At 53.1% G+C, this 57,671-nt stretch carries 56 protein-coding genes and 3 pseudogenes; 7 read left to right on the top strand and 52 right to left on the bottom strand.

Annotated features, from left to right (window positions below; all coding sequences use genetic code 11):
- Positions 1–254: 254 nt before the first annotated feature.
- The 3 genes from DXB00_RS09205 to DXB00_RS09195 all read right to left on the bottom strand — a co-directional run bounded on the left by DXB00_RS09205 (position 255) and on the right by DXB00_RS09195 (position 2,366).
- Positions 255–956, bottom strand: a complete 702-nt coding sequence (locus DXB00_RS09205; protein ID WP_117488216.1) for a hypothetical protein — start codon at positions 954–956, stop codon at positions 255–257.
- 271 nt (positions 957–1,227) lie between these two features.
- Positions 1,228–1,671, bottom strand: coding sequence for a hypothetical protein (locus DXB00_RS09200; protein ID WP_117488214.1), 444 nt, complete (start codon positions 1,669–1,671; stop codon positions 1,228–1,230).
- Positions 1,672–1,910: 239 nt separating this feature from the next.
- Positions 1,911–2,366, bottom strand: a complete 456-nt coding sequence (locus tag DXB00_RS09195) for a hypothetical protein (protein ID WP_117488212.1) — start codon at positions 2,364–2,366, stop codon at positions 1,911–1,913.
- 229 nt (positions 2,367–2,595) lie between these two features.
- Here DXB00_RS09195 and DXB00_RS09190 point away from each other — a divergent pair, with 229 nt between their 5' ends.
- Positions 2,596–3,147 carry an RNA polymerase sigma factor gene (locus DXB00_RS09190; protein ID WP_117488210.1) on the top strand — a complete coding sequence of 184 codons (552 nt, stop codon included), beginning with the start codon at positions 2,596–2,598 and terminating at the stop codon, positions 3,145–3,147.
- Positions 3,131–3,814, top strand: coding sequence for a DUF4367 domain-containing protein (locus DXB00_RS09185; RefSeq protein ID WP_117488208.1), 684 nt, complete (start codon positions 3,131–3,133; stop codon positions 3,812–3,814). Before DXB00_RS09190 ends, DXB00_RS09185 begins: the two co-directional genes overlap by 17 nt.
- An 85-nt stretch (positions 3,815–3,899) precedes the next feature.
- On the opposite strand, the gene DXB00_RS09180 is transcribed toward DXB00_RS09185, so the two are convergent.
- The 24 genes and pseudogenes from DXB00_RS09180 to DXB00_RS09065 form a co-directional block, all read right to left on the bottom strand.
- Positions 3,900–4,367, bottom strand: coding sequence for a hypothetical protein (locus DXB00_RS09180; RefSeq protein WP_117488206.1), 468 nt, complete (start codon positions 4,365–4,367; stop codon positions 3,900–3,902).
- A 16-nt stretch (positions 4,368–4,383) separates the two neighbouring features.
- Positions 4,384–4,716, bottom strand: a complete 333-nt coding sequence (locus DXB00_RS17215; RefSeq protein ID WP_242988038.1) for a C40 family peptidase — start codon at positions 4,714–4,716, stop codon at positions 4,384–4,386.
- Between the two features lie 129 nt (positions 4,717–4,845).
- A pseudogene (locus DXB00_RS17210) lies at positions 4,846–5,348 on the bottom strand (lysozyme family protein); the annotation flags it as partial.
- 1,507 nt (positions 5,349–6,855) lie between these two features.
- Positions 6,856–9,222, bottom strand: coding sequence for a VirB4-like conjugal transfer ATPase, CD1110 family (locus tag DXB00_RS09165; RefSeq protein WP_119214819.1), 2,367 nt, complete (start codon positions 9,220–9,222; stop codon positions 6,856–6,858).
- A complete protein-coding gene (locus DXB00_RS09160) occupies positions 9,200–9,619 on the bottom strand; it encodes a PrgI family protein (RefSeq protein ID WP_118740085.1) in 420 nt (139 codons plus the stop codon). Before DXB00_RS09160 ends, DXB00_RS09165 begins: the two co-directional genes overlap by 23 nt.
- A gap of 18 nt (positions 9,620–9,637) precedes the next feature.
- Entirely contained in the window at positions 9,638–10,090 is a 453-nt protein-coding gene (locus DXB00_RS09155; RefSeq protein ID WP_119214818.1) for a hypothetical protein, read from the bottom strand.
- Entirely contained in the window at positions 10,063–10,473 is a 411-nt protein-coding gene (locus DXB00_RS09150) for a hypothetical protein (RefSeq protein ID WP_119214817.1), read from the bottom strand. Before DXB00_RS09150 ends, DXB00_RS09155 begins: the two co-directional genes overlap by 28 nt.
- A 22-nt stretch (positions 10,474–10,495) precedes the next feature.
- Complete coding sequence (locus tag DXB00_RS09145; RefSeq protein ID WP_243036878.1) at positions 10,496–10,849, bottom strand: glutamyl-tRNA amidotransferase; 354 nt, start codon at positions 10,847–10,849, stop codon at positions 10,496–10,498.
- 3 nt (positions 10,850–10,852) lie between these two features.
- The gene (locus tag DXB00_RS09140) at positions 10,853–12,805 is read right to left on the bottom strand and encodes a VirD4-like conjugal transfer protein, CD1115 family (RefSeq protein ID WP_119214816.1); all 1,953 of its coding nucleotides are present in this window, start codon (positions 12,803–12,805) and stop codon (positions 10,853–10,855) included.
- A 5-nt stretch (positions 12,806–12,810) separates the two neighbouring features.
- Positions 12,811–14,895 (bottom strand): S-layer homology domain-containing protein, encoded by a 2,085-nt coding sequence (locus DXB00_RS09135; protein ID WP_119214815.1) that lies wholly within the window; start codon positions 14,893–14,895, stop codon positions 12,811–12,813.
- 176 nt (positions 14,896–15,071) lie between these two features.
- Positions 15,072–20,672, bottom strand: a complete 5,601-nt coding sequence (locus DXB00_RS09130) for an MSCRAMM family protein (RefSeq protein WP_119214814.1) — start codon at positions 20,670–20,672, stop codon at positions 15,072–15,074.
- A gap of 78 nt (positions 20,673–20,750) precedes the next feature.
- Positions 20,751–21,119 (bottom strand): CAP domain-containing protein, encoded by a 369-nt coding sequence (locus DXB00_RS09125; protein WP_158581290.1) that lies wholly within the window; start codon positions 21,117–21,119, stop codon positions 20,751–20,753.
- A 32-nt stretch (positions 21,120–21,151) separates the two neighbouring features.
- Positions 21,152–21,970 carry a stalk domain-containing protein gene (locus tag DXB00_RS09120; RefSeq protein WP_119214812.1) on the bottom strand — a complete coding sequence of 273 codons (819 nt, stop codon included), beginning with the start codon at positions 21,968–21,970 and terminating at the stop codon, positions 21,152–21,154.
- Positions 21,971–21,996: 26 nt separating this feature from the next.
- On the bottom strand, positions 21,997–22,281 hold the full coding sequence (locus tag DXB00_RS09115) for a hypothetical protein (protein ID WP_118686810.1): 285 nt from the start codon (positions 22,279–22,281) through the stop codon (positions 21,997–21,999).
- A 174-nt stretch (positions 22,282–22,455) separates the two neighbouring features.
- Positions 22,456–24,702, bottom strand: coding sequence for a class D sortase (locus DXB00_RS09110; protein ID WP_158581289.1), 2,247 nt, complete (start codon positions 24,700–24,702; stop codon positions 22,456–22,458).
- 15 nt (positions 24,703–24,717) lie between these two features.
- Positions 24,718–25,458, bottom strand: coding sequence for a DUF3801 domain-containing protein (locus tag DXB00_RS17205; protein ID WP_243107188.1), 741 nt, complete (start codon positions 25,456–25,458; stop codon positions 24,718–24,720).
- 7 nt (positions 25,459–25,465) lie between these two features.
- Positions 25,466–26,956, bottom strand: coding sequence for a relaxase/mobilization nuclease domain-containing protein (locus DXB00_RS09100; RefSeq protein WP_119214809.1), 1,491 nt, complete (start codon positions 26,954–26,956; stop codon positions 25,466–25,468).
- Positions 26,956–27,264, bottom strand: a complete 309-nt coding sequence (locus tag DXB00_RS09095) for a plasmid mobilization protein (RefSeq protein ID WP_116705701.1) — start codon at positions 27,262–27,264, stop codon at positions 26,956–26,958. Before DXB00_RS09095 ends, DXB00_RS09100 begins: the two co-directional genes overlap by 1 nt.
- A 107-nt stretch (positions 27,265–27,371) precedes the next feature.
- Entirely contained in the window at positions 27,372–28,364 is a 993-nt protein-coding gene (locus DXB00_RS09090; protein ID WP_158581288.1) for a DUF3991 and toprim domain-containing protein, read from the bottom strand.
- A complete protein-coding gene (locus DXB00_RS09085) occupies positions 28,333–28,605 on the bottom strand; it encodes a hypothetical protein (RefSeq protein WP_116705703.1) in 273 nt (90 codons plus the stop codon). The genes DXB00_RS09090 and DXB00_RS09085 overlap by 32 nt, the downstream gene beginning before the upstream one ends.
- Positions 28,606–29,033: 428 nt before the next feature.
- A complete protein-coding gene (locus tag DXB00_RS09080) occupies positions 29,034–30,038 on the bottom strand; it encodes an AcrVA2 family anti-CRISPR protein (protein ID WP_117488170.1) in 1,005 nt (334 codons plus the stop codon).
- Between the two features lie 17 nt (positions 30,039–30,055).
- A complete protein-coding gene (locus DXB00_RS09075) occupies positions 30,056–30,367 on the bottom strand; it encodes a hypothetical protein (protein WP_117488168.1) in 312 nt (103 codons plus the stop codon).
- A 207-nt stretch (positions 30,368–30,574) separates the two neighbouring features.
- Positions 30,575–30,790 carry a hypothetical protein gene (locus DXB00_RS09070; protein ID WP_116705646.1) on the bottom strand — a complete coding sequence of 72 codons (216 nt, stop codon included), beginning with the start codon at positions 30,788–30,790 and terminating at the stop codon, positions 30,575–30,577.
- 205 nt (positions 30,791–30,995) lie between these two features.
- Positions 30,996–31,223 (bottom strand): hypothetical protein, encoded by a 228-nt coding sequence (locus DXB00_RS09065; RefSeq protein WP_116705647.1) that lies wholly within the window; start codon positions 31,221–31,223, stop codon positions 30,996–30,998.
- A gap of 406 nt (positions 31,224–31,629) precedes the next feature.
- Here DXB00_RS09065 and DXB00_RS09060 point away from each other — a divergent pair, with 406 nt between their 5' ends.
- From DXB00_RS09060 to DXB00_RS09050, 3 genes are all read left to right on the top strand, one after another.
- Complete coding sequence (locus DXB00_RS09060; RefSeq protein WP_117488166.1) at positions 31,630–31,842, top strand: hypothetical protein; 213 nt, start codon at positions 31,630–31,632, stop codon at positions 31,840–31,842.
- A gap of 188 nt (positions 31,843–32,030) precedes the next feature.
- Entirely contained in the window at positions 32,031–33,107 is a 1,077-nt protein-coding gene (locus DXB00_RS09055; protein WP_117751798.1) for an IS30 family transposase, read from the top strand.
- Positions 33,108–33,368: 261 nt separating this feature from the next.
- Entirely contained in the window at positions 33,369–33,548 is a 180-nt protein-coding gene (locus tag DXB00_RS09050) for a hypothetical protein (RefSeq protein ID WP_118648416.1), read from the top strand.
- 36 nt (positions 33,549–33,584) lie between these two features.
- On the opposite strand, the gene DXB00_RS09045 is transcribed toward DXB00_RS09050, so the two are convergent.
- From DXB00_RS09045 to DXB00_RS08950, 21 genes and pseudogenes are all read right to left on the bottom strand, one after another.
- A complete protein-coding gene (locus tag DXB00_RS09045) occupies positions 33,585–34,694 on the bottom strand; it encodes a transglutaminase-like domain-containing protein (RefSeq protein ID WP_118730312.1) in 1,110 nt (369 codons plus the stop codon).
- Between the two features lie 3 nt (positions 34,695–34,697).
- The gene (locus DXB00_RS16365) at positions 34,698–34,859 is read right to left on the bottom strand and encodes a hypothetical protein (protein WP_158578389.1); all 162 of its coding nucleotides are present in this window, start codon (positions 34,857–34,859) and stop codon (positions 34,698–34,700) included.
- A gap of 38 nt (positions 34,860–34,897) precedes the next feature.
- Positions 34,898–35,371 carry a hypothetical protein gene (locus DXB00_RS09040; protein WP_119214808.1) on the bottom strand — a complete coding sequence of 158 codons (474 nt, stop codon included), beginning with the start codon at positions 35,369–35,371 and terminating at the stop codon, positions 34,898–34,900.
- Between the two features lie 222 nt (positions 35,372–35,593).
- Positions 35,594–37,018: an Asp-tRNA(Asn)/Glu-tRNA(Gln) amidotransferase subunit GatB gene (gene gatB, locus DXB00_RS09035; RefSeq protein WP_117751995.1), complete on the bottom strand. Its 1,425-nt coding sequence runs from the start codon at positions 37,016–37,018 to the stop codon at positions 35,594–35,596.
- Between the two features lie 15 nt (positions 37,019–37,033).
- Positions 37,034–38,503: an Asp-tRNA(Asn)/Glu-tRNA(Gln) amidotransferase subunit GatA gene (gene gatA / locus DXB00_RS09030; RefSeq protein ID WP_118564634.1), complete on the bottom strand. Its 1,470-nt coding sequence runs from the start codon at positions 38,501–38,503 to the stop codon at positions 37,034–37,036.
- Between the two features lie 15 nt (positions 38,504–38,518).
- On the bottom strand, positions 38,519–38,806 hold the full coding sequence (gatC, locus tag DXB00_RS09025) for an Asp-tRNA(Asn)/Glu-tRNA(Gln) amidotransferase subunit GatC (RefSeq protein ID WP_110436649.1): 288 nt from the start codon (positions 38,804–38,806) through the stop codon (positions 38,519–38,521).
- A gap of 88 nt (positions 38,807–38,894) precedes the next feature.
- Positions 38,895–40,889 (bottom strand): NAD-dependent DNA ligase LigA, encoded by a 1,995-nt coding sequence (gene ligA / locus DXB00_RS09020; protein ID WP_118730310.1) that lies wholly within the window; start codon positions 40,887–40,889, stop codon positions 38,895–38,897.
- A 73-nt stretch (positions 40,890–40,962) separates the two neighbouring features.
- Positions 40,963–41,700: a sporulation protein YunB gene (gene yunB, locus DXB00_RS09015; RefSeq protein WP_118730309.1), complete on the bottom strand. Its 738-nt coding sequence runs from the start codon at positions 41,698–41,700 to the stop codon at positions 40,963–40,965.
- Positions 41,701–41,973: 273 nt separating this feature from the next.
- On the bottom strand, positions 41,974–43,905 hold the full coding sequence (locus DXB00_RS09010) for a bifunctional 4-hydroxy-3-methylbut-2-enyl diphosphate reductase/30S ribosomal protein S1 (protein WP_118730308.1): 1,932 nt from the start codon (positions 43,903–43,905) through the stop codon (positions 41,974–41,976).
- Positions 43,902–44,486, bottom strand: coding sequence for a lysophospholipid acyltransferase family protein (locus DXB00_RS09005; RefSeq protein WP_118730307.1), 585 nt, complete (start codon positions 44,484–44,486; stop codon positions 43,902–43,904). The genes DXB00_RS09010 and DXB00_RS09005 overlap by 4 nt, the downstream gene beginning before the upstream one ends.
- Positions 44,483–45,109 carry a (d)CMP kinase gene (gene cmk / locus DXB00_RS09000; RefSeq protein ID WP_330427925.1) on the bottom strand — a complete coding sequence of 209 codons (627 nt, stop codon included), beginning with the start codon at positions 45,107–45,109 and terminating at the stop codon, positions 44,483–44,485. Before cmk ends, DXB00_RS09005 begins: the two co-directional genes overlap by 4 nt.
- A 52-nt stretch (positions 45,110–45,161) precedes the next feature.
- Complete coding sequence (locus DXB00_RS08995; protein WP_119214807.1) at positions 45,162–46,391, bottom strand: NAD(P)/FAD-dependent oxidoreductase; 1,230 nt, start codon at positions 46,389–46,391, stop codon at positions 45,162–45,164.
- Positions 46,388–47,256, bottom strand: a pseudogene (locus tag DXB00_RS08990) (MurR/RpiR family transcriptional regulator). Before DXB00_RS08990 ends, DXB00_RS08995 begins: the two are co-directional and overlap by 4 nt.
- A gap of 131 nt (positions 47,257–47,387) precedes the next feature.
- Positions 47,388–48,119: a pseudouridine synthase gene (locus DXB00_RS08985; protein WP_119214806.1), complete on the bottom strand. Its 732-nt coding sequence runs from the start codon at positions 48,117–48,119 to the stop codon at positions 47,388–47,390.
- 209 nt (positions 48,120–48,328) lie between these two features.
- The gene (locus tag DXB00_RS08980) at positions 48,329–49,405 is read right to left on the bottom strand and encodes a D-alanyl-D-alanine carboxypeptidase family protein (protein ID WP_158578387.1); all 1,077 of its coding nucleotides are present in this window, start codon (positions 49,403–49,405) and stop codon (positions 48,329–48,331) included.
- Between the two features lie 71 nt (positions 49,406–49,476).
- Positions 49,477–49,917, bottom strand: a complete 441-nt coding sequence (gene ytfJ, locus DXB00_RS08975; protein WP_118361752.1) for a GerW family sporulation protein — start codon at positions 49,915–49,917, stop codon at positions 49,477–49,479.
- 33 nt (positions 49,918–49,950) lie between these two features.
- Positions 49,951–50,583: a DUF2953 domain-containing protein gene (locus tag DXB00_RS08970; protein ID WP_118730303.1), complete on the bottom strand. Its 633-nt coding sequence runs from the start codon at positions 50,581–50,583 to the stop codon at positions 49,951–49,953.
- A 6-nt stretch (positions 50,584–50,589) separates the two neighbouring features.
- A complete protein-coding gene (gene scpB / locus DXB00_RS08965) occupies positions 50,590–51,228 on the bottom strand; it encodes an SMC-Scp complex subunit ScpB (RefSeq protein ID WP_227109857.1) in 639 nt (212 codons plus the stop codon).
- Positions 51,212–51,925: a segregation and condensation protein A gene (locus DXB00_RS08960; protein WP_118730302.1), complete on the bottom strand. Its 714-nt coding sequence runs from the start codon at positions 51,923–51,925 to the stop codon at positions 51,212–51,214. Before DXB00_RS08960 ends, scpB begins: the two co-directional genes overlap by 17 nt.
- A gap of 3 nt (positions 51,926–51,928) precedes the next feature.
- Positions 51,929–52,303 (bottom strand): site-2 protease family protein, encoded by a 375-nt coding sequence (locus tag DXB00_RS08955; RefSeq protein WP_119214805.1) that lies wholly within the window; start codon positions 52,301–52,303, stop codon positions 51,929–51,931.
- Positions 52,294–52,566 carry a hypothetical protein gene (locus DXB00_RS08950; protein WP_119214804.1) on the bottom strand — a complete coding sequence of 91 codons (273 nt, stop codon included), beginning with the start codon at positions 52,564–52,566 and terminating at the stop codon, positions 52,294–52,296. Before DXB00_RS08950 ends, DXB00_RS08955 begins: the two co-directional genes overlap by 10 nt.
- Positions 52,567–52,874: 308 nt before the next feature.
- Between DXB00_RS08950 and DXB00_RS08945 the strand changes: the two genes are divergently transcribed.
- Complete coding sequence (locus tag DXB00_RS08945) at positions 52,875–53,954, top strand: sensor histidine kinase (RefSeq protein ID WP_118730301.1); 1,080 nt, start codon at positions 52,875–52,877, stop codon at positions 53,952–53,954.
- Positions 53,951–54,664 carry a response regulator gene (locus DXB00_RS08940; protein ID WP_110436634.1) on the top strand — a complete coding sequence of 238 codons (714 nt, stop codon included), beginning with the start codon at positions 53,951–53,953 and terminating at the stop codon, positions 54,662–54,664. The genes DXB00_RS08945 and DXB00_RS08940 overlap by 4 nt, the downstream gene beginning before the upstream one ends.
- 191 nt (positions 54,665–54,855) lie before the next feature.
- On the opposite strand, the gene DXB00_RS08935 is transcribed toward DXB00_RS08940, so the two are convergent.
- The 4 genes and pseudogenes from DXB00_RS08935 to DXB00_RS16360 all read right to left on the bottom strand — a co-directional run.
- Entirely contained in the window at positions 54,856–55,944 is a 1,089-nt protein-coding gene (locus DXB00_RS08935) for a polysaccharide deacetylase family protein (RefSeq protein ID WP_119214803.1), read from the bottom strand.
- Positions 55,896–56,678: a stalk domain-containing protein gene (locus DXB00_RS08930; RefSeq protein WP_158581287.1), complete on the bottom strand. Its 783-nt coding sequence runs from the start codon at positions 56,676–56,678 to the stop codon at positions 55,896–55,898. The genes DXB00_RS08935 and DXB00_RS08930 overlap by 49 nt, the downstream gene beginning before the upstream one ends.
- Positions 56,679–56,895: 217 nt before the next feature.
- Positions 56,896–57,084 carry a hypothetical protein gene (locus DXB00_RS08925; protein WP_110436632.1) on the bottom strand — a complete coding sequence of 63 codons (189 nt, stop codon included), beginning with the start codon at positions 57,082–57,084 and terminating at the stop codon, positions 56,896–56,898.
- A 406-nt stretch (positions 57,085–57,490) separates the two neighbouring features.
- Positions 57,491–57,671 (bottom strand): annotated as a pseudogene (locus tag DXB00_RS16360) (collagen-like protein); the annotation flags it as partial.

The raw sequence follows: 57,671 nt of genomic DNA, 5'->3' as shown, positions 1-57,671 counted from the left end.
TTGATAACATAGTAAGTTGTTTTCATGTGGACTCACCTCTTAATCTATGTCTATATTAGGCTTTGATTGTATTGGAAATCATAGTCTTGCTCTCCGACAGCGAACCCTTATACGCCGTTACCACGGCAGATACGCGGTATGTCTTGCGGAGCACTGCCGAATATATATCGCTATGATGCTTCGTATTTATCTTGAGCATCAGACAGTCGGCGCTAAAAACTCAAGCTCCTTTGTTTGTCCAATGTACAACCTGATTACGACAGAAAAATGGTTCCTTTGGCATAGGTTCCAGTGTCACCCTTTGTCAGTTTAATATAATATTTTTCCTTTGCATCAATGCTCGGAAATACGATATGTACTTTTTCACCGTAATTCACGTCAATTCCATCTACAAAAGTATTTTTCTTTTTTTTATAGAGTGCGACTGTATAGCTGGTGTCTTTCTTATTGCCAGTTGTAGCAGATACTTCTACATTAAGGTATCCATATGGATTCAGGAAACAATAGTTTGTGTATGTGTAGTTCTTAAAATTGAATGTTCCAGTATAAGTTTCTTTTCCCAAGTCGTATACGGATGTGGGGATACTATTACCACGCGCTTGCACATCGACCAACAAATTCTGACTGTATTTCTTCATATTCTGTTCGATTTCTTCATCCGAAATCGGTTCAGATGATACGATATACGGTGCACTCTCATCATTTTCTGTCACAGTCGAATATGTATCAGTAGTGTCTTCATCTAACGAAAATGCACCATTTTTCTGATATTCGTTATATTCAGCAAGGATTTCTTCATCGGATTGCGGGACAGAAGAAACAATCATTGCTGCAGAGGAAAGTTCCGTATCATCGGCTTTTCCGTCTCTGCGCGTTGCACCTGCGCTCATCATCAACGCCGAAGCTGCCATACAGCCTGCGAGCGTTACGCTCATCATTTTCTTGAACTTAGTCATGTTGACCTCCTGTTCTCATGCTTTCTGTGATAGCCATACAGATAATGTACGGCTCCATACCTTTCATTGGACACTTGCGCCGATCTGGAAAATCGGCTATACTATATCTATCCACATAAGTCCGATGCACCGCTGATGCGGTGAGGTGTCCAGCCTTTTCGGTTTTATGTGGATTTTTAACAAAACATTGGAATCACCTCATACCACAAGCATATGACACCCACACTCTATGAGTAAATGTTCAGTGCTAATTCAACTTTTTAAGGCAGTTTTACTTGAACTCCGCTATCACACTTCCGCCACTAATCATATAAGTCGGTTTGACTGTTATCTGGTAAATACCATTAGATCTGATATTTGCAGTCCAAGATTCGTTTGTCATCAGCGTTGCATAACTGTTGTTCCAAACATACTGATTGTTGGAATTAAGGCGATATATGGTGATGATTAAACCCGCATTATCTGGTTTCCAAACGCCAGTGAAGGTAATCTTATCTCCCGCATCAAGGGACAACTTTGTCCATCCCACTTTTTCCTTTCCAGCCGCAAGACCTGTCAGATCACAGGGAAAAGAGATACGTGGACTAATCGAGCTTTCTTCGGAAACCTCGATATCAGACATATCGGTTGCAACCGCACCGGAGTTCAACATCAGAGCAGAAACAGCCATACAACCTGCGAGCGCTACACTTAGCATTTTCTTAAACTTATTCATAGTATACCTCCGCATTTTAGTTTATGCTCTAAGATTGTTGTAAAGTAATTACACCGACCTTTGTTTTCTGTTATTATGATATCTATCGAAAACTATGTTACATCAAAATCCAAAACCGTGGATAACATAATTATCCATATAAGCCCAATACACCGCTTGCGTGGTGAGATATGCACTTTTTCGGTTTTATGTGGATTTTTAATAAACCATTGGAATCACCTCCGATCTTATTATCAGCATTAAGCCTTGATTGTCTTGGAAATCATCGTCTTGCTTTCCGACAGCGAACCCTTATATGCCGTTACCACAGCTGATACGCGGTATGTCTTGCCAGATGATACGGAATAACTGCCGCTGATAGATGCCTTGCGTCCATTCTGATCATCAGACCAGGTCTTCACAGTACTCCACGACAGTCCATTCTTCACCTGCAGGTTCGCAGTGATCTTGCATCGGGTAGCGATACCGTTCTGTCCGCGGACCCAGCCATCTACATACGCCTTGCCACCGGAGATGGAAAAAGTGATGTCGGCGTCGTTGATGTAATCCATGCAGGGTGCGACAATGGTCTGTGCCGCACAAGTCTGTTCGGTGTGCGCACTATCTTCCAACGCCATTGCCTGCGGCATTGCTGCTGCGAGCAAAGAAGCAGACAGACATACGCCAGAAATCAGAGTTTTTACTTTGCTGTTCATAATAGAAAAGCCCCTTTCATTTTTTCTTATTCACTGTAACGAACGAGAGCACCCGTTTGTGACACATCAGCCAAAAAAATTTTTCGGGTAATATCTGTTCGTTTGTACATGGTAACGAACGAGGATACCCATTTGTGACACCAACGCAAAAAATTTTTTCATTGCCCTGAAATTGCATTTAGAAACGCTTTGTGCTATAATCTGCTAAAATCCACTAAGGCGGTGTCAAATGCTAATTTATCTCGCAGCCATCAGTTCCGATGAAGATAAATCCAAGTTCGAGCTGATATACCGGCAATATCGTAATCTGATGTACTATGCTGCAAACCAGATCCTGCACAACAGCAGTGATGCCGAAGATGTCGTGCATCAGGCTTTCTTAAAAATAGTCGAAATTCTTGATACGATTTCCGAAATAAAGAGTCACAAAACGCGCTCACTCATCGTTACTATTACCGAGAGGAAAGCAATCGACCTCTATCGCTCCAAGAGCCGCACCGCTGTCCTGCCGTTGGACGAGACATACATTGGCAGCGTAGCGGCGAACGAAATCGAGCATATGGCGGAAAGTGATGCGATCGCCGCGGCAATCGCTGCTTTGCCTGCGCGTTACCGCGAAGTGCTGCTTTTGCGCTACGACAACGGCTTTTCTTATTCTGAAATTTCCAAAGCACTGGATATGACCGAGGCAGCAGTGCGCAAAACCGTACAGCGCGCGAAAGAGGCTTTGCAGCGCACATTACAGATACAGGAGGAAGATACCGATGAAGATAACCGATGATATGCTGTATCATCACGCGGAGGCTGCACGCGAAAAATGGCTATCCGAGACACTGCCGCCGCAGATACCGGAGCACAAGTTCTCCGGGAAATTCGACCGAAAGATGCGCAAACTGATCCGTGAGCAGCGCCATTCTGCGCAGTTCAATCGCCACATAAAGCTGTTGCAGCGTATTGTCGCAATTTTTCTTCTGGTATGCACCGTATCGTTCGGCGGCGTTATGACAGTAGACGCTTACCGCGAGAAAATCATTGAAACCGTCGTGCGTGTGTTCAACGAGCTGACAGATTATCGGTTCAGCAAAAGTGCAGATATGCCCGAAAGCATTGCATATGCGTTTCCGCCAACGCTTTCCTATATCCCGGACGGCATGAGCAAGGCGGAGGAAAACGCCGGAGAGCAGCTGTATACTGTCACATATGAGGGCGAGGACGGAAACTTTTTCGACCTGTCCTGCACTATCTTTACCGATGAAACGCAGACCGAAAAAATTCTCGATACCGAAGATGTGCAATCGACCGAGTTTGAGCTGCATGGAGAAACGGCAACGCTTTTCAGCAAGAACGGAGCTACCACGATCTTCTGGACGCATGACGATGTGCTGTATCACTTGTACGGTACAATTCCAGCTGATGAATTGCGCAAGGTCGCGGAGAATATTGAATAAAATGAAAAAACACCCCTCGTTCCAAGCATTCGCTCAGAACGAGGGGACTTTTCGCTTTTGGCCGTTAATCTTAACGGTAGCAATCTCAATGCTTTCGGCAGTGTACGATTTTATCTTCTGCGCAATTATCAGACTTCATAAGCTCCTCAATCACGCGCAGCCGTCTGCGGAAGAAACGAACGCGCGATACCGACACAATAGTTAAGATTGCACCGAAAATAACTTCGCAGATAATCGCGATTTTCAGTACCCACATCTTAATGATTTCCCAAAAACTTTCCGCAACCAATACGGGATAAGCTGAATGAGCATCTTCAATTATAAGATAAGTCATCATACACCCACCGATAAAAAGGAAAAGATACACTAATAAATCCCTTTTGAAATACTTATATCTCTTGTATGTTTCTTGATGTTTGGTGGCCAGTTCCTGACCACCAAATCGTCCGAAATATTCCTTATCCTGCTGTATCTGCATAACAGAGAACGAATAAAAACCGCTCACTTCGTTAAGATGTTCACACTCTTTACGCAGTTTTTCTTTCCAGTTCATAGATACCTCCTGTTGCTTATTTAGGGCGCGCAAACCCATACATATGTGATTTCCAGTACGAATTGGATAGGTCTGCGTAACCGATTGGATTTCCGCAATGCAACATTTTACCGTTGCCTACATAGATACCGATGTGCGAGATCGGTTCGGGGCAATCGTAGGTGTTCGCAAAGAATACCAGATCACCCGGCTGTGCCTGCGAGGCCGAGATTGGTGTGCAGCGCAAGTAGATACCATACGCTGTCATTCGCGGGAGATTGCATACGCCGGACTGCGTGTAGACCCAGCAGATAAAGCCGGAGCAGTCGAACGAGGTCTGCGGAGTAGAACCGCCGAACACATAAGGCATACCGATGTATTTCTTTGCTTCGGTCATGAGCTTCTGGAAGGTTTCACTGCCGTAAGCTGCGCCGCCGGTATACTGCTGAACCAGCATAACATAGAACATATTGCCGTAATTGTACCGCCAGCCGCCATTTTTCGCAGTAGAAATAGCGTTTTTGTAAGTAACACGCACACCGCCAGAGTGCTGCTTTGCAAAGCTCTCCGCCAGCTCAAAGGAGTATTTCTTACCGTTTTTCGCTACATAGTCAAGGAAACCGCCGCCGTAGTTGTACGCCTGTACAATGCTGTCACCGTCTACACCGAGCTGCTTTGCTCTTTTAACCAGTTCGGCATAGTATTTGCAGCCTGATTGATAGATGCTTCCTTGTCCTTGATTGCACCGGGCGGCAGTCCGGCACTCTCCGAGGACTGCATAACATCAGCCAACACGCCGCCGCTCTCGACTTGAATAATCGCCAGCAGTGTGCCCACATGATCGGAGATACCGTACTGCTTGGCGTATTTCTCTACAAGTGCCTGCAAGGCGAGAACTTCCGGGGATAGGTTTGCCGCAGCCGAACCGAATATCGAATTCAGCAGTCCTTGCAGATCGTTGCGGTACTTATCCAGCAGCTCCTTCAGCGTTGTGCGCTGCATTTTCGTAAATCCGTACTTGTCCGCAGCCTGGTCAGCAGTCAGTGCATTGATCTGCACATGAAGGATACGGGTTTTATTCACGACCGTAATCCACTTGGTATAGGGGTTCATATCTTTGTATACCTGCGCCAGAATCGCTTTTTTCTTATCGTCGATTTCGATTACATCAAGGCCGTCTTTTTCGGTTGTTTTAACTGCAAACACAGCTAACACTTCAACATCGTTGGCATAGTTACCCTCATAGACAACCTGATCGTAACTTTCGCCGGACAGCACTTCTTCGCTCCATGCAAACTGCGCATTGACATAGGCCGTCTGGACGGTCGAGAGCTTGTCGTTTTCTGCCGCCTGCGCGTCGGCAAAGAAAAGGCCAAGCACCGATGCGACCATCGCAGCCGGAGCCGCGATCATGCACATAACCAGCACACCTGCGAGAATCGGAATCAGCGCTTTAGATTTCGCAAACCGCACAGTAAACTGAAAAGCGGACTTCATTGCTGCCGAAAATCCTTTTTTCACTATACCGTTTGCATTAGTCGGCAAGGTCTTTCCGGCGAGTTTCGCAGCCTGCTGACGTTTCATTTTCTTCACACCAGCTTTGCGCGCCTTGATGCGGTAGCGCATACTCTTTTCGCTGCGCTCCGCAGCAGCTTTCCGCACCCGCGCATTATAAGCGGTGGCAGCGGCTTTACGCTGCTGTACAGTGCGTATCTTTGTCTGTGCAGAATGGGACGGGCCGTATACGCTGCTTCCTGCTTTATTCCGCGCTGAACTGTACACCTTAGATGCCGTACTCTGCGGCGTGCGGTACTGCGCACTCTGCCGCTGCTTGATCTGTACCGCTGCTTTTTTCTTTGCTGCGGCTTTGGCTCGCACAGCAGCGGTCGTGCGCTGCCGCCGCATAAACTGTTCACGCACTGCACCGCGCGGCGTAGTGGCACCATGCGCTGTGCGGATACGGTATTTCTGATACTGCTTTACCTTAACGCGGCGGATATTCTTATTTTCGCGTGTGGACTTGTAGGTAAGTCGTATACGCGCTTTGCCGTCTGCACTGCGATACCGCTGTGCGGTACGAACTACGGACTTGCGTACACGATAATCTTTTAGCTTGCTGTCCGCGCTTCGGTATAATGATCGTGCCGCCTTGCGTACCGGCTTGGCGGCAAGTTTTACTCCGACATAGGCTGCATCGTGCATACGTCGCTGAATCTGTTCAGTTGCCTCTACCTCCGCACTGTGCTGTGCGGCTTTCTTATCGTTTATCGTGCGGACGGCTGTTGCAATCGCAAAGCGCTTGATTAGGCGCTTTTTACGGGACTTTTTCTTTTCGGCACCGTCTGTACCCGGTACTCCGAAAGTCTGCTTAGCACGCAGCTCCGCGCCCGCACGAGTGCTTGCTCCTCCTGTATTGCGATAGGTCTTGTTATCACTGCGGCTGTAAGACACTCTACGCCCGGTTGTAGGCGCAGAGTGAACCTTGGCAGCATCGCTCTTGTCCTTGTATTTATACACCATGCGGCTTTACCTGCTCCCGGTCTGCCGGTTTGGTGGTCATGAGCTTATACAGCTCTGTATCTTCCGGGAAGCTGTTGACGAACGGAATAAACGCGCCGCCGAACTTCATCAGGCCGCAGCCGGGATCAGCGTTTTCCACATACGAAAGCTGCGTGTCCGAAATATTCAGCAGTTCTGCCAGTGCCGCGCGGTCAGATGCAGACTGCGAAAGCATAATAAGAAACTCGGAGTTTGCCAGCATCCAGCAGGCGTCCTTGCTCGTCAGCATCTCACCGACATTTTGCGTAATGCCGGTCATATAACCGGCGCGCTTACGAACCTGCTTCCACATTCGCAGGAAGAAGTTCGTGGCGAACGGATAGCGGAAGAAGATTGAGAACTCGTCTACGAATACCCATGTACGCCGACCTGCACGCCAGTTCTGAATCACGCGGTTATAAATGCTCTCCAGAATAACCAGCATACCCATCGGGAGCAGCTGCTCACCGAGATCGAGGATATTGTAAGAGGTCAGGCGATTGTTCTGGTCAACATTGGTTTTTTGCGCGAAAATGGACAGCGAACCGGAGATAAACAATTCCGCTGCCAGCGCAAGCTCCTGCGCTTCCGGCTCCGGCTGACGCTTGATCTCGGCCTGCAGGTTGGTCAGTGTCGGAGCATCGCCCTTGTATCCACTGGCGATATAGGGACGATAAACAGCCTGTACGCAACGGTCAATAATGGAACGATGCTGCGCTTTGAGATCGTCCTGCATGATCTGCTCGAACAGGGACAGGACAAATTCAGACTTGTCCGGCAACGGATCTTTACCATCATCGGCATAGCCTTTTTCCATGTCCAGTGCATTGATGCGTACTGCGGATGAACCGGAAATGTCGATCATGCTGCCGCCGAAAGCACCGACCATCGGCGTAAACTCGCCCTCCGGGTCGAGTACAAGCACATCATCGTGCGTGGACAGCAGCACATAAGCAATTTCCTGTTTAACAGAGAAAGACTTGCCTGCACCGGATACGCCCAGTCGGATACAGTTACCGTTGAGCAGATTTGCGCGGTTGGCAACAATGAGGTTGCCGGAAACGGCGTTGTTTCCGTAACAGATGCCGCCCATCTGCTGAATTTCCTGCGCAGAGAACGGCGTAAGGATAGAAACATTGTCCGTAATAAGCGTGCGCTGCTGCTGTACGCTGCGCAAACCATACGGGAGGACAGTATCCAGACCGATGTCCTGCTGATAGGCTAATTTCGTGAGGTTGCAGCCGAAACCGCTTGCAATTTCCTGCAAGCTCTCGGTGTCTGCATTTAACTGCTCAAGTGTTTTTGCGGAGTGTACGATGGTGATGGTGGTCAGCATTAAACGCTGGTCATGCTCGGTAATATCGTCCATGTAGTCAGCAACAACCTTGCGCATTTGCTGGAACTCATACGGGATTTCGGCCGCAAAATTATTATTATTGTTCTGTCGCTGCTGCCAGCGGCCAATGTCGGATTCGACGCGCAGCGCAAGACCGTTGAGCAGCTTGTGTGCTTCTTGGGTGTTGACCGGCTCGATGTCCATAGACAGCATCATCTGCCGCGGCAGTCCCATGAGGTCGTGGATCAGTTCATCGGACAGGCGCGATGCGAACTCCTCGATGAAGAGCACGCGCATAAAGCCTTGATCGGTTTGGATATAATCTTTATGATAACGCAGTGCCAGCGGACAGAAAACATCTGCAATATTCTGCCCGCGCGCAATCATTTCCTCCAAATCAGCCTTTGTCATGCGGTGATCTGGACGGAAAAAGTCGTGCAGAATACGGAAACGGCTGTTATTGTCCTGCAAACGAATGGAGGACGCAAGGCGCTGCATACCGATGCTCAGGCTTTTGCCGGCACGACCAAAAAACTGCCGGGCATCGGCAATGTTCTTACGCTTGGCAGTGAGGGTCATAAATTTCTGTTGCACGATGCCGTTACTGCCCTGCGCCTTGGACATAATCACCTGATTCAGTTCTGCGCGGTATTTATCCATACCGTCATGCTGCTTGCGCAGGAACAGCGTTCCTGCGTTGGCTTCCTTGTCGAATAGACTGTTTACCAGCGTAACTTTCATACGGCTGTCTGCCGCAAGGCCGTTCAACACACGCCCCCAGCTGTCCAGAATGGTGCGCTGATCGTCCAGACTGGCTACGGCATAGTTAATATCGGAAAACGACCATGTCTGGCTGAATTCGTTGTTGCCGACCTGCCAGATCGAGTCCGGAAATACGCGCTTAACAGGAATAAGCTGCTGCACGCTGCGCGGCAGGCGTACCGGCTTTGTGGTTTTCTCCTGCTTTTCTTTTTTCTCTTTAATTGGTTTGGTTTTGCTCATTCTGTTCTACCTCGTTACTGTGTTCACTGATTTTCTGCTTTGTTTTCTTGCGGCTCCTGCCGCTTTTCGATTGCTCTTCCGGCGTAAACTGCGCATAGAAGTTAGCGGAACGGTATACATACCAGCCGTTATGCATAAACATTGTGCGCATCCATGAAAGAGCGAATTTCTCAAAGGGCAGGCCATGAAAGGACACAAAGCCGATTGCTGCCGGAATTGCCGCCACCAGAATACATACGACACTCGCAAGTTCTGTTCCAAGAAACGGCTGTAAGCCGAAGTTCGCGGCTGCGGCCAGACCTGCGGCAAGCAGACCGCAAACCGTCTGCCGCACGCTCAGACCCATGACTACGCCCTCGTGATAATTGCGTATCTCTCGATTTACATTTGACTCCATAACGCTCCATACTCCTTGTTACAGCGCAAACATTTCTTTAACGGTTTTATCTGCTGCCTTGACCATACTGCCCAGAATTACCATCTGAATAATAACCTTGAGCATATAAGTCAGCACCAGTCCAACGCCGCTGTCACCAAAATTGATTGGAAAATCCGAACCGTCCACCGATGTAAAAGCATTAAATATGATGCAGGCAATAACGATTACGATTGCTTCCATGCACGCGCCGATTAAGCCTTGCATATAAGTCCGGCCATGTCGGCTGGTAAGTTCACCTGCAAAAGTGGACATGGGCAGCGGTGCCAGCGCAACATACATATAAATACGGAAAAAGCGTCCGTAAACCGTCATCAGCAGACTGATAGACAGCACAATAACGACTGCTGACAAAATCAGCGACACCAGATAAATGAATATCTGCGCAACAATTTGCGAATCTTCTATGGCGTTTCGTATATTTTCCGGCAAAGTGGCAGCATCTCTGTCAGACCGCCCATCTGCGCTGCAATATCTCCGATAAAGCTGCCGCTGATCTTAAATATCAGTTTTATCACTTCCATGCCCTGTGAAATCAGTACCTTTGCAGCGACAAAACGAATCAGATAACCAATGATCTGCTCCGGGTGACGAAATTCACGAAACGAAACCGTATGCTTAAAGAAACTCATGGCAAAGAACAGGACGAGCAGGCCGTAGCCTGCTCCCTGTAATGCGGTAAAGATTTTGGTAATTGCATCCCAGACCGCGCCGTTGTGAAAGGTTTCCGGGGACTGCGTGAGCATACTCCAAATAGAGGACAGTGTGGAGTTCCATAAGGTGATACAGTTTTCAATAATATCTACTACCCACATAGGAAATCAACTCCTTCGGGGATTAGGCTGCACCAATGCTGGTCAGGATTGCCTTTACAAAGTAAATCAACAGACCACCGAGAATGCAGAGAACGCCCTGCGTGCGCTGCGAAGCATCGTGCGACTGCACCGACATACCGAGCTGAAGCACACCCCAACCCGCGCAGATCAGACCAACAGCCTTAATCAGTGCAAAGATCGTGTCACTGAGCTTGTTTACCGCATTCAGCGCTTCATTATCTGCAAATGCCGGTACAACAGCAAGGCAGGCGATGATTGCCGTCATGGACAGCAGTCGGTGCGCAATGCGGGCGCGGTTCAGTGCTTTGGGACTGCACAGCAGCGCAGCAGCTTTTTGAGTAAACTTGTTTTTCATAATTCATTCTCCTTTTTGGGGGGATTGTGGAGGAATAACGAAGTATTCAAAGAGAACACCTCCGATTTCCTCTGGCTTGTATTTCTCGTCGATTTCATCGGCGGGAATCTCAACATGATATTTGTGGAACGGAATATGTTCCGGTGGTGAATACGCTTTTGCCTTGCCGTCACCGGCAAGCCATTGTACATTCGGGTGCTTTTGCAGCACATATTTCTCATCGAACACCGGGCGTTCGCCGCGCATGAACAAAATCGAATACTGATTTTCCATGCGGCTTATGGCATCCGGCGTCATAAGCTCTGTACCAACCTTCTGGTCATTCTGGCTGGACGAACCATGCGTACCTCTGGTCTGCGAGGTCGTTTTGGAGAAGATCGTTTCCTTGCCCAGTCGTTCGGACACATATTTGTGGGTCGCGGTATCATTGCCGCCGAGATACAGAAACTCGTCACACTGCGCCATCAGCGATTCCCATTCCTTTTCAAACATGGTCTTGAGCTGTCCGATGTCCTGCAAAATGACTGCACAGGACAGATTGTAGGAGCGGCAGGTAGACAACACATTGTCGAAACGATCCGGTGGCGGTGTATTGTAAAACTCGTCCATGATAAACCGTACATGGCGCGGCAGTCTGCCGCCGTATTCCCGTTCTGCGCGGTCGTAAAGCTGCTGAAAAGCCTGCATATACATCATGGAAACAAGGTAATTGAAACTGGTGTCGTTGACCGGCGTGCAGACGAAAATAGCGCGTTTCTTCTCACCGAGCGATGCTAAATCCATTTCATCTTCCATGGTCATATCCGCAATCTCGTCCAGCATGAAGTGCTTCAGACGCGAGCTTGCCATAATCAAAATGGATTTTGCGGTTTTGCCTGCGGCGAGTTTGTAGGCTTCCCAATACTGATTGGCAATGTGTTCTGGGTGATCTTGGGCAATTTCAGCAAATAGAGTATCTACTGGATTTTGTTTGCCCTCGTCCTCCTCACTGGCCTGCGCGTTGCGGAGCAGGAACATCACCGTTGCGAAATTCTGATCTTCCGGATCACACTCCAGATAGATAAACAGCACCAGAGCCGTTACGAGCGTTTCTTCGGCGCGTTCCCAGAACGGGTCACTGCTGCGTGAGCCTTTCGGCGTGGTCGCACGAAACAGCAGCGTTACAAGCTGCACACAGTCTACCTCGGAACGCAGATAGCGGAACGGATTGTACATATTACCGCAGCGGCGTTCGCCTTCTTTGAGGTTAAACACCTTGATGTCGTAACCCTCGTGGAGTAGGAACTCTGCACAGTCGCGCAGCAGCTCACCCTTCGGGTCACAGATAATGTACGAGCAGTTTGCCTGCAAAATCTCCGGTTTCGACACCGACCGGCTCTTACCTGTACCGGAACCGCCGATAACCATCATATTGAGGTTGCGCTGGTGCCGGAATACATCAAGGCCAATGCGTGTGTGCATGGTCAGCGGTATGTTCTGGTCTACATGAACCGCAAGTGCTTTCCGTTCTTTGCGGCGCTGGCGTTCTTCTTCTGTTAGCTTTCCGGTGATAAATTCTGCACATAAAGCGACGAAACTCGCTATGCGGTGAAGCATTTGTTTCACTTCAACCGTAAATTTATCGTGATACCGGTACTTGCTGTCTATCTGCTTGGCGTTGCCCCATTCGGCAGAGCCGTATTCTTCGCCCGGGCGGCGCTTGCGCTGGCTGTCCCGATAGAGCATGATGCACAGCGCATAAGCAGCAAGTGCGATCAGTACAGCTTTCAAGCTGTACTGGTTAAAGGAAAAATGCCAGGGCTGTTCTATTGCTGTTCCGAAAGCGTTTATCCAGTCGATCAGCGTTCGTCCCGGCGCAGCGCAGCTGCCGCCGATCAATCCGAGCCAGATAACCGGCAGAGCGAACACCACCAGAGTGGTGGTGCTCGCTGCCGAACCTCTTTTGTCCGGTCGCATAGGTGTTACCTCTGATTACCGGACGCAATCAGAATATCGTTATACGCCCAGAAGTTCATCGGCACATCGGTATAGCGAATACCGCTGATGTCGGTGGACGAGAGCGTGCGTCCCATCGTGCGGTTGACTACCGCCGCAGCTTCAGCGCGCGTGATATAGTCATACGGACGGAATGTGCCAGACGGATCACCGCGCACCCAGCCGCGATCCGAGCAGTACGCAATCGCAGCTGCGTTCGGCGCGGTGGAATACACATCAGTAAAGCGATTAGAACCGTTATAGTCCGAAGTGGTATCCAGACGGTAGATCATCTCCACAAAGTCTGCGCGCGTGATTGCCGCATTGGGATTAAAATAAGTGCTGCTGTCTACAATGCCGCCGTATACGAACGCAGACAGTGCATTAGAGTAGTAGCTGTTTACCTGCACATCGGAGAAGCCGCTGCTGTTGGTATACTTGCTGCCGCTTGCGTTGGTCATGCGTGCAAGGAGCTGTACCGCTTCGGCGCGCGTGAGGTTCTGCTTCGGATGGAACTGCGAGTTATAACCAACAAAGAACGGCGTTTTAACCGAACGGTCAATGTAAATCTTGCCGTTTGCACCATTACCGGTGGTCGGCTTGACCGCAGAACTCGATTTCACAGCGGTCGCGGAAATCGTGACATTGTTCTTGATGTTGTCCACATAAACTGTCACATTGCCGTTGGAATTGCGCGTCATGTCGTAATCAACGCCGTTTACGCGGATATAAGACGCGCCTGCCGATACGGTGTTGGACTTTGTGCCGACCTTGAGTGTAATATCATCGACTGCGTAGCCGGAGGACGGCTTAACCGTAAAAGCAACATCCTTGCCGTCGCGCACCGACGAGCCGGAAATATCCTTGCTAATCGTGAGGTGCGACGCCGACTTGATGGTAATGCTGTGGCTGGTGTCGATGCGCTTTGCCGTAGCCGACACATAAACCGGCTTATCAACATCGTTGACATACAGGTGCAGCACACCATCGCTGTCAGTTTCCATCTTGCAGGTCTTGCCCGCAACGCGGATAGAGGTCGCATCTGCATCTACGGTGCGGCTGCTATCGTCCAGCCGGAGCGTTACCTCGTCCAGCGCATAGCGGTCATCATCGGTGACATAGATTTCGAACTCAATGTCTGTGCCGTTGTCTACGGTGCTGCCGCAGTCCTTGCGGATACGGACGCCGGAGCCTGCCGAAGTGTCAACGGTGAGGTGGTCGGTGTCGTAGCTGCTCTCGGCGCTGACGGTGATATTGCTCTGAAGGTCGGTCAGATAAACAGTGCAGCCGTCGCTGTTGCCGGACACGCGATAAGCGTTAGACCCTACAAAGACGGTATTGCTGTTCGGCGTGCTGTACGCTGTCTTGCCGTCTGCTTCGAGCGTCAGCGCGTCAATCGTATAGCCGCGCTTTGCCGAGAAAGAAACGGTATAATTGCTGCCTTTCTTGACAATATCGCGTGAAATTTCGCTGCTGATGCCGCGCCCGGTGCGAACGGTAACAAGCACCTCGTCGCTGTCCGGCTGACGTTCTGCGGTTTTCAGTTCAATCGTGGTCGCAGAGGTAACACCGCCGGAGTAAACTGTCAGCACACCGGCTGCATCCACACGAAAACGGAAACCGTTAGAGGTCACATCGCAGCCTTTGGAAAGCTGGACGGTGGACTTGCTGCCGCCGATGGTGAGATCAGCGCGTGTAATGGCATACAGGCGGTCAGGCGTTGCCGTCATGCTGTACGCATCGCCCTTATTGAGCGTAGTCGTGGCAGCAGATACGGTCGCGCCGGTCTGCGAGGTAGCTGTGACTGCAAATGCGGTGCTTACCGCTTCGGCAGACAGCGTAACATCGTCCGATGCTGCCGGAATATCGACGGTCGCGCGGATCACGCTTTCGCCGCCCGCGTCCGTCTTGGACTGATAATGGACAGGATAAGTAATGCCATTGAGCTTCAGATCGCCGTCAAGGTGAACGACGCTGGCGCGGTCGGTATACTTGCCGTCCGAGATGATAAGCGTAGACAGATCGTAGCCGTCCAGCGGCGAGAAATCAAAGCTCTGGCTGCTGTCCGACACTGGATGATATGCCGCCCCACAGAGGACACCGAGTAACCGGTGCCGTTCTGTGTGGTGACGATGCGATCCGTTTTCGGCGTGTCCGCCGCAAAAGCGGCGGGACACAGTGCGAGTGATGCGGCAAGCGCCGCACAGACCAATCGTCTGATTTTCATATTCTTTCTCCTCTCTTTTCCTTACCAGCCGGTAGTCGGCAGGGTCGGCTTTTTATAAGTCGGTGCGCGGTAGATGGTGGTAGTCCATGCGTCATTCGACATGATCCACTGCTGGCTGTCATTCAGACCGCCAACATCTGCCTTATTAACAAACGAACTGCCGGAAGCCGACTTGCGAACCGTACCGTAAATATAAGCGTTATCCACCATACGGAAGCCGGACGGCACTGTACCGAAAATAAACATAATCTGCGTTACCGCTTCACCGGATTTCAGACCGAGTGCGGTCGGCGTTGCTTGCAGGACGCGGTTGACAGATGGGTCGAGATTATCTGCCAGCGTGCGCGGTGTCTGATTGAAGTTGGTCTTATAAACCACCTTATAGGGGATACGGGTGTTATAAGTGCCGGTTACGATCTTATCCAGCTGTACCGCCTGATACGGCAGATTGTCGCGCCAGTAGAAGCTCGTCAGACGAATGGAGGAATTATTGGCCACGCGGCTGATCGTCCACTTCATCTGCATACCCGGCGTTACCTGCTTCGGACCGGACTTGCCGATTACAACATTGGTGTAAACGCTCTCGTCCAGAACCTCCAGACGGACGATCTGGCTTGCAAACTCGATTTCCGCTTCAAAAGTTTCACCGGATACACCGTAATACTTCGGTGCTTTGGTTTCCTTGATGGTGTAACGACCCAGCGGCAGCAGCTTGGAGATTGCAAGGCCGCGCTCGTTGGACACTACCGTGTCTACAACATTCTGTGCCTTGTCGTAGATCTCAAAGGTTGCGCCCTGCAGGAGCGTACCTGCGGGCAGACCATTGATACTGTTGTAGTCCTTGGACTTTTTGATGACTTGGATCTGACCATACTGCGCTGTATTTTCCCATACAATCTCAGTGGTTTCGCCACGCTTTACGCGGAAGGTGCGCTCCTGTGTGTCGCGGATATATCCCGGTGCGGCCTGAATTTCTTCTGCGTAATATTTGCCCTCTTCCAGATCGTTTTCCAGCTCGATATAGCCATCGCTGTCGGTGGTATACTCGCCAACAATGTTCTTATTCTTGTCTTTGATCAGGAAACGCACGCCCGGAATAGGGTCTTTCGTCACGCTGTCAATCTTCTTGATGCGGACGCTGGACATCTTGGCATTTTCAAATTCCACAGTGGCCAGTTCACCAGCCTTTACAATAACATTCTTCGGATTTGTGTCGATACGGTAGCCATCGGGAGCCTTGATCTCGGTTACGACATAGATGCCGTCCTCCAGACCGGAAATGTTGACCAGACCGGCAGAATTGGAGGTATACTCACCGATGCGCTCACCGGACACCTTCTCAACCTTGAATTTCGCGCCTGCGAGTGCTTCGCCGGTGCCCTTGACTACCTTGCGGATTTGCAGGCCATATGCTTTTTTGTTGGTAAAGGTCAACTCATAGGACTGACCGGCCTTGACCTCAATGGTCTTCGGGGTGTCCTGCAAGATATAGCCGGTCGGCGCTGCAATCTCGGTCACTACCAGCGAGCAATCCGGCAGGCCGGTAAGCGTGATCGTGCCGTTTACATCGGTTTCTGCTTCCTTAACCAGTTCACCATTCGACTTAGTAATCTTAAACTTCGCGTTCTTGAGCGGCTGACGAGTTTCTTCGTCGATTTTCTTGATGGTAAGGCCGGACTGCTTTTTGTTGGTAAAAGTCAGCTCATAGCTGCCGCCTGCCTTGACCTCAATCGTCTTGGGCGTATCCTGCATAATGTAGCCGTCCGGGGCCTTAATTTCGGTTACTACCAGCGAACAATCCGGCAGGCCGGTAAGCGTAATCGTACCGTTTTCGTCCGTTTCGGTTTCCTTGACGAGTTCGCCGTTCGACTTCGTGATTTTGAATTTCGCGTTTTTCAGCGGCTGACGGGTATCTTCGTCCACCTTTTTGATAACAAGCTGCGACTGCTTGGTATCCTTAAAGGTGACTTCATAGGTCTGACCCTTGCGGAGCTGTACCGTTTTCGGCGTTTCATCAATCTCATAGCCGGACGGGGCCTTGACTTCGGTGATGATATATACGCCAGTATCCAGTTCGGGGATATGAACAACACCGTCCACATCGCTTACAACATTCTCACGGACAACGCTGCCATCGCCGCGCGTGATCTTGAACGATGCACCCGCCAGCGGCTTGCTGGTCTGTGCATCAACCTTTTTAACGAGCAGACCGGGTTTCTTCTCATTTTCGAGGGTAAGCGTGTAGGTTTTGCCCTGTTCCAGAGATACCGCATGAGGAGTTTTGTCGATGATGTAGCCGCCGGGGGCCGTTACCTCCGTTACGATATAATCTGCGGCATCCAGTCCCTCAACGAAGGCAGTACCGTCCTCGCCGGTACGAATATCTTCCTTGACTACATCGCCGTTTGCGCGAGTCAGCTTAAAGACTGCACCGGACAACGGCTTCTTGGTTTCGGCGTCGATCTTGGTGATGGACAGTCCCGGCTTCTTGGTGTTCTCAATAGTGAGAGAAGTGTCCTTATCTGTGGTATGCTCGATCTCGTAAGGCTTGTCGTTCAGAATGTACTCTTTCAAGGTCGCAACTTCCTGCACCTTGTAAGTGCCTGCCGGGGCCTTTTCGATAACGATCTTGCCATTCTCGTCGGTGGTGTAATCGCCGAGCAGAACGCCATCGCGCCAAATCTTAAACTGTACGCCTGCCAGCGGCTGCTTGGTCTGGCTGTCCACTTTAATGACCTCGAACTTCTTCTGAACGGTATTATCTACGATAATATCCACATTGCCGTCCGTCGTATGCTCGATGGTGATCGGTTCCTTATTCAGCACGTAGCCGGCAAGAGTGTGATACTCCTTAAAGGTATAAGTGCCGCTGTCAGCATACGGAATGGTAAACTTGCCGTCCGCGCCGGTCGTAAAGTAGCCGATGCTCTTACCGTCCTTGAAGCCTTGGAAAACAACGCCCTGCAACGGCTTGCCGGTATCCTTGTCGATCTTGGTGACGGTAATATCCTTCTTCATTACATTGGGGATGGTAAAGAAAGTCGGATACTCGGAATTATTTTCGATGGTGAATACCTTTTCATTCAGCACATACTTCGGGTCGGTAATGACCTCCTGCGCCTGATAAGTGCCAGGCTCTGCATACGGGAGCCAGATACGGCCATCTGCGCCGGTGGTGTAATTGCCGAGCAGCTTGCCGTCCTTGTAGATGGCGAAAGTGACGCCTTCAATCGGCTTGTGAGTTTCACTGTCGATTTTCAGAATACCGAAATGCTTCTTAATAGTGTTGGCAAAGGTAAGGGTCGGGATTTCAGCCTGATCCTTTACCAACTCAACCGTCTGCTCACCGGCGTCCATGTTGTAATGCTCGGTATCGCCGCCGGTTTCCTTAACGCGGTAAGTACCCGGCTGGAGATTTTCAACCATCGCTTCGCCGTTCTGGTTGGTCGTTACGGTCGTAAGGTGAGCATCGTTGTAGTAAACATCAAACTTCCAGCCGGACAGCGGAACCTTGGTTTCCTTGTCGATTTTCACAATGCGAATAGACAGCTTCTTGGTGTTCGCAATGTTGACCTCGCGGATGAGCTGCGTCGGGTCGGCCGTCGGGTCGATGTAGACTTCGTGTACCTGCTCGTCGCGGAGATAACCCTGCGGCGGTTCGGTTTCGACTACCTGATAAAATCCCTTTGGCAGATCGTACAGGCCGGCATTGCCGTTCACATCGGTTTTTACGGTTGCAAGCACCTGACCGTCGCGGCGCACCTCGAAAGTCGCTCCGGCAAGCGGCATCTTGGTGTCCTTATCGTACTTGTAGATTTTAATGCCCGGTCGCGGAGCGTCCTTGAACGACAGCTCAATGTCCTTGCTGTTGTCCCACGCAAAGGTCTGAATGTCCGAACCATCGGTAGCGTATCCCTCCGGTGCAGCAACCTCGTACACCTCAAAGGAACCGTTAGGCAGGTCGCGTCCCTGAATGGTGAACTCGCCCAGCGCGTCAGTGGTGTAGGTGTGTTTGAAGTTGTTGTCGATGCCGCGCACCTCAAAGGTAGCGCCCATCAGGTTGCGACCATCGGCGGACGAAATCTTGTGAACCTTAAAGGTGTGATCATCGCTGTTGGCGAGCTTCAGCTCGACCGTCTGACCGCCCTTGGTGCCGGTATTGACCGTCTTGGACGGGAGCAGGGTGTAACCCTCCGGTGCTGCGGTTTCCTTGACGGTTACGGTTGTGTTAGTTGGTAATTCTGTAAAGATTGCTTCACCGTTACTATCTGTTGTTGCCGTCTTATTCTGTGCTTTACCTGCATCAGTATAGGTAATCTGAAAAGTACAGCCATCCAACGGAGCGCCGTCCTTATCAGTTTTCATGACTTTCAGCTTTACTTTATCTTTGGGGACAGTGGTCGAACTGAATGACAACTTATTACTGGACAGCTTAACAGCCGGTTCAACCAAAATGACAGGCTGAATACCGGAGCTGTTCGTCGATGCGACATAGACATTGTAGCGGTCAACATTCATGCTGGTTAAGAAAGAAGTAGACAGCTTAGTGCCTGCTGTGTCCATCTGTTCGGCAGTAGATTTGGGGATACAGAAGTAAAACACCTGACCGAAAGCCATATCATTGCCGTTCTTATACAAGGTCTTGTCGCTGTGAACCTTGCTCAGTGTCAGCAGGCCATCGTTGCCATTCTTGTTGCCGTCCTCGTCCATGATAAACGCGCCGGACGGAAGATTGGATGCACGCACAAAGATACGATTGCTGCGAACGAAAGTTGCAGATGCCGCAGCCATCGGCAGCACGAGATAATCTGTACCATCAATCGACTTTTCGGCAAATACACCGGACTTCACAATACCGCTCGGCAGATCGACCGAGCCGGTCTTTGCATTGGCGGCATTGTAGGTTGCACTGCCCGGCGTATAATTGATCGTGTTGCCGACCCATGGGGCATGACCCTTACCGCTGCTGCCCCAAACGCCGTCAAACTCATTGCCGTATTTCAACATCTCAATGGCGGCGTAAAGAGTAAGTGCTTCCGAAGTAGTGGATGCACTCAGCGTCTTGCCGGACGAACGGTAGCCGAGCGAGGTGGAACTGGGATAGGTGATACCGAACTTGCTGTTAGCCGCGATCTGTGCATCACCCAACGCACACCAGATAGCAGCCTGCGAAGCAGAAAAATACATATCTGCGGTAAAGTTACCGGCGTTGAGCACCTTGGAACCGCTGATAAAGGTGTTCAAAGTGTTACGGCTGTCCGACTTGACAACAACGCCGTACACACGCATATCCTTGACCTGCCCGGTTACGGTGTACGGCTTGCCGCCTGTACCGGGATTGCCCTTGGCGTGATCTGCGCAGTATGCGCGGATTTCCGTACCGTCCGATGCTTTGGTGAACATCGGCCAGACATTACGCGGTGCACCATTCTGCTGGAACCACGCCTTGCTGACGCCCTTGTCCGCCACATTGTAGGTTTCACCGACCTTGATCTCGATAGCCGATGCCTTGTTATCTTCTTCCGCAGCGAATGCGGTAGGTACACTGACCGCCATGCTGCTGACAAGCGTCACAGCAGACAAAACGCCCGCCAATGTACGCTTAAAGAAGTTTTTTCTCATTTTTTCATCTCCTTTTGCAAATAAAAAAGCGATTAGGGGAATTAAACCTAATCGCTTTAAAGCACATATTAAATTATGTTACGCGAAGTTTTGTGTACAGAAAATATTACGTCCATCAGCTGCCACAGCAAATCCTACACCGACTCTTGTAAAGTCCTTGTCAAGAATAGTGGCTCGGTGACCCGCGGAAGCCATAAACTTCTCCATATCGGTTTTTACTGGATCATCCTCAACAAAGCATCCGCCAACGATGTTTTCACCGCCCGAAATACTGTTTGCATCTACGCCAATGCTGTTAGCAAATTCTTCAACCTCCGACCATGTAGAGTGTCTAAACTCAATGGTAAGATGCTGTGCCCACGCTTGAGCGCGTTTCATCACATTATCATCCTTAGCTAATGCAGACAATCCCGCTTTGGCTCGTTCAGCATTGATGCTATCAATCATTTCGTTTTCCCACTGGCGAAGCATGGCATCTGTTACCGGTACAAAGTCCGGGTCAACCTCAACAATGTTTTCGCCGTTAGCCTTGCGGAGCTGCTTTGCCCAATACAGGCTGACTGGTTTGTTGTCGAACGAGATCGCATCAACGGCGCGCCGGTCATGCTCTCCAGCGCGGAGATCACATCAGCGGTAGTGGCGTTAGCCTTGCCGGTAATGGTCGGGCCGTACTTCGCAGCGATAGCAAGCAGCTTGTCCTTGTCGCTGTGGTTCTGGATCATTTCCTCGTTAAACTCGTCCATGGTGCTGTTCCACTTGGTAATGGCAGCAGCCGTAGGCGTGGAGGGTGTCGGCTTGACTTCCTCAACATAAGTACCGTTCGGGTCGATGCTGACCGTCTTGGTAGCCATGTTAAAGGATACACCGAAATTGATGGTCTTACCAATATCGCGCAGCTTGACATAGTTGTTGCCCTTGATTTTGTAGGCTGTCATGCTGACTTCCTTGCCGTCCACAGTGATACGCTGGTCGGTCGGCTTGGCGGTCGCGCCGGTTACGGCAGTGTCTGCAATTCCGGTCAGCTCCGGTGCAGTGCGCGTAGTGCTGATCTCGACAGTGCGCGTGTCCTCGTTCCAGTCCACGCCAAAGCCTGTCAGTTTACCAACATCGCGCAGCTTAAAATAGTTGTTGTCGTTGATGTTGTAGCCGGTCGGGTACACACGGGTAGAGCCAACATAAACAGCCTGTCCCTTAGTTCGGGTCGGCACAATGGTTAATGCGTTTGCTGCACCTGCGGTCGGCAGCGATGTTGCGATTACCGCCGCAGCAATGGCAGTTGCGAAAATCCTCTTGGTCATGGTCAGAACCTCCTCTTTAATGGTTATCAGTTGTCAAGGCGGCGCTTGATAGCGCGAACCAGCGTTACAATCCACGACACAATCACCAGTCCAACCAGAATGAAAAAGATCGTGTCAGCCAGCGTTTTGTGCGCTTCGCTCCACTCAGGGAATCGAAACACTACGATTGCCGCATACGCCATTGGAATGATAAAGCGTGTTTTGATGAGCAGCAGGATCAACTGCGGGATCAGGAGCAGAAGTCCAAATCCACCGAGCATTATAGTATCTACTGCTTCAACCTCCGGTGCTCTCCATCGTACATACCTCATATAAGCCGCCTCCTTTGTTTTGCGATATGCTCTATTTCTTCAAGTATATCATATCATAATTTCCATTATTTGTCAAGCATTATTGACGAGGTTTTTCATGTTTTTATGGTAGCACAGAGTGTGTACCATAAAACGGACTTTCTCGCTGCCGAGGTTACTTTGTTAGGTAGTCGCTTAAATTGCCATCGCCTGTACGCACCAGCGCTGGCTGGGCACATCACGCACGCAAGTAATCAGTGTGATGATGTTCGCATCGGATGGGTCAAGCACGCTTGTATCGGTCTTAGCAATCTTGCGAACGCTGTATACCTTGTAGGTGCGCGTTCCGAAAATGGTGGTATAGGAGATTGTATCACCGTTTTTCAGCGTGTGGATATTGCCGAAGTAGCCGTAGCTGCCCCGATTGTGACCGCACATTGCGACATTGCCGTCCCAGCCGCTTGTACCCTCAAAGTGTGCCGCACCGAGCCGCATATTGGCAATGGTTTCGCCGTCGTATACCTTTTTGTTTACACCGATGGACGGAATAGACAGCTTTCCGATACTGCCGTCCGAATACTTCATACCGGAGGTAGAAGTATAACCGGAGCCGTAGGCTGCATCTGCGCCGCCACCCGTATAACCGCCGAGTGAATCGGTTGCCGATACAGCTCCCGTACCAGTGCTGATCTCATAGATCGGTGCACTGGATACGGTCGTATTCTCCGCATCCGGCGGCATGATGATCTCGCCGCCGCCCGACATTGCACCATTCGAGGTGACAGTCTGACCGAAATTCGCCTGCGTGGAGTGCGGGAACATCGGCTCAACGCCCGAAATATCCGGCGTAAGCAGCTCACCTGTGCCGAGAATATCCGCCTGCGGCGAGCCGAATTCCGGCGGGATAAATGCGCTGTTCTTGGAAATATCGCGGTTGACACTATCCGCACCAATCGTCGTTACCGGGTCAATCGAGGTGGACTTGCCAAAGTTACCAGCCGATGCACCCGAAAAATTGTAGGTCAGGTTAGAGGCGAATGCGGGGTACTCACCATCATCGTCAGCGCCATCGCGCTGGACAGGAGCGTCCTGCTCAGGGAATTCCGGTTCCACATCTTCCAGACCGGCGTAATCCTCGGTTTCGTCCACTGCATCGGCGCTTTCAGCAGCGATTTCATCGGTGTTGCCGAACTGCTGTTCTTCTGCCGGAGCTGCGAGTGCGGGGATACTGTGCTTACCGCCCTTGCGTTTCCTGCGGTTTCGGATCGCGGCTTTGACTTTTTCAAGCGGCCCGAAAATCTGCTGGCGCTCTCGCTCCCGTTCTTCCTCTGCTTGTCTTTCACTTTTTATCCTCTCCGTTTCATTGTTGATTTTTTCGCGGACAGCCTGCGCGCCCATCTGCATCTGCCGCATCATACGGCGGCACATCGGAGGTCGGAACGCGAACAGAAGCATCAGGATACCAAAGACGGCACACAGCACCCAACTGATAAGCGGCGCTTTGTGCTCATCATTCCGGCTGTCCTGCTGCTCCTGCTCCGGGTCGATCAGACCGGTTAAGTCCGGCGGATCTTCCTCGTGTCCCTGTTCTTCCTCCGGGATTGCCGGAATTTCTTCAATCGGCGTGCCGCTATATACGGCGATGTAGCGCACGCCCTCGTTGTTCCGGCGAGATACCTCACCGGCATAGGTAGCTGTAACTGTGTAGCCGGTCGTGCGGCTGGAGGTCGCGGTGCCGGTATAGCTTACAACAGCAGTGTAAGTGGTCTGAACTGTTCCGAAGTTATCCGCTTCATCGTTTGCTTCTTTCCACTCAACATCGGCAAAGCGCAGGGTATGTCCGTTTTCTGTAATGCTCTTTGGGATGCTCTCCATATCCATTTCGCTCATACCGGGGTATTCACGAGTAGCGCTCAAATCGTTTGATACGCTCTCCGTACCTGCAACCTTAGTGGAGATGCTGGAAATATCGAGATAAGCTGTGCCGGTATAACCGTCTGTTGTGCTGACGGATTTGCTTTTCGGCAGCAGCGACAGCACATCATTGGTGTTATTGCTGCTGGAGCTGACCGTCACCGTTTCCGAATGAACCTTGCGATCCATCTCCGGCAGTTCGATTTTCAGAAGATCCTCAAAAGTGTACTTAAAGCCGCCACGCTCAAAATCCGCTTGCGGGATTTTATCCGGCGAGGTGGTTTTGCCCACATCGTAGATCTTCTTCAGCTGCAAGCCGTCCGAGCTTGTCTGCACATCGCTGGGCAGCAGCTCTCCGGTGGCCGCATCGGTGTTGGCTGTCTGGTTGGTCGCTGTAACCGCCGTCCCTACGGTGCTCTGGGTTGCAGTTCCGGTCGCTGCCGGTGCTTCTGCCGCCAGCGCTCCGGCCTGCATTGCGCACGCCGCTGCCAGCAGGGTGGCGGTCGCGCAAAATTTTTTGATCTTCACTTTCTCACTCCTCATTTATTTTGTCAGATCGTTGATGGAATGTTTCGGCTGGTACTGCTTGTCCTTGGTGTGCTGCGGCGTATGTGTGGCACGCGCTTTAATATCCGCAATGCGCTGCCGAATAGATACTTTTCCTTTGCCGCTCGGCTTCGGGGCCGCAGCCTTTCTTTCCTCGGATCTATCCTCCGACTTAGACTGCTCCGCTTTGTCCGTTTCCTGTGTCTGTTCCGGCGGCATCAGCAAACGCTTCAATTCATCTGTGACCGCAATAAGTGCTGCCTGGCACTCATGAACATTACCGCCGTTTGCCAGCACACCTCTCAGAGCGGTAAGCTGTGTCAGCATCATATTTGCCTGATCCTGCGTGATACCATTATTCGTAGTTTGAATAGGATTGATCGTCGGACTGTTCTTCGTCATCGCCGTAGTCATTGTTGATGCCAGTTCGCGCGCCATTGTATTTTCGGATTTCTGCAACACGCTGGCGAACGGACTGGCGTTCTGTTTTTTTTCGTCGATACCCGGCAAAATCTCGATACCTGCGTCCTTGCGAATCTTATTTGCAAGCTCTGCATCTTCGGTCTTGATGACAACATTTGTAGTCGCTGGGTTCTGCGGGTCAGGGATATAGCCACAGGCTAATTTGTGCTTCTTTGCCAGTTCGGCAAACTTCGTCAAACTGTCTGTGTTAATAGGAAATGCTGTGATCTGTTTGCCTTGCTCCAGCATTTTTGCCACATTGGTTCTTCCACCCATGTGGACTTCATTTCTCACAGCCGCGATCAGCAGCATTGCGAGGTTTACTGCTCCGGTTGCCGCGAGTTTGACTGCGGATTCGGTCAGCATGATCTCCATGCGCAGCACTCGTTCCGCCGCTTCTGCTTCTACCGACATTTGGTTTCACTTCCTTACTATGTTCATCTTCATTTCTTTCAATACGCTGCCACTCAGTGTTTGCTGTTTCCAGCCGTTCCTCCATGGCGGGCGCGTTTTCTAAAACCGTCTTACAGGTACGCTGCTTTTTTCGCAGCACACGCAGTTCTTCGGTCAATCCTTTGGTCTGCGCTTTGAGCGTCTGCTTATCAGCATCCGGCTTTCGACATTCTGCATACAGATGTTTTCTCCTGTCTGTCAAAACATAAATTTCATTCGATAGCGCTTCTTCGTACAGGTTCACATCTGCTTTCGTGTTCAGTCGATTATCACGCAAGAAATAATACTGCTGCGAATATCGCTCCAGTTTCTTTAACTCATCGAGCATTACGCCGCGGACTGCGCGCGGTGCTTTGCGCGCGCGCACCTTACTAAGCATATAAACATAGCGCCAGTACAAGGCACGAATGCCGCGCAGCGTAAGCCGCCGATGCGGAATGATTGTCCATGGCAGCGCGTAATATTTCTTTCGGTGTTTTCTCTGCTGATAGATTTGCTGAAAGGATCTCCGGTTTGCCGCAACTTCGCTTTTGTCGGCGGCTTCCAGCCGCTTCACAAGTTCGCGCGGTGTGTATTCCTCACCAAGCGATTTCATGCGAATAAAACGTTTACCGTTTGGCGGGCGAATGGCAGCGTACTTGCGCTTTTCATTGAACTTGATTTCGTAGCCGCGCAGCCTGAGCAGTTCCCAAAAATTATTGAGCGAATGTGACTGCTTGAGCACGACATCAATATCACGCCGGATCTCATTTCGGATTGTTGGGCGGTACTCCTGTTCGGCTTTCCATTCCGCATAGTGCTTGGCCTTGCGGGTCTTGGGATCATCGATAACCGACAGGTGATGCGCTCGGCAAATCTCATCAGAAATTTCCCGCAGCTTGTAGAAACTTGCCGGTGTGGATTGGAACTTGTGACCGTCCACGAACGACACTGAATTGAGGATTATGTGGTTGTGTATATGCGCATGATCTGTGTGAGTGCCTATCACAACTTCAAAATCTTCTGCGAAGCATCGCTCGATAAATTCGCACCCAACTTGGTGTGCTTCCTCCGGCGTGACTTCACCCGGCTTGAACGACTGAATGTAATGATAGCCGAGGACTTTATCCGTTTTCTTTTCGTGCTGCTTGGTTTCCATCATCTGCTGATAGGCTTCATCACACGCGCAAGTGAAACCGGAAGTCAGCGTGTCCTTAATTCCGAAGAAACTGTGAAAACCTTGGCACGCCGTTTTCTCCGGGTTCATTATATACTTGATGCGGTCATTTAATTGGTTTCGTCCACCCGTTGCCCGGATGACATGAATTTGCAAAACCGCCATTAGTTCAACCTCTCCAGCTGCTGCTCGATTTTCTCCTGTGCTGCGGAAATTTGACGCAAAGTTTCAAGCGATACCTTGCCGGAAATGTGTGCAAGGCGCGTGATCTGATTGATATTTCGACCAACACCTTTGACCTGTTTTTGCAGGTCTGCAACAAACGCATTTGGATAGATTTTGATTTCGCCATATACCAGTAATCTGCGAAAATACTCAGCCATCGACAAATTGCTTTCACGCAATTTTCGCCGGAGCAGCATAAGTTCATCATCGTCCAAACGGAACTTAATTTGGTGTACTCGCTTTCTCATTTTTAACAATTCCTTGTTCTATGGTCGCTTGGGGGTATTAGGGGGTATCCCCTTAACAAGCCGGTTTTTGGGTACCCAAAAACCTATGCTTGCGAAAGTTCTAACCTTTAGCGCGATAAAGTGCTCTCGCGCGTCCCGCGCGAGGGTGATTTTTTTCCGTTTTGCAGTTTAACACAAAGCTGATCGTTGAAATCTTTCACTTTGGGAACACAGGTTCGCACTTCAAGATTTTCCGGAAACCGCTGACGCAGCATCGTAAAAATTCTGCGCGCTGCGGTCTGTCCGGCTGCGTCGTTATCGAAGCAAAGAACGACCCGCTTAAAAGAAAAAGTATTGAGCGTTCGCTCCAGTGCAGCAGGCAGTTTGCTCTCCGATGCTGTCACACCGCCGAGCGCAAGATAGTTGTCTTTCTTCCAATCCAGACCCTCAAACTTTCGCAGCGTTGCAATGGAAAGCGCATCAATCGCAGCTTCGCAAACAAACAAGGTTTTACCGCTGCCGCGTAGAAAAAATCCGTAACTTTTATCACTGCCGGTTGCTTCTTGACGGAAGTGTGAACCGGTGAGCGTACCACGCAGGAAAGCGTACTTCGCAGTGCCGTTTTCGTCCTTGCCAACGAACACAGCATTGTGATGCTGCGCGTCCTCATACAGCAGATTATTCTTGATACAGTGATTGATGATCTCTGCCGCAATGCCGCGCGACCGATGCAGGTATGCAAACACGCGACGGTTGCCGTTATTCTTTGGCGGCAGGGCGAATGCTGTGCGCTCAGGCGGCTTTGCTTTGTGCTCTGCCTGCGTGGCGGGGATCGTCTTAAAATCCTCACCGGCCAGTGTGCGCACTGCATCCTGAAAACTCATGCCATGAACGGCTTGAAGAAAGCCGATTGCATCGCCGCCGCCCTTGTTCTGTGAGAACCAGTTCCATCGACCATCTGCTGAGATACGCATACTGTCATGAGATTTCAGTGTCCATGACTGACCAATACGTTTCAGCTCTCCGGGCGGCTCATACTGCTGCAAGAACTGCACAAGGTCAATGCTGCGTGCGCGTTCGATCTGCTCGTCAGTCACGCGGCGGTTCGCGTTCGTTGTCATGCGCATTTCCTCCGTCCTTAGTATCTGCTGACGGGCGCTCTGCTGCTAACAGGTCAAGCAGCGTCTGCGCATCGTCATAGGTTGGTGCAATCTCACTGATCTTTTCAAGCAGAGCGCGTTCCTGCAACTGTTTGCGCTTCTCGGTAAGCTGCGAGAGCTTCTCCTGATACGCTTTGATTTTGGTCTGCACCTTCAAAATATCAGTTTCTATGCGTTTGATCTGTTCACTGGTACTTGCCATATACAATCCCTCCTTTCTTTGTTTTCTCGTGCGTCAGTATTGAGCCGCTGACGCTCGCTGTTATCTTCCCTTTATCCTAACGGATTTCAACTTCCGGCGCTTGCTTCACAGGAGCGCACCCATGCTGTTCGGTTATCAAGGTACAGCAGAGGATTTTGTAAAAGTGCAAAAAAGTTATGAATTTCGGTTATCGGAAATAGCACCTTAAAATAAAAGCCTCTACTATACTCATATAGAGGGGGGGGTGTAACACTTTTTCGATGATTGTTCACAATTTGTTTACAAAATTTCAGACTTACTAAACATAGTGTCTGATAAAATTCGACTTGAGAGCATAGAAAAAAGGTCGAATTGCTTCGACCTTTGAAATATTGATTTTGAACTTTTTTGACCACTTAGAGCCGTTTTCGAGAAAATCGTAAAGTTGATTATTGGACTGGGTGAACCGTGGTTGTGTCCGGTTCATCGCTGCGACCGACCAGCATCGGATGCAGCCAGCGCAGAACGACTTTGCGGCTTTCCGGCTTGGACTTACTGCCAGTCCAAAAGTGGTGCCAGTGTCCGCGACGAGTGTGCGTGCGAATGTGGCCGCTGCGCCGACGAGCAGTGCCGCGCTGCTGTGCTTTGGTGTTTTTCTCCTCGGCCTGCGCTCGGCGCAAGGCCGAGCCGATTGCCAGACCGGTATCATATGACTGCACCTCGCGGAACCTGTCGCGGATCGGTGCGGCAGCCGAACGTGGGCGGTATGTCTGCGCCGGTGTCGATGCTATATCCGCATTAGCGGCGCAGATATATAAGTACAAATTCAGGTATCGCAAAATAGTGGTGCGGTCTAAATTTACCTCATAGCCGTCCGGATGTTTTGCTCGGTTTGCCGCTTTGGTCGTTGCATTGATGCAATCGCCAACCGTCAGGCCATTAAGATATAGCGGCATAGTCAAGGTACTGAAAGTTTTGTACACCACACAAACGTAAAAGACAGGTGTTCCTTTATCCATATCTCGCACGATAAACGGGAAGAAACCGATAATCTCCGGGTCAATAACGCCGGAACAGGAGATAAAAGCACAGCGGTACGGCGGATGCAGCAGTACCTCGATCGGCAGATTATCACTATCGTCCCACTCGTCGGCCTGCTGTACAAGCTCTGCGGCCAGCGTATCATCAAAGGTGTACACGACCTTGTTGCGCCGCCAAAGCGCACAGCAGAAAAGCTCGAACGATGCGTGCGAGATCTCCACGGGCAGAGCACCATTTACAGCGTGTGCCTGTACAATGCTCATAGCTGCATACAGTTCCGCATCCGCAGCCATATTAGAGGGCTGCGTTGCACGGGTTTTATCGGCCAGCTCGTCTAAATCCTCCCAGCAATGCGGAATAAGGTTGCTCCATTGCCGCACCAGCGGCAATGGAGTGTTTTGCTCAGTCAACATATGATTTTCCTCTTTCTTTATGCACGCTGTACGCGCTGCGTGTCGATGGCCTGTACTTCGGCTTCGGTGTAATAATCAGCATCAGCCGGGATCGCAAATTCCAGTACGCCGATGTGATGACTGGTAATCAGCATCGGATACAATTCCTTATCCAGCGCTCGTGCCCACACTTGCGAAACCGGTGCTCCTGCATCTTCGCAAAGCACCTTGCGGCGTACCTCAACAGGCGCACCCGGCAACAGCGGAACGCGGCTGTATACACCGTCTTTCAGCCGCAGCATATTCACACCGGGCACTGACGGGGTTAAAGAGAAAAACTGAAGTTTCATGGTTGCTATCCTCCTTGTAGCTTCTGTTATATCAGAGGGAGCGGCGGCTCCCTCTGATATACCCGATCTGTCTTGCATCAGTCCCACAGGTGGCGCTTTGTAAATGCCTTTTGTCTGTGGGACGGATCGCGGTCAGACTGCCGTGGCGTTGCCCGGTGATGTCCCAACTATCACTGCGGGAGCTTTTGCCGGGCTGGGCAGGACCGTTCACTCGTCCTCGCTTTCCTCGCCGTAATTATCCGGTACGAGGTCGAGATCGTCGTACCAGAGTTCAACGCCGTTAAGGATGTAATCCGGGTCACACGAGTTTTCGGCTTCGAGGGGCTCTGCACCTACGAGGTCGAGGGCTTCGTCGAGGGTCATGCTGTGGTTGGTAAGGATGTTGGCAATGGTTTCGCCGGTTTCATTACTGATGATTTTCATGGTTTTCCTCCTTGATTCTATGCTGTTGGTTGGTGTTCTGTATCTCTTCTATAACGCCATTTTGGCGTGTTGTCAAGAGAAATTGCGCCAAAATGGATGTTGCTTAGCGGTTATCATAAGCGCATAGAGCCTCGCATAGCTCGCGCGTCGGGCACTGAGAGCAGTCGCACTCCGATATGATAACGTTTTCGCACAGTACTATCTTTTAGCCGATACGAGTGAAATATGAAACCGTTTTACCGCGAGTTACCTTGATCTGGTTCCACGCCCAGCCGTTTTCATCGTTCGCATTGCTTTCCAGCATAAGCTGTTCGCCGCTCTGCTTCAAAAAGTGCATCTGCAACAGCAGATCGACAAGTTCGTTTGCATCAATCGTCCGAGTTCTGATCTCGCCATTCGGACAGATTGTGCGCTGCTCATACTTATGGTTCATTTTCAGACTTCCTCCCTTGATTTTAGTGCCTTACTCGGGTTATAATCAAGGTACAGCCGGAGTAAGGCTTCCGGCTGGCCTTTTGATTTTTGGCTTGCGGTGTGGCTTTGGTCGGCGTTACCGCAAGCCATTTTCATTACTTGCTGATATGCTCAATGCAAGCAATGATTTCGTCGGGCGTATGCCCCTTGGATTTCAGCCATTCGATCAGTCTGGCGATTTCCTTACAGGTCATTTCCTCCATGCTACCTCACTTCCTTTCAGATCAGAGGTTTTACTCTCCTTGCCTTACAAGTATATTATAAACCATTCGGTTATATTGTCAACCCTTTAGTTGATATTTATAAACTAAAATATTGACATTTTATACTTTTTGGTTTATACTTCATTGCAAGGGGGTAATATTATGACAACAAAACAAATCGTAAAGCAGGCGCTCGCATACTGCGATCTATCCAATGCCGAATTAGCTCGTCGATTAGACTGGTCACCACAACTGTTGAGCAAGCGCCTTTCCACCGGAAAACTTTCACCAGAAGAATGGACTGCTATCGGAGAAGCCATCGGCGCAGAAGCAAAGATCTGTTTTCAATTCCCCGATGGAACTGTAATTCCATAAACAAAAAAGACTGCTTACGCAGTCTTTTTCTTTTTTCTTTAATTCGTATATTAGCAACTGACACAATATGTTGTATTGTTGTTATCTACATATCACAGATATTGATTTTTGTTTGCTTTTACCAAAGATTTATCATATATAATGTGTTATAATCTTTTGCATACCACAATATATAGGGGATAGATATAATGAGTGCAACTATTCAACGATACCGAAAAGGACAACACTTAAAGCAAACACAACGCCTGCTGATTGAGCATCTACGCTTACAGGGTCATAGCACACGCGATATAGCAGATGTTGTTGGATGCAGCCATGTAACTGTATGCAACGAGTTAAAACGCGGTCAGTATGAACACACAAATTCCGACCTGACTACGGAAATTAGATATTCGCCGGAAATTGCAGAGCAGCGTTATCAGACTAATCTTGCAGCTAAAGGTGCACAGGTCAAGATTGGACACGATCACAAGCTCGCTAAGGCTTTGGAAACTCTGGTCATCAAAAAGAATTACTCGCCCTCGGCGGCAGTGGCCGAATTGAACAACAAAGGCTGGGATTTTGATGTGAAAATTTGTGCGCGCACCGTATACAACTATATTGATACCGGCGTTCTGAATATCAACAGAACAGATTTGCCCATGAAAGGTAGACAGAAGCGCAAATATAGACGTATCAAAACACAGAAGCGTGTATCTGCCGGAACCAGCATTGATTATCGCCCAGAGGAAGTAGATGAGCGTACAACGCTCGGCCATTGGGAGATGGATACTGTGTATACCACCACGAAAAAGGCAAAAGCCGTTCGGCTGAAACCGGCCTTACTCGTACTGACGGAGCGCCTGTCGCGCAAAGAACTCATTATCAAGATGCGCGACCGTACCTCTGCCAGCGTAGTTCGTGCGCTCAATCGTCTTGAACGCAGTATGGGTGCAAAGAAATTCACAGATACTTTCCGAACGATCACCGTAGATAACGGCAGCGAATTTGCCAATGTGGATGGCATGGAGAACTCCGGCCTGCGCAAGAGTGAGAAGCGCACGAAAGTCTATTACTGTCATGCCCACCATAGCTGGGAGCGTGGTTCTAACGAGAACGCTAATCGTCTAATCCGGCGATGGTTTCCAAAAGGTACTGACTTCTCCAAGGTGACGGCAGCACAGATCGCTGCCTTGCAGGACTGGATCAATAACTATCCACGCAAGGTTCTCAGCTGGGCAACCTCCAATACAGTGTACGAACTGTATATGCAGCAGCAGGAATAAGCCGTCAAAATCGCATATTTTCTCATTTTAGGAGTGGCGAAAAAAGTCACTCCTTGTTGGCGTGCTTAAAATACCTCGAATTACCCCAAAAAAGTGCTGATAAAGCGTAAAAAGTAAAGGCATTGTGTATGATGTACACAATGCCTAAAAATCTTCTATCAATTTGTGTTAATTTTACTCTTGCTACTCAGCTTTTTCCCAAAAGTTTTTGCGTATAGCTTGCTCTCCCCTTGTCCATACTGAATCCCGAGGTGAATTTCCATGAAGTATTTCTGCAATCTTACAGCACTGTTGTCCATTGATCAAACGGCTAACAACTGTTTTTACGCACTTTCTCCGGAAATCCGACAGCGCATTCTTCCGCATAGCGCACAGCTGCACACGCGTGAGGAACTGCTGCTCTGCGCCTTCCGCCTGCTGCTGCCGCAGGTACAGCAATAGTAAAAATCCCGAAGCCTATCGCCTCGGGATTTCTTTTTATTTCGCCGCCAACAAGCACGCGTACCGCAGTTTAAGACGCATTTTCCAGCTTTTCTTCACATTTCTTCCCCAAAGCCGCTGCACGAACAGATCGAGCGCGCGCTCCTCGAACGGCTCAAGCGCGATGCCGCCGTATATGGTTTTCTCAAGCAGACCGTTCACACGCTCGTACTCTCCGGGCTTAACCGACGGCAGCGTGTCCGCAAGCGCCTTATCGGTCGCTGCGGTCTCCCAGCCGAGCGCCGCGTCAATTCCCCAGAGGGAAATCAGCTTGAACATCAGCTTCTGCGACTGCCGCACACGCTCCTCAATCGACATTCTGCGCCGTCTGCGTTCCGCATTCCACAGCAGGAACATGCGCGTCAGCTCCATCGCGCACAGCAGCAGCGTGAACAGCACAATAATTATGCCGGCAATACCGAATCCAACCGCAGCCACGTTTTTCACCACAGTCAGCGGCTTGGACTGCTCGGAACCACCGATGCCGGACGGCTCGACCACCTGATCCGCACCTGACCGATCTTCGTCGATAGCCGCAGTTTTGCGCACCGTATCCGGCAGGCTGACCATCTGCTGCAGCGCAACCGCGTCAAAATAGTAACCCGGCGTCGCATCAACCGGCAGCCAGCCGATACCGTCAAAATAGACCTCAGCCCATGCATGTGCGTCCTGACCGGTCAGCGCAGCTGTTCCGTCCGCGCTGCTCTGCGTTTTGGCAATCGGCAGATAGTAACCTTCCGCGTAACGTGCGGGAATGCCGTGTGCCCGCAGCGCCTGCACGGTCGCTGAGGCATAAAGCACTGCATTGCCCTTCCGCGAGTCTGTCAGAAAATATGCAATCGGGTCCGCATTATTCGGTGCGGCTCCGGCAGCCTCGCTGTAGCGCACCTGCGCTTTCAGCACCTCGCGGATGCGGCTGAGCGCACTGTAAACGCCGTCATTTTCATCATCATAATCCTGCCAGAACAGACGGTTCAGCATAGGCAGCAAATCCTCGTCCGCTGCGGTATATGCATCATACACAAAGCTGCGATAGACCGACTCTGCTTCCGCATAGGCTGTCTGCTCCTCGGTCTGCGGGCTGCTGACCCAGCTCTCCGCGACCATGAGCTACGACGGCCGCGTACCCGAAACCTCGATCACCGTATAATTGCGGGTACCGAACAGACCGCGCCCCTTGAGCAGCGTGTCTCTGCGTTCGTGCACGGCACCGTCCGTTACCTTTTCCATCGAAGCCGGTGCATACACCGCGTCGCGCGAAGCGTTCTGCACCGATACCTCGACCGTGTTGGCTGCCGGTGCATCGCCGGTCAGCCGTTAATATGCCGCCGACTGTGTAAACGGGTCAAGACCCTGTGTCTGCACCCACTCGCCGTTCTTTGTCCGAGGACGGTCTCGAACGGCTGCGCTCCGGCCCACGCACGGTATCTCTTCCAGACGGAAACGCCTTTCTGCCCGTCCTCCAGCACGTCCGCAAGCAGCATAACATCCTGCCGGAGCTGCTCGAACGTCACACCGAGCAGGCTCTGCATATCGTCTGCCGCACAAATCGGCAGCAGGTCGTGCTGACGCATGATACGGCATACGTCATTGCTCTGTCGATCCATGTTGTACAGCAGAATCTCATCTGCCCGCCGGAGTGCGCTCCTTTTTTTATCCGTGCACTGCCTGCGGTTCCGCAGCGCAGCACACAGGAGCACAACCCCCAGCAGTGCCTCAGCACAGCCGATCACCACCAGCGGAAAGTGCTCACCCAGCATTTCCAGCCAATCCGTTATGTGCATTCCTTCACCTGTCAAATTCCATTTTTACTCTTTTCTATATTTTTCATCCAGTCGATACCTACATATCCATTTATACATAACAGCTCCTATATCTGTCGATTTACAACATTTTCCCCCAATGCAACCGCTCTCTCCGACAAATTTCTCCCCCAAAAAAGCACAAAAAGGATACAGAACAGTACCGTTCTGTATCCTCTTGTATCAATCCGGTTTTAAGCTGAATTACAGCTTTGCCAGCTCGGATGCGATCAGCTTGTTGATGATCTGCGGGTTGCCCTGACCCTTGGAAGCCTTCATGCACTGGCCTACGAGGAAGCCGGTAACATTCTTGCCTGCCTTGAAATCGGCAACAGCCTTTTCGTTCTTGGCGATAACGTCCTGTACGATGGCGAGGATAGCGCCCTCGTCGGATACCTGCTTGAGACCCATGCGGTCAACGATGGCCTCAACGGTCTCGTCGGTCTCGAACATGCTCGGCAGAACCTTCTTGCCGGCGTTGCCGGAGATGATGCCCGCCTCGATTAGCTTGACCAGAGCAACCAGCTTGTCTGCGGTCATCTTGGTCTCGCGGAGGCTTACGCCCTTGTCGTTCAGGTACTTGGAGATATCGGACAGGATCCAGTTTGCGGCAGCCTTGGGCTTAACCTGCTTTGCGGCAGCGTCGAGCAGCTCGGCCTTCTCAAAGCTGTCGGACAGCAGACGCGCCTCCATGGCGGTCATGCCGTACTCGTTGAGGTAACGCTCGTAACGGGTGATCGGCAGCTCCGGAACCTCGCTCTCGATCTGGTGCAGCCACTCGTCGGAGATCTCTACGGCGATCAGGTCCGGATCCGGGAAGTAACGATAGTCCTGCGCATCTTCCTTGGTACGCATTACCGTGTTCTTCAGCTTTACGTCATCCCAGCGGCGGGTCTCCTGCTGGATTTCGCCGCCGTTCTCTACAACCTCGATCTGACGGGCAATCTCGTAGTCGATCGCACGGACCGCACCGGAGAAGGTGTTGATGTTCTTCATCTCGACACGGGTGCCCAGCTCGGTGGAGCCTTCCGGACGGATGGAAACGTTTACGTCGCAGCGGATGGAGCCTTCCTCCATCTTGCAGTCGCAGATGTCGAGGTAGGACAGCGTGGTCTTGATCATTTCAAGGAATTCCTTTGCCTCGGCAGAGGAATGCAGGTCGGGACGGGTTACCATCTCGATCAGCGGTACGCCGCAGCGGTTGAAGTCAACGATGGTGCCGTCGATCTCGTCATGCAGCAGCTTGCCCGCATCCTCCTCGAAGTGGATGCGCTCGAGACGGCAGGAGTGCTTCACGCCGTCCACATAGAAGAATACCTCGCCGTTCTCGCAGATCGGCACATCAAACTGAGAGATCTGATATGCCTTCGGCAGATCAGGGTAAAAATAGTTCTTACGGTCAGCCTTGCACAGCTGATTGATGGTGCAGCCGGTAGCCTTGCCCATCTTTGCGGCGTAGTGTACAACCTGCTTGTTGAGTACCGGCAGTGCGCCCGGCATACCGGTGCAGACCGGGCAGGTGTGGGTGTTGATCGGTGCGCCGAAGCCAGTGGAGCACGAGCAGTAGATCTTGCTCTTGGTGGACAGCTCCGCATGCACTTCCAGACCGATGACAGCTTCGTATTTCATGTTTGTCTTCCTCCCTTACAGTGCAGCGATGATGTTCTTGAGACCGGACGCCTGCTCAAAAGCCAGACCGGCGTTCAGCAGCGTCTGCTCGCCGAAGCGCGGACCGATGAGCTGCATGCCGACCGGCATGTGGTTCTCATCAAAACCGCACGGCTGAACCAGACCCGGCAGACCGGCGATATTGACGGAAACCGTGCAGATATCGCCTGCGTACATCTCGAGCGGATTGGTAGTCTTGGAGCCGATCTCGTAAGCCGTGGTCGGCGCAACCGGCGTCAGGATGACGTCGCACTTCTCAAATGCGTTTGCAAACTCCTCGCGGATCTTGCGCTGTGCGGCACGAGCCTTCTTGTAGTATGCATCGTAGTAGCCGGAGGACAGAACGTAGGTGCCCAGCATGATGCGGCGCTGTACCTCGGCGCCGAAGCCCTCGGAACGGCTCTTGGTGTACAGCTCGATGATGTCGTCGCCTGCATTCGGGGTACGGTAGCCGTACTTTACGCCATCGAAACGGGCAAGGTTGGAGGAAGCCTCTGCGGAAGAGAGGATGTAGTAGATCGGCAGTGCATACTCAACGAGCGGCAGAGAGATCTCGAATACCTCTGCGCCGAGTGCCTTGTACGCCTCTGCAGCCGCCATAACGTTCTTGCGAACGGCATCCGAGATGCCCTCGCCGAAATACTCCTTCGGCAGACCGATCTTGAGACCCTTGACGTCTGCGTTCAGGTTTGCGCGCAGCGAACCCTCAAACGGGGTCTTGACAGAGGTGGAATCGTGCAGCGGATCGTGACCGGTAACCGCATCGAGCAGCATGGCTGCGTCCTCGATGGAGCGGCCGAACGGGCCGATCTGGTCGAGAGAAGATGCGAATGCGATCAGACCGTAACGGGAAACCGCACCGTAGGTCGGCTTCATGCCGACAACGCCGCAGAAGGACGCCGGCTGACGGATAGAGCCGCCGGTATCCGAGCCGAGCGCCAGCGGAGCCTCGCCTGCTGCAACAACAGCAGCGGAGCCGCCGGAGGAACCGCCCGGTACACGGTCGAGACCATGCGGGTTGTGGGTCGGGTGCATAGCCGAATTCTCGCAGGAGGAGCCCATTGCGAACTCGTCCATGTTGGCCTTGCCGGTGATGACCGCATCGGAAGCAATCAGCTTCTCCATAACGGTTGCGTTATACGGCGGCTTGAAGCCCGCCAGCATCTTGGACGCGCAGGTGGTCAGCGTGCCCTTGGTGCAGATGTTGTCCTTAATTGCGATCGGAATACCGGCCAGCGCGGACAGCGTATCGCCGCTCGCGCGCTTCTTGTCAACCGCTTCTGCCTGTGCCAGCGCGGACTCCTCGGCTACGGTAACGTAGCCCTGAACCTTATCCTCTACCGCCTTGGTGCGGGCAAAAACGTCCTTTGCCAGCTCTACTGCGGAGATTTCCTTTTTGCCGAGCAGCTCGGACAGCTCGGACGCAGTTTTTTCGTAAAGTGCCATGATTCTGTCCCCTCCTTACTCGACAACACGCGGAACTGCTACGCCGCCGCACTGGAAGTCCGGTGCATTCGGCTCGATCAGCTCATCCGGTGTGAATTCCTGAATCACTTCGTCCTCGTGGAACGCATTCTTGCGCTCGGTGTTGATAACATCGGTGATATCGCCCAGATCAAGCTCAGCCAGCTTGTCCACCATTGCGACGATACCCTGCATGTCATCGGCCAGACGGTCGAAAATGCCGCCGGTCGAATCCAGACGTGCCAGGGACGCGATGTGCTCAATTTCTTTTCTGGAAATTGCCATGTCGTTTGCCTCCTAATTATTTATCTTAAATCTATGATACGAATTTTATGATCTATCGTAGGACGGGGTGCCCTACGGCATATCTTATTTAAGCGTTTCCGCTGCCTTCTTCAATCATCGTCTTAAACTCTTCCTCGGTCAGCACCGGAACACCCAACTCCGCCGCCTTCTGCAGCTTGCTGCCGGCATTCTCGCCTGCGACGACATAGCTGGTCTTTTTCGAGACCGAACCGGCCGCTTTGCCGCCGAGAGACTCGATCAGATCGTTGATCTCCTTGCGGGTATAGAGCGTCAGGCTGCCGGTTGCCACAATGGTCTTTCCGGCGAGCAGGTCGCTCTTTGCGGTCTTTTCACCGATGAAGTTGACGCCGTGCGCGCGCAGCTTTTCGATCAGCGTATGCGACTGCGGCAGCTCCCGCCAGGCGGCGATGCTCTCCGCGGTGGTCTGTCCGATGTCGCGTATCTCGGTCATCTCCTCAACCGGCGCAGTCAGCAGCGCATCGAGCGAGCCGAAGTGGTCGCTCAGGATGCGGCCCGCCTTCTGGCCGACATGCCGAATGCCGAACGCGAACAGCAGCCGCGACAGGTCGCGGGTCTTGCTGGCTTCAATCGAGCGGACAAGATTGTTCGCCCAGACGTCCACCTTTTTACCGAGCGGCAGCAGCTGCTCGACCGTCAGGTCGTACAGGTCAGCCGCCGACTTGACCAGTCCGGCGTCGATCAGCTTTTGCAGGTTGCCCTCGCCGCAGCCGTCGATGTCCATCGCGTCACGCGACGCAAAGTGCATCAGGTTGCGCAGCAGCTGTGCCGGACAGGACGCGCTCGTGCAGCGAATCGCGGCTTCGTCCTCGTCATCGTAGACCGGAGCGCCGCACACCGGACAGACCTTCGGGAACTCATACGGCACGGAATCCAGCGGACGCCGGTCCTTTTCCACGCCGATGATCTCCGGAATGATTTCTCCGGCTTTTCGGACGGAAACAATGTCGCCCACGCGGGCGTCCAGCTGACGGATAAAATCGCGGTTGTGCAGCGTTGCGCGCGAAACCGTTGTACCGGCAAGCCTTACCGGCTCAAGCACGGCATTCGGCGTCAGCACGCCGGTGCGCCCTACCGTGATGACGATATCCTTGAGCAGGGTCTGCTTGACCTCGGGCGGGTACTTGTACGCCGCCGCCCACCGAGGAAATTTCGCGGTCGAGCCGAGCGTTTCGCGCTGCGCGAAGGAATTGACCTTGACGACCGCGCCGTCAATGTCGAAATCCAGCTCACCGCGGGTCTCGCCCATGTTCTCAATCTCGCGCTGCACGTCCTGCGGGTCGGTGTAGACCGGATAGCGCGGACTTGTCGGGAAACCGAGGCTCTTGAGGTAATCGAGCGCCTGCACATGGCTTTCCAACGGCAGCTCGTCGCTGTTCTGGATGTTGAAGCAGAAGATGGACAGCTTTCTTTCCCGCGTAATTTTGCTGTCCTTCTGCCGCAGAGAACCCGCCGCCGCGTTGCGCGGATTGGCGAGGAGCGGCTTGTCGTGCAGCTCCAGTTCGGCGTTGAGGGCATCGAACACGGACTTTTTCATGTAGACCTCACCACGCACGATCAAATGCGGCGGCGCGTTCTCCAGCTTTTTCGGGATGTCCTTGATGGTTTTGAGGTTCTTGGTTACGTCCTCGCCCACCTGACCGTCACCGCGCGTCGCACCGCGGACGAACACGCCGTCCACATATTCAAGCGCGACCGAAAGGCCGTCAATCTTGTACTCGACAACGTACTCCGCCTGTCCGACGGCATTCTCCACACGGGAATAGAACTCGCCCAGCTCGTCAAACGAGAAAACATCCTGCAGACTTTCGAGCGGGTAGGCGTGCGTCACCTTGGCAAACCGGCTGCTCGCCGTGCCGCCGACCCGCTGGGTCGGAGAGTTCGCGTCCGCCATCTCCGGATGCTCGGCCTCGAGCGTGCGAAGCTGACGCTGCAGCATATCGTACTCATAGTCGGTGATCTCGGGCGCGTCCTCGTTATAGTATTTTTCGTTGTGATACCGCAGCTGCTCCCGCAGAGCGGTAATCTGCTCACGCACGTCCATAATAAAACTCCTTTGGTGTGAGCAAATACTCACACAGATTAAGTATACCAAATAACGAGCAGTTTTTGAAGTATTATTTTCCGATTTCGTGAGAAATATCCGAATTTTCCTCGTAATCGCGGATTTCGCCGAGCAGATCAGAGCCGGAGCCGCCGATATAGGTGTACCGTTCGGGCACCGTGCCGACGATAACCGTGTCCGTGACCGGGTATGTCGAGACGATTTCCCGGTCTTCCCCGCCAAACGGCGTGAGAATGCGGAAGCCGGCGTGTACCTCAATGAGAATCCGGTGGCGCGTCTGGTTGATGCCCGCCGAGGTAAACGCGCTGACGAACTGCGCCTCCATCTGAGCAAGCCCCGCAAGACCGACCTTCACCCTCGGGCCCATTCCGGTAAACAAATTGGGCGCAAATACCGTGCCGAGCGGCACCTCGGTCTGCGTTTCCTCCAGATAATCCAGCCGGTCAAACAGACCGTTGACGATACGCGCCTTCACCTTTCCGACTGCGATAATATCCGTACGCAAGGCCGTGATGCGGTTGTCGCTGTCGCGCTCAAGCACCACAAGTTCGGCAAATTCGTCCGGATGGGAGAAAACCTCGTCCTCCATCAAGGTGTTGATCTCCTTGATGGCGCTGTCCTCGCAGACGTTGACGGCGTACTCCATGAAAATGCGCTGAAAGCGTATGGTCAGCAGACCAAGACCAGCCGCTACTATCAGTATCAGTATGACAAGTGCCAGTCTCCTGCCGTTTTTCCGTCTGCGCCGCATAATACCACCCCATTCAGCGTATGCGGCATACGTTTGCATAATCACCTTGCCGCACCCTGCGGTAAAGCGTTACAATATATTTCTCTATTAAAAAACTGTCCTAAACCGTCCTAAACTGTTTTACTATTATTATCTGCCAATATATATTCCCCTTTTAACAGATTAGGACACATTAGGACGGTTATTTTACATAACCGCTTAACCGTCACGTTAATTGCTAACTACTAATTACCAATTTGCAATCACCAATTAACAAAAAAGAAGCACCCGATAAATCAGGTGCTTCTTTGCGCTTAACAGCTAAATGAGGAATTAGTCCTCGTAATCCTCGCCGTCCTCGAGCAGAGCACGGATAGACAGAGATACCTTCTTCTTCTCGTCGTTGATGTCGATGATCTTAGCCTCGACAACCTGGCCAACCTCCAGCTCGTCCTCCGGCTTTGCGATGCGGTGATCAGCGATCTGAGAAATGTGGATCAGACCGTCAACGCCCGGTACGATCTCAGCGAATGCGCCGAACGGCATGAACTTGAGGATCTTAACCTCAGCAACAGAGCCGATGTCGTACTTGGACTTGAATACGTTCCACGGATTATCCTCCTCGCGCTTGTAGCCGAGGGAGATCTTCTTGTTTTCCTTATCCAGACCGATAACGAATACCTTTACCTTGTCGCCAACAGAAACGACCTCGGACGGGTGCTTGATGCGGCCCCAGGACAGCTCGGAGATGTGAACCATGCCGTCCACGCCGCCGATGTCTACGAATGCGCCGTAGGAAGTCAGGGACTTAACGGTGCCGTCGTACTCGTTGCCGATCTCGATGGTGTTCCAGATCTGCTCAGCAGCAGCCTTGCGAGCCTCTCTCTGGATCTCACGGATAGAACCAACAACGCGCTTGCGCTGACGGTTGATCTCGGTGATATAGAAGGACTGCTTGGTCTTAACCAGCTGGCTCATCGGCTGATCCTTCGGTACGCCGGTCTGGGATGCCGGGATGAATACGCGAACGCCGTGTGCAGTTGCAACAACACCGCCGCGGTTCTCCTCAACGATAACACCCTCAACAACGGTGTGCTCCTCGTAAGCCTTCTCAACGGTCTCCCAGCCCTTCAGCTGATCAACGCGCTTCTTGGACAGAGTGATGGTACCCTCGCCGTCGTTTACGCGAACAACAACAGCTTCGATCTCGTCACCAACGTGGATGTTGGCAGCTACGTCATAGTTCGGGTCGTCAGACAGCTCACCCAGCGGGATATACGCAGTGTGCTTAACGCCCAGATCTACCTGTACGTCGTTATTGGAAATACCTACAACGGTGCCGGTTACCTTTTCTCCATTATTTAAAGTCTTGAAGGACTCCTCCAGCATTGCTGCAAAGTCCTCACCAGTTTCAATCTTGGTTTCTTCGCTCATCATGTTACTGACCTCCTTAATTATCCATGCCGGTGTGGATGCTCCCGCCGTGATCCCGATGTGCTGGTGCTGCCCGAGCTCCTGCGTAGTAAGCTCTGCCGCGTCTTCGATGTAGCGCACATCCGAGCACAGCGACCGGCTGATCTCATACAGCCGTTTGGTGTTGGAGCTTTTCTTATCTCCGATCACGATCATTTGATCCGATACACCGGCAAGCAGACGAGCCTCCGACTGGCGCTCATCCGTCGCTTTACATATTGTATCAAAAATTTTGAGGTTTGTACACCTTTTTTTTATAAGTCCTACGGAAATATTCCAAATTGACCGGTTAACGGTGGTCTGTGCGACCAGAGAAATGGGTTTATCTTCCATTTCAAGCCGTTCCGAGAAGGCTCTCGCCTGCTCCTCGCCCTCGAGCACGACCGACTCGCCGCACCAGCCCTGAATGCCCACAACCTCCGGATGTCCGGCGCTGCCGAGAATGACGATCAGCCGTCCGTCCGCGCTCTCTTTATCCGCAATTTTGTGTATTTTCCGCACAAAAGGGCAGGTTGCATCAAAGATTTCGCACTTTTTTGCTTGAAGCAACGTGTATACATTCCGTGGTACACCGTGCGCCCGAATGAGCACGCCGGCACCGTCCGGAATGTCCTCAAGCGCATACGCGGTGTACACACCGAGTTTCTCCAGCCGCTCGATTTCGTGCATGTTGTGAATGATTTCACCATAGGCATAAATTTTTCCGTTTTTTTTCGCCTGCTGCTCGGCGAGGTCCACGGCACGGCGTACGCCGAAGCAGAATCCGGCGGTCTTGGCTACCGTTACGCTCATACCTGCTCCTTCAGCGCGTAGATGCGGTGCAGGATATCATCCGCGATCAGGCCGTAGTCCTTCTGCTTCGGATCCGGCGTGAACGGCTTGCCGATCACGACCGTGGCTCTGCAGCGGAAACGCTTGCCCTCGGTGATATACATCGGCAGGATCGGCGCCCGGGTCTTGACCGCCAGCATGGCCGCACCTTTCTTGGTTTCGCCCTCGGCGGCGTGGCGTGTGCCCTGCGGGAAGATGATGAGCTTCTGACCGGCACGAACCGAGCCGAGCGCGGTCTTGATGGCGGTGATATCCGCGCCCTCGCGGTCGATCGGAAAAGCGCCGAGCGCCGCAATCAGCCACGCGAATATCTTCTTCCGGAACAGCTCCTTTTTCGCCATCAGGCGCAACGGCGTCTTGCCGCCGAGTGCGACCGCCGCAAACGGCGGGTCGGACAGCTGCACATGGTTCGGACAGACAACACAGCCGCCCTCCGGGATGTTTTCGCGTCCGATCACGCGATAGCCAAAGAAAATATGGAACGCCAGCGCTACCAGCGGCACAACCAAAGCCTGGAACCAGCGGTGGTACTTGAATTTCATGCCTTTTCCTCCGTTTTTTCACGAATAATATGCAGAACGGCCGCTATGCTCTCCTCGAGCGTCAGGCTGCTCGTGTCCAGCAGAACCGCATCGTCCGCCTGTTTGAGCGGCGCAACGGCTCTCGTCATGTCCTGCCTGTCGCGCTCGTTGATATCGTGCAGGATGCCGTCCATCGTCACCTGCTGGCCCTTCTCAATCAGCTCTTTATAGCGACGCTCCGCGCGAGACTGCGCAGACGCGGTCAGGAAAATCTTGACCGGCGCATCCGGCAGGATGACCGTGCCGATGTCGCGGCCGTCCATCAGGATGCTGCTGTTTTTCGCCATATTGCGCTGGGTTTCCAGCAGAAACCGGCGTACTTCCGGCACCGCGGACACCTTGGACGCGTAGTACGAAATCTCCGGTGTGCGGATGGCTTCGGAGACATCCTCGCCGTTCAGGAGAACGTGCTGTGCGCCGTCCTGATAGGTCAGCTGAATGGCAATCTCCGGCAGGGTTGCGATAATACCTGCCGTATCCTCTCCGGCAATGCCCCTGCGGCACACCGCCAGACCGATGGAACGATACATCGCACCCGTATCCACATATACATAGCCGAGTTTTGCCGCGGCAGCACGCGCCACGGTGGATTTTCCGGCCCCGGACGGCCGTCAATGGCAACCGAAATGTACTTCATCATGATTCCTCCTCCGTAGCCGACAGACCCGCCAGACGGCCCGTGGACCACGCAATCTGCAGGTTGAAGCCGCCCGTGTAGGCGTCCACATCGAGCACCTCACCTGCGAAATACAGGTGCGGCAGCTTTTTGGACTCCATGCTTTTCGGGCTGACCTCGCGGACGGATACGCCGCCCGTAGTGATAATCGCCTCAGCAATCGGACGCTTGCCGGAAATCTCGACCGGGAACGCCTTGAGTACGCGCAGCAGCGCGGCACGCTGTGCCTTGGTGATGGAATTGACCTTCTCGCGCGGGTCAATACCGCTCTTTTCGATCACCACCGGAATCATTTTCCTAGGCAGCAGCTCACCGAGCGCGTTGATAAAATCGCTGTTCTTGTGCTTGTCAAAGTCCGTGAGCAGACGCTTGTCGAGCGTCTTTTCGTCCAGCGCAGGCTTGAGATCAATCTCCACACGGTACTTTTTGCTGCCGAAATGGCGCATATGCGCACTCGCGGACAGCACCAGCGGACCGGACAGACCGAAGTGTGTGAACAGCATTTCGCCGAAGTCCGAGTAGAGTTTTTTGTCATTTTCATACACGGTCAGCTGCACGTTGCGCAGGCTGAGACCCATTAGCTTTTGACAGGTGTCACCGTCCTCGACCAACGGCACGAGCGACGGATTTGCGGGCACAACCGTGTGTCCTGCCTGCCTGGCAAAGCGGTAGCCGTCACCGGTCGAGCCGGTCTGCGGATAGGACGCGCCGCCGGTCGCGACAATCACGCGATCCGCCTTATAGGTCTTGTGACCGGCACGAACGCCTGTGAGCACACCGTCCTCGATGAGCAGCTCGTCTGCAGTCGTATGTACGATGGTCACACCCGCCTTTTTCACCCACAGGAACAGCGCATCGATGATGTCAGCTGCCTTATCCGACTGCGGGAACACGCGGTTGCCGCGCTCTGTTTTGAGGGCAACGCCATGGTTCTCGAAAAAGTCCATCACGTCCGCCGGACCGAATCCGCCGAGCGCGGAATACAGAAAGCGCGGATTGACCGGCACGTTGCGCAGAACCTCCTGCACATCGCAGTTATTGCACACGTTGCAGCGGCCCTTGCCCGTGATAAACAGTTTGCGGCCAACTTTTTCGTTGGTTTCCAGCAGCGTCACCTGCGCGCCCTGCTCCGCGGCAGTGCCTGCCGCCATCAGACCGGCTGCGCCGCCGCCGATTACGATAATGTTCAATTTATATCGTCCTCCGGTTTTTCATATACGTCGTATTCTTCCCAGATGCGCTCCAGCTTGTTAAATGTCTGCTCAATCTCATCGCGGCGGCTCATGCCGACAGCCACGATCAGTGCGTTGATGACCGACAAGGGCGCCACGAGCGAATCGACAAAGCTCGCCATATCGCTGCGTGCGAGCAGCACATGATCAGCTACACGCGCCAGCGGCGACAGCTGCGAGTCGGTCAGTGCGATAACGCGGGCGCGCGGTCGCGGGCGTACTTCATTGCACTCAGCGTGCGCTTGGAGTAGCGCGGGAAGCTGATGCCGAACAGCACGTCACCCGGTCCGACACGGAGCACCTGCTCAAAAATCTCGCTGACACTGTTCGTATGTACAAGCGTCACATTTTCAAACAAAAGGTTGAAGTAAAAGCCTAAAAAGCTGGCTAAAGCGCTCGAGGAGCGCACACCGAGGATGTAGATTCGCTTGGCGCCCATGAGCGCATCCACCGCACCCTGAAAGGCGTCGCGGTCGATCTCGTCGAGCGTTACGCGGATCATGTCCGTGTCCGCGTGCAGCACGGTCTGCAGTACATCGCGGCCACCCATGCGGTCGCCCGCAACCTCCATGCGCTGCACCGAAGTCAGCTTGTTGCGGATCATCTCCTGCAGGGCGCGCTGCAGGTGCGGATAGCCGTCATAGCCAAGCTCGGTCGCAAAGCGCACGACCGTGCTTTCACTCACGCCGACAGTCACACCCAGACGGCTCGCGGTCATGAACGCAGCCTTGTCGTAGTGCTCTAAGATAAAACGCGCGATCTGCTTCTGACCCTTGGAAAAGCCGGGCAGCTCGCTTTGAATTTTTGTGATCAGGTCATTCATTATATTCTCTCCTGCATTGCATTCTCTGCATACATTCCTGCATTTGCACGATACTATTTTAAGTGAACCTGCAAAAAAATGCAAGAGCATATGGGTGTAAATTGCAAAAAGGCAGGGATTCCCTTAAAAAATCAGAGGTTCTCCTGCACGTCGGCAGCGATGTCCTGCAAATAGCCGATCTCCTCGTCAGTCAGCTCGCGCCATGCACCGCTCTTGAGATGCGGGTCGAGCGGCATCGTGCCCATTGCCACGCGCTTGAGGCGGCGAACCTCCAGACCGCACTTCTCGCACATTTTGCGAATCTGGCGGTTGCGGCCCTCGTGGATGGTCAGGCGCAGCTTCGCGCTGATTTCGTCACGGTCAATGGTAACAACCGTTGCCGGACGGATGCTGTAGCCGTCAATCTCCATCGGCTCTGCGAGTTTCGGGATGTTTTCCAGATTGCCGCGCACGCGCACCTCATAGTGCTTTTCCACCTCGTGGCGCGGATGGGTCAGCGCGTTGAGCAGATCGCCGTCGTTGGTCAGCAGCAGCAGACCCTCGGAGTTGTAGTCCAGACGGCCGACCGGCACAACACGCGCACCGCAGCCGCGTACCAGATCGGCAACCGTCTTGCGGCCGTGCTCGTCCTTCATCGTCGTGACATAGCCGCGCGGCTTGTACAGCATTAAGTATACCTTCTCCTCGGCACCGCCGATGGGCTTGCCGTCCACGAAAATCTTGTCACGGCGCGGATCGGCCTTGTCGCCGACCGAAGCCTTTTTGCCGTTTACCGTTACGCGGCCATCATCGATCCAGCGCTCCGCCTCACGGCGGGAGCACAAACCTGCTTGCGCCAGTAATTTCTGCAGTCTTTCTTCCATGTATAATTCCTCTTTCTCAATTATTGCATTATGTAACACTATTCCGTAGGACGGGGTGCCCTCACCCCGCCGTCTAACGACAATCGCCGTATCAACAACAGCGGATACCGTAAAAATGAAAACCGGTATCTCAATAATCCCCATTGCACTCATTGGTTCGTTGGGGAACGGCGGGATGCGGTCAGTCCGCCCTACAATAAAGTGTGTTGCTAATTTGTAAATCGCTCTAAAATTTTCTCAACGATACCCTTTTCCTCCGCCGGCAGCAAGGATTCCCCGCCGTAAACCAGCGTATCGCGTCCCAAGACGCAATCCCCGAGCCGATACTCCACCGACCCGGCCTGTGCCGTCCTCACGACCGGTGCATAGCAGATTTTTTCGCCGTAGCGCACGCGCTGCAGCTTCTCTTTCTCGCCGGGCAACAGATATGCCGTCACAGTATTCTTCGCTGCGAGCGGCACGGACGCGGTATCGCCGCCGAACACGCGTGCGTTTGCAATCGTGTCTCCTGCCGTATGCAGCGTGACCTCGCTGTACTGCGCAAAACCGGCGTCAAGCATCTCCATGTGATCGTTCCAGTCGTTCGGGTCATTGAGCGTCACCGCGATGATGGTGCGCCCATTGCGCTCGGCCGCCGAGACCAGACACCGCCCTGCCGCCCGCGTAAAGCCGGTTTTCACGCCGATCGCGCCATCATACATGCTCAGCAGACGGTTGTGATTGCTCAACGCGTGCCCGCTGACCGTGCAGCTTTTTGTCGAGACGATCTGCCGGAACACCGGGTCCTTGAGCGCCGCCGCGGTGATTTTCGCCAGCTCATGCGCGGTGGTGTAGTGCGTGTCGGACGGCAGGCCGTTCGGATTGTCGAAATGCGTGTCCGTCAGACCGAGTTCCGCCGCTTTGGCATTCATTTTGCCCACAAAGGCGGTCATGCCGCCGCACTCTCCCGCGATGGCGACCGCCGCGTCGTTGCCGGACGCGAGCATGAGTCCGTACAGCGTATCCTGCAGCGAGAGTGTCTCACCCGCTTTCAGGTACATGGACGAGCCTTCCACGGCGGCGTACTCCGGCTTTACGGTATACACGCGGTCAAGGTCGCCCTCGCCGAGCGCGACGAGCGCGGTCATGATCTTGGTGGTGGACGCCATCGGCAGGCGGCTGTCCGCGTTCTGCTCGAACAGCGTTTCGCCCGTGTCCGCATCGATCACGACCGCCCCCTGTGCGCTCACCGCGCCTGCCCTCGGCAGCACGAGCAAAAGCGCGAGCACGCAAAACAGCTTTTTCACATTGCACCACTCCCCGCATAACAAAACCTACTCAGCATTCATGCGAGTAGGTTTTGCGGGAAAACGCGGTTTTATTCATCGCCAGACAGGGGTTCTGCAGCAGCAGCTGCATCCTCGGTCTTGCCCTTGAAGCCGCTGACGAAATTGGACACCTTGTTGATCGCACCCGGAATCATCTCGACCAGACGATCGACCGTGTCGGACGCCTGTGCGTTGATGCCGAGGATGTTGGCGCTGCCGTCCCTGCCGATGACAAGGAAGCACACCGGCGAAACCGTCACACCGGCGCCGCTGCCGCCGCCGAACGCAAGCGGAGACCCGCTTGCCGCGTGCTTGGACGCGAACTCGCTGCCGCCTGCGCCGAAGCCGAACGACACCTTGGAGACCGGGATAACGGTCGTGCCGTCCGCCGCTACGATCGGGTTGCCGATAATGGTATTAACATCCACCATTTCCTTGATTTTGGACATGGTTTCGGTCATCAAATCGCTGATTGGATGATGTTCACTCATATTTTTCGCCTTCCTTTTATACGTTTTTACTGATTATTTGAAATATTTCTTGTACAGCTGATACATTGGCTTGCCATGCCGCAGCAGCACTCTGATGAGCGATATCGGCCGTATCGAGCAGTTTACGGTAAACGCCCACTCGGTATGGTCGGCGTTGAAGTCCGCGTCCGCGCTGACATGGTAATCCTGCATATCAAAAGTATTCTCCAGAAATGGAACAACGATTCCGCAGAGTGCCGCTGCCTGCCCGAGCAGAATGCCGGTCTGCGCCGCATCGTCCGTGCCGATAACTACGCGCGCCCGCAGTCTGCTGATGCGCAGGCGGTCGGTCAGGTCGCTGAGAAAATCGCGCACCGTGCCTGCGATCTCACCGACATCCAGTCCGTCCTTCGGCAGCGAAAGACCGAGCTTTCCGCTCGTTTTCTTTTCGTTTTCCTCAGATTTCTTCTTCTCAGCTTCCGTTTCCTCTTTTTTCTTTTTCAGGTGGCGCGGTCTCGGATACAGCGGAATGCGAACCGGCCCATACCGTGCCTCCACGCTCACCTCGCCGGTCACGCCGACGGCTTCAATGCCTGCCCGAATGTTCAGCAGCACCAGCACAATCACCAATGCCAGCAGTACAATTCCAAGCAGAATGCCTAAAATCCAGAGTAAAACCGTTCCCATAGGCGGTCACTCCGTTTCCGGCGGCACAGGCTCGCCGTTCAAGAAGCGCAGCTGCTCGCCGGGCGGTGTCTCGTGCAGCGTGCCGTCCATGTTCAGCTCCATCTGCTCGTTTTCTTCAAGCGCGGGCAGCGCCGGAAGGTCCTCAATGCTTGCCAGTGAAAAGCTGCGCAGGAACTGGTCGGTCGTGCGGAACAGCATGGGCTTTCCGGGCACGTCCAGCCGTCCGGCCTCCTCGATGAGCCCCTTTTCCGCCAGACTGCTCACCGTGTTCGATGAATCGACACCTCTCAGCTGGTCGATGAACGCACGCGTCACCGGCTGGCGGTATGCGATGATGGTCAGCACCTCAAGCGCCGCAGGCGACAGCGCAGGCGGTCTGCGCGATTCGGTCACGCGGCGCACATACGGCCCGTACATCGGCCGGGACGCCAGCTGCAGCTTGTCCTCGATACGCAGCAGCATGATGCCGCGGTTCTCGAAGTCGTAGCGGTTCTCAAGTGCAGCCGCCGCGTCCAGCAGCTCCGCCGGAGCGGCCTCAAGCGCCGCGGACAGCCGTTCAATGGTAACCGCATCGCCTGCCGCGAACAGCACAGCCTCCAGTCCGGCCTCGAGCGCCGTCATACTGCCGTTATTTTGTGTTGTCATTTGTCAGCATCAGCTCCATCTCCTCGCCGTCCCCTTCCAAACGGATTCGGCGGGTCTTGGATAATTCCAGCACTGCCAGAAAGGTAGCCACGATCTCCGAGCGGTTTCTCGCGTCGTCGAACAGCCGCATAAACGGCACGCGCATCCGGTACAGAAAGCGTTTGAGAATCGCGGTGACGCGTCCCTCTACCGGTGCAGGCTCCCGCCCGACAATGCCCTGAAACGAGGTCACCGGCGGCGGCAGGCGGCGCTTGGTGCGGCGCAGCATTTTGTTTGCCGCGCGGATGAGATCGTTTACCGTGTGGTGATACTCCACCGGCGCATCATTCTGCCGTTCGGGCGGTTTGACATAGATATCACGGCCGTTTTCGTTCTTTTCCGCAAAAAACGCGGTCGCGCTCTTGAGTCTCTGGTACTCGAGCAGCATTTCGACCAGACCCGCTCTCGGGTCCTCCTCGGCCTCGTCCTCCTCGTGCTTCGGCAGCAGCATCCTGGACTTGATGTACACCAGCTGCGCCGCCATTGCGATAAAGTCGCCGGCAATGTCCAAATCCATGTGCTCGGCCTCGTGCAGAACCGCCATGTACTGCTCAAGGATTTCCGCGATAGGGATATCGTAAATGCTCACCTTGTTTTTGGAAATCAGGTGCAGCAGCAGGTCAAGCGGCCCGTCAAAGTTGTCTAAATGAAAATCCATAGCTTACAGAAACAGGCTGACGAAGTTTACCGCCAGCATGAGAACGCCGTTGCCGACCCAGTCCATAATGCCGTCCAGCCAACCGAACCAGAGCGCCACGATAAACACGAAAAAGATGATATTCTGGTACTTCTGCAGCTTGAGCGACCACGAAAACGGCATAAATGCGTCAACGACGCGCGAGCCGTCCAGCGGGTGCACCGGAACGAGATTGAACACACCCAGACCGACCGACATGCTCGCAACGATGAGCAGGAACTGCGACAGCGACCACAGGAACGTATTCGTCATGTTCATGCGCACCACAAAATACAGGCAGTACGCGATAAAGGCGGTGATAAAGTTGGATACCGGACCGGCAAGCGCAGTCAGCGCCATGCCCCAGCGTCTGTTCCTGAAATTGGCGATATTGACCGGCACCGGACGCGCCCAGCCGAAGCCGAACAGCAGCAGGCACAGGAAACCGATCGGTCGATATGCGCCATCGGCGACAGCGTTACGCGGCCGGAATCACGCGCGGTACGGTCGCCGAGCAGATAGGCAGCACCGCCGTGCGCAGTCTCGTGGATGGACAGGCACAGCACGATCGCGGGCAGCGAAAGCGCCAGTGTGATAAATGCGGAGCGGATATCGCCGCTCATCAAAGCTCTCCAAAGCAAGCTGTTTCCTCCATTATTGCAGTGATTCTGATTCTATATTACCCTATAATGGATTATTATAACACGGATAGCGGTTGTTGTCACCCGAATATTTGTTCTGTACAACATTCGGCAGGATTTTGTCGTTTAATCGCAGGGCGGGGCGCTCCGAAGTGCCCTGCCCTGCATGATAACTTACCGAATGGATAATATCTTTGCTGCATAATTCTCCACTCAGTAAGTTTTAGCAGCACATTAACGGATTATCTGCTATAATTAACTTGTACATTTATGCACTTGGAGGCTTCGACATGAAACGACAGGACGGTAAACCGCGTTTATTCTCGTTTACACTGCGGGATTTTCTTATTTTCGCGGCGATATTTATCTGTGCACTGGTACTCTGCACCTTGCTGCGCCGCTCGGACATCAGCGACGGCTTCGCCTCTCCGGTATTCGTTCTCGCGGTGCTGCTCACCTCGCGCTTCACGAACGGATACCTGTTCGGCACGCTTGCCGCATTCCTGAGCGTTATCGGCATCAACTACATCTTTACCTTTCCCTACTGGGAATTCAACTTCACAATGACCGGCTATCCGCTGACGTTTTTCGTCATGCTGTGCGTATCGCTCGTCACCTGCACGATGACCACCAAGATCAAGCAGCAGGAGCAGTTCCGCATGGAGAGTGAGCGCGAGAAAATGCGTGCCAACCTGCTCCGCTCGGTCTCGCACGACATCCGCACGCCACTGACCTCCATCATCGGTTCAACCTCGGCCATTCTGGAAACGCCCGACCTGTCTCTCGAACAGCAGCATCAGCTGCTCGAGGATGTGCGCGATGACGCGCAGTGGCTGGTCCGCGTGGTGGAAAACCTGCTGTCCATCACCCGCATGGGCGAGGACACCCGGATCACCAAGCAGCCTGAGGCCGCCGAGGAGGTGCTCGGCGAGGTCGCCCGCAAATTCCGCAAGCACTATCCCGGCGTCAAGATATCGGTGGCTGTGCCGGATGATCTGCTCATCGTACCGATGGATGCGATCCTCATTGAGCAGGTCATGACCAATCTGCTTGAAAACGCCGTTCGGCACGGCAAAAACACCACCCATATTGCGCTCTCTGTGCATCAGGATGGCGAAAACGCTGTCTTTGCTGTGCAGGACAACGGCGGCGGCATCCCGCCCAAGCTGCTGCCCGTGCTGTTCAGCGGAACGCTGCGCCACAGCGACACGCCCACCGGAGACGGCAAGCGCAATATGGGGCTGGGACTTTCTGTATGCAACGCCATTGTCCGCGCACACGGCGGCACGATGCACGCACAAAATAAGGACGGCGGTGCAGAATTTATCTTCTGTCTGCCGATGATAGAAAAGGAGCCGGAACTGCAATGAACATTCGAGAAAAAATACTCATCGTGGAGGACGAAAAAAGCATTGCGCACTTTATCTCCACTATTTTGAACTCCAACGACTACGAAACGCTGCTGGCCCGCTCGGGCAGCGAGGCGAAGACCATGATCTCCTCGCACTGTCCGGATCTGGTCATCCTCGATCTCGGTCTGCCGGATATGGACGGCATTGACGTCCTGCGCGAGCTGCGCTCGTGGTCGAGCCTGCCGGTGGTGGTGGTTTCCGCCCGCTCGCATGAGCACGATAAGGTGCAGGCGCTCGATCTCGGCGCGGACGACTACCTGACCAAGCCGTTCGGCACCGCCGAGCTGCTTGCGCGCGTGCGCACCGCCATCCGCCACACGAGAACCACCTCCGCGAACAGCGAAATCGCCCGCGAGGGCACCTACACGGTCGGTGAAATGACCATCGACTATAACAAGCATCAGGTGCTCGTCCGCGGCGAGAATGTCCACCTCACGCTCAGCGAGTTCCGTATCGTTGCGCTACTCGGCAAGTTTGCCGGCAAGGTGCTTACCTACGATTACATCATCAAGGAGCTGTGGGGACCGCGAGCCGGCGGTGACAACCAGATCCTGCGCGTCAATATGGCAAATATCCGCCGCAAGATCGAAAAAAATCCTGCCGAACCGGAGTATCTGTTTACCGAGGTCGGCGTGGGATATCGTATGGCAGAGAATACGGATAATTGAGAATGGAGAATGGAAAATGGAGAATGTCGCTATCCTTGCGCGAGTTCCGTCCGCGCTGCGACGTGGTACCGCGCTACGCGCGATGATTAAATAACGGCGCTATGCGCCGAACCATAATTCTCAATCCTACATTATCAATTCTCCATTCCTAAACAAAAAATCCCGAACCGTTTGGTTCGGGATTTCTTTGTTTAGGTAAACTCCGTCGGCGAATAGCTGCCGTCCGCGATCTGCTGCGCGACTTCATCCGTCAGGCCGTTGTAGACAACGCCCGGCTCCAGCGTGATGCCGTGAATTGCGGCAAGCTGAGAGACCGTTACAAACGCGTAGGTCTTATCCGTGCGGCTCTGCAGCTCGTCGATCGCTGCCAGCGCACCCCGAACCGAAGTCTCATACAGGTCGTGCATCAGGACAACATCGCCATCCTGCGCCTGCTCCACGATGACCTTCTTCACATGATCGGCATCGCGGTACTTCCAGTCCTCGGTGTCCACGCTCCAGTTGATGATCGGATAGCCAAGCTCTGCGGCTACCGCCTTGACATCCGAGTTGACGCCGCCGCCTACCGGACGCAGCACCTGCGGTGCCTGCCCTGCAATATCCTTGATCGCATTGGTCGCATCGTCAATCTGTGTGCGGATGTCATCCGTGCCGAGGCCGGTCAGGTGGCACATCGGGTGATTCATGGTGTGGTTGCCCAGCTCATGGCCTTCGTTTACCATGCGCGGCAGCACATCCGATACCTCGGAGACACGCTCGCCGACCATCAAAAACGTAGCAACTGCGCCGCGCTGCTTGAGGCCGTCCAGCAGATAGTTGGTCAGGCCGTTCGGATAGCCGTCCTTTTTGCCGGTCGGGCCGTCGTCAAACGTCAGCGCGATATAGACATCGGCCTCCGGTATATCGCCGTCCACGGCATCGCCCAGCTTATCCTTCATGTTCTTGAGGTATGCCTTCTGGCTGTCAAAGCCGTCAAGCGTTACGCCGGTGAACGAGAATACGCCGTCACCGAGATCGGTATACGTTTTGCCAAGGATTGCCGCAAGCACCTGCGGAGAAACGTAAAAACGGTTCTTGTCCTGATCCGTGTAGGTGGAGAAGCCATTGCCGGAGGCACGCTTGCCGTCCACCTTGGTCTTGCCGTCGTCCGCATCCACGGTCGCGGTGGATTCGCCGCAGGTGACATTCCATGCACCCTTGCCATCGTCCTCCGCCTTGCCGCCGAGCGCGGTCATCGCAGCCTTGAGCGGGATATACGCCGTACCGTCCTGATCGAGCACACCTGCACCCAGCTTTTTGCCTTCTTCACCATGTGCTTGGTGCTGCCTTCATAGAGCAGCTGATCCGAGCCGGTTCGCATAACGATGCTGCCGCTCATCACCTGTCCCTCGGCCGGGCCGAGCACCTCGAGCGCCTGATCCGTAATTTCACCGATCTTCTTGTCGGTCAGCGCTTTTTTTGCCTGACTGATGATGATCAGATCGCCGTTTTCGGCGGCAACCTCGCCGGTCTGCCACGAAAGTGCCTGACAGATATCCTTGACCGGCGCATAAACCACGCCGTTCTTCTCCACCGGTGCGGAGGCAAAGGTCTCGGTCGCGTCACCGACCTGCAGGTTTGTATCACTGAGCTTAATTGTCAGCACGGTCTTTTTGAGCGTGATCGTGCCGGATTTAGCGTTCTCGTCCCAGTTCAGCTCCAATCCGAGGTTATCGCACAGCGAGCTGATGGACGCCATGCCGTTGCCCTGACTGTCACGGTAGGGCGCAGCGTCAACCTGTATCGTCTTGCCGTTCTTATATGCATTCGTGTTTCCCACCTGATACACCAGCACGTTGTTGCTGCTGACCACGTTTCCGACAATCGAGCGGACCGCCCGCACACCGAAGAAAATGACCGCAATGATCAGAATAATCAGGGCAAACAGCACACCGTAGTGACTGTTGCGCCGTCTGCGTCTGCGCCTTCTTCTATGCGGGCTGCGCGGCGCCTGCCGCGCCGATTCATATGCCATTTTTGTCATCCTTCCTATCCTTTTTATAATATATATATGCTGCTAAGATATAAGTATACCACCTTTCGACACAAAGCGAGGTTACAGTTCTGTTACTTTTTACAGCTTCCGTCCGCGCTTTTTTGTCCTTTTCTGACGGCAGACTTACGGCAACACCGCACAATTAAAGCAGCAGTTCCTTGCGCGAGTTCCGTCCGCGCTGCCGCGGCGCTTTGCCTTACAAATCCTCGCCTGCACTCCAGTTGACAAGATGAGGCGACTTTTTCGGCTGCACAGATGCCGGGTCGGGCACCTTTACACCGAAGAAATCATACCACTGACCGCACTGCTCGCACTGCCAAGCCGTTGCTTCGGTTTCGTCCATGATGAAAATCTCGTTTCCGCATTCACAATTCAGAATTGTCATTATACTTCCTGCTTTCCTGCTGTTATATTTCTGCTATCAGTATAGCACAAGCCGCGCATAAAGTCGAATGCCAGCGCAAAGAAAAAGGGAGTGTTTCCACTCCCTTGAGGCTGTCGAAAAACTATCGTTTTTCGAGCAGCCTCTCGCTCGAAACCACGCTTTCGAGCGAATACTGAAGAAAAACCGCGCCCTGACGGGCACATTTTTTCTTCCCTTGTATAAATTCCGAGATACACAAGGTGAATTGCCGCATAGCGGCAAGAGAGGGTGGTCTGGACCATGCTCCCGGAATTTATGAATTTGCTTTGCAAATTCTATTTTATGCGTGCTGCCGCACGAAGCACAAGAGTCGAAATGCTGCTTTTTGACAGACTGAAGGGAGTGTTTCCACTCCCTTTCTGTGCGGTTACGGCAGCCTGAGCAGTCCCGCCTCGCGCAGACTGTTGAGCAGCTCGTTGAACCGTGCAACGATGTCGTCCGCACCGGTTGCGTCTGCTACCGATGCCGCCGGTTCCGGACTTGCACCGGCAGGGCCGGTCGGGCCGGTTGGGCCAACTGCGCCTGCTTCTCCGGCCGGGCCTGTCGGG

Source organism: Butyricicoccus sp. OF10-2 (assembly GCF_003481925.1).
Classification (GTDB): Bacteria; Bacillota; Clostridia; order Oscillospirales; family Butyricicoccaceae; genus Agathobaculum; species Agathobaculum butyriciproducens.
Note: the sequence above shows the minus strand (reverse complement) of the source record. Positions and strands in the feature narration are given on the sequence as shown.

Bases quoted from the DNA above. Each gene is read 5' to 3' on its own strand.
- DXB00_RS09070 (WP_116705646.1), bottom strand. From the start codon at position 30,790: ATGAAAATCATCAGTAATGAAACCGGCGAAACCATTGCCAACATCCTT.
- DXB00_RS09060 (WP_117488166.1), top strand. From the start codon at position 31,630: ATGACAACAAAACAAATCGTAAAGCAGGCGCTCGCATACTGCGATCTA.
- DXB00_RS09195 (WP_117488212.1), bottom strand. From the start codon at position 2,366: ATGAACAGCAAAGTAAAAACTCTGATTTCTGGCGTATGTCTGTCTGCT.
- DXB00_RS08925 (WP_110436632.1), bottom strand. From the start codon at position 57,084: ATGACAATTCTGAATTGTGAATGCGGAAACGAGATTTTCATCATGGAC.
- DXB00_RS09090 (WP_158581288.1), bottom strand. From the start codon at position 28,364: ATGACAACGAACGCGAACCGCCGCGTGACTGACGAGCAGATCGAACGC.
- DXB00_RS08930 (WP_158581287.1), bottom strand. From the start codon at position 56,678: ATGGCATATGAATCGGCGCGGCAGGCGCCGCGCAGCCCGCATAGAAGA.
- DXB00_RS09145 (WP_243036878.1), bottom strand. From the start codon at position 10,849: ATGAAAAACAAGTTTACTCAAAAAGCTGCTGCGCTGCTGTGCAGTCCC.
- DXB00_RS09050 (WP_118648416.1), top strand. From the start codon at position 33,369: ATGAAGTATTTCTGCAATCTTACAGCACTGTTGTCCATTGATCAAACG.
- DXB00_RS09095 (WP_116705701.1), bottom strand. From the start codon at position 27,264: ATGAGAAAGCGAGTACACCAAATTAAGTTCCGTTTGGACGATGATGAA.
- DXB00_RS09140 (WP_119214816.1), bottom strand. From the start codon at position 12,805: ATGCGACCGGACAAAAGAGGTTCGGCAGCGAGCACCACCACTCTGGTG.
- DXB00_RS09165 (WP_119214819.1), bottom strand. From the start codon at position 9,222: ATGAGCAAAACCAAACCAATTAAAGAGAAAAAAGAAAAGCAGGAGAAA.
- DXB00_RS09010 (WP_118730308.1), bottom strand. From the start codon at position 43,905: ATGAGCGTAACGGTAGCCAAGACCGCCGGATTCTGCTTCGGCGTACGC.
- gatB (WP_117751995.1), bottom strand. From the start codon at position 37,018: ATGAAATACGAAGCTGTCATCGGTCTGGAAGTGCATGCGGAGCTGTCC.
- DXB00_RS09045 (WP_118730312.1), bottom strand. From the start codon at position 34,694: ATGGTCGCGGAGAGCTGGGTCAGCAGCCCGCAGACCGAGGAGCAGACA.
- gatA (WP_118564634.1), bottom strand. From the start codon at position 38,503: ATGGCACTTTACGAAAAAACTGCGTCCGAGCTGTCCGAGCTGCTCGGC.
- ytfJ (WP_118361752.1), bottom strand. From the start codon at position 49,917: ATGAGTGAACATCATCCAATCAGCGATTTGATGACCGAAACCATGTCC.
- DXB00_RS09150 (WP_119214817.1), bottom strand. From the start codon at position 10,473: ATGTGGGTAGTAGATATTATTGAAAACTGTATCACCTTATGGAACTCC.
- DXB00_RS09190 (WP_117488210.1), top strand. From the start codon at position 2,596: ATGCTAATTTATCTCGCAGCCATCAGTTCCGATGAAGATAAATCCAAG.
- DXB00_RS09065 (WP_116705647.1), bottom strand. From the start codon at position 31,223: ATGAACCATAAGTATGAGCAGCGCACAATCTGTCCGAATGGCGAGATC.
- ligA (WP_118730310.1), bottom strand. From the start codon at position 40,889: ATGGACGTGCGTGAGCAGATTACCGCTCTGCGGGAGCAGCTGCGGTAT.
- DXB00_RS09075 (WP_117488168.1), bottom strand. From the start codon at position 30,367: ATGAAACTTCAGTTTTTCTCTTTAACCCCGTCAGTGCCCGGTGTGAAT.
- scpB (WP_227109857.1), bottom strand. From the start codon at position 51,228: ATGACAACACAAAATAACGGCAGTATGACGGCGCTCGAGGCCGGACTG.
- DXB00_RS17205 (WP_243107188.1), bottom strand. From the start codon at position 25,458: ATGGGTGGAAGAACCAATGTGGCAAAAATGCTGGAGCAAGGCAAACAG.
- DXB00_RS17215 (WP_242988038.1), bottom strand. From the start codon at position 4,716: ATGCCTTATGTGTTCGGCGGTTCTACTCCGCAGACCTCGTTCGACTGC.
- DXB00_RS09120 (WP_119214812.1), bottom strand. From the start codon at position 21,970: ATGACCAAGAGGATTTTCGCAACTGCCATTGCTGCGGCGGTAATCGCA.
- DXB00_RS09205 (WP_117488216.1), bottom strand. From the start codon at position 956: ATGACTAAGTTCAAGAAAATGATGAGCGTAACGCTCGCAGGCTGTATG.
- DXB00_RS08970 (WP_118730303.1), bottom strand. From the start codon at position 50,583: ATGGGAACGGTTTTACTCTGGATTTTAGGCATTCTGCTTGGAATTGTA.
- DXB00_RS09080 (WP_117488170.1), bottom strand. From the start codon at position 30,038: ATGTTGACTGAGCAAAACACTCCATTGCCGCTGGTGCGGCAATGGAGC.
- DXB00_RS09085 (WP_116705703.1), bottom strand. From the start codon at position 28,605: ATGGCAAGTACCAGTGAACAGATCAAACGCATAGAAACTGATATTTTG.
- yunB (WP_118730309.1), bottom strand. From the start codon at position 41,700: ATGCAAACGTATGCCGCATACGCTGAATGGGGTGGTATTATGCGGCGC.
- DXB00_RS08940 (WP_110436634.1), top strand. From the start codon at position 53,951: ATGAACATTCGAGAAAAAATACTCATCGTGGAGGACGAAAAAAGCATT.
- DXB00_RS09100 (WP_119214809.1), bottom strand. From the start codon at position 26,956: ATGGCGGTTTTGCAAATTCATGTCATCCGGGCAACGGGTGGACGAAAC.
- DXB00_RS09160 (WP_118740085.1), bottom strand. From the start codon at position 9,619: ATGGAGTCAAATGTAAATCGAGAGATACGCAATTATCACGAGGGCGTA.
- DXB00_RS09040 (WP_119214808.1), bottom strand. From the start codon at position 35,371: ATGCACATAACGGATTGGCTGGAAATGCTGGGTGAGCACTTTCCGCTG.
- DXB00_RS08985 (WP_119214806.1), bottom strand. From the start codon at position 48,119: ATGGAAGAAAGACTGCAGAAATTACTGGCGCAAGCAGGTTTGTGCTCC.
- DXB00_RS08950 (WP_119214804.1), bottom strand. From the start codon at position 52,566: ATGAGCGGCGATATCCGCTCCGCATTTATCACACTGGCGCTTTCGCTG.
- DXB00_RS08960 (WP_118730302.1), bottom strand. From the start codon at position 51,925: ATGGATTTTCATTTAGACAACTTTGACGGGCCGCTTGACCTGCTGCTG.
- DXB00_RS08955 (WP_119214805.1), bottom strand. From the start codon at position 52,303: ATGGCGCTGACTGCGCTTGCCGGTCCGGTATCCAACTTTATCACCGCC.
- DXB00_RS09115 (WP_118686810.1), bottom strand. From the start codon at position 22,281: ATGAGGTATGTACGATGGAGAGCACCGGAGGTTGAAGCAGTAGATACT.
- DXB00_RS08945 (WP_118730301.1), top strand. From the start codon at position 52,875: ATGAAACGACAGGACGGTAAACCGCGTTTATTCTCGTTTACACTGCGG.
- DXB00_RS09055 (WP_117751798.1), top strand. From the start codon at position 32,031: ATGAGTGCAACTATTCAACGATACCGAAAAGGACAACACTTAAAGCAA.
- DXB00_RS09185 (WP_117488208.1), top strand. From the start codon at position 3,131: ATGAAGATAACCGATGATATGCTGTATCATCACGCGGAGGCTGCACGC.
- DXB00_RS09180 (WP_117488206.1), bottom strand. From the start codon at position 4,367: ATGAACTGGAAAGAAAAACTGCGTAAAGAGTGTGAACATCTTAACGAA.
- DXB00_RS09130 (WP_119214814.1), bottom strand. From the start codon at position 20,672: ATGAGAAAAAACTTCTTTAAGCGTACATTGGCGGGCGTTTTGTCTGCT.
- gatC (WP_110436649.1), bottom strand. From the start codon at position 38,806: ATGGCAATTTCCAGAAAAGAAATTGAGCACATCGCGTCCCTGGCACGT.
- DXB00_RS09125 (WP_158581290.1), bottom strand. From the start codon at position 21,119: ATGATTGATAGCATCAATGCTGAACGAGCCAAAGCGGGATTGTCTGCA.
- DXB00_RS09005 (WP_118730307.1), bottom strand. From the start codon at position 44,486: ATGAAATTCAAGTACCACCGCTGGTTCCAGGCTTTGGTTGTGCCGCTG.
- DXB00_RS09200 (WP_117488214.1), bottom strand. From the start codon at position 1,671: ATGAATAAGTTTAAGAAAATGCTAAGTGTAGCGCTCGCAGGTTGTATG.